At 42.7% G+C, this 57,671-nt stretch carries 59 protein-coding genes (2 of these 59 cut by a window edge); 8 read left to right on the forward strand and 51 right to left on the reverse strand.

Features of this window, described 5'->3' with window-relative positions; all coding sequences use genetic code 11:
* A protein-coding gene (locus Q4492_RS12525; protein ID WP_303418413.1) for a methyl-accepting chemotaxis protein crosses the window boundary here: on the forward strand, window positions 1-23 show its final stretch. Its footprint begins 1,825 nt before the window's first position; only the last 23 of its 1,848 coding nucleotides appear in the window; the start codon falls outside the window, past its left edge; it ends in the stop codon at window positions 21-23.
* A 212-nt stretch (window positions 24-235) separates the two neighbouring features.
* Here the strand turns inward: Q4492_RS12525 and Q4492_RS12530 are convergent, their stop codons facing one another.
* The 29 genes from Q4492_RS12530 to urtA all read right to left on the reverse strand — a co-directional run bounded on the left by Q4492_RS12530 (window position 236) and on the right by urtA (window position 23,253).
* Complete coding sequence (locus tag Q4492_RS12530; RefSeq protein WP_303418415.1) at window positions 236-571, reverse strand: hypothetical protein; 336 nt, start codon at window positions 569-571, stop codon at window positions 236-238.
* A 381-nt stretch (window positions 572-952) separates the two neighbouring features.
* Window positions 953-1,351 (reverse strand): hypothetical protein, encoded by a 399-nt coding sequence (locus Q4492_RS12535; RefSeq protein WP_303418417.1) that lies wholly within the window; start codon window positions 1,349-1,351, stop codon window positions 953-955.
* Window positions 1,348-2,271, reverse strand: coding sequence for a zinc dependent phospholipase C family protein (locus Q4492_RS12540; protein ID WP_303418420.1), 924 nt, complete (start codon window positions 2,269-2,271; stop codon window positions 1,348-1,350). The genes Q4492_RS12535 and Q4492_RS12540 overlap by 4 nt, the downstream gene beginning before the upstream one ends.
* A gap of 146 nt (window positions 2,272-2,417) precedes the next feature.
* Window positions 2,418-2,870 (reverse strand): hypothetical protein, encoded by a 453-nt coding sequence (locus tag Q4492_RS12545; protein WP_303418422.1) that lies wholly within the window; start codon window positions 2,868-2,870, stop codon window positions 2,418-2,420.
* 362 nt (window positions 2,871-3,232) lie between these two features.
* A complete protein-coding gene (locus Q4492_RS12550) occupies window positions 3,233-3,901 on the reverse strand; it encodes a 2OG-Fe(II) oxygenase (protein ID WP_303418562.1) in 669 nt (222 codons plus the stop codon).
* A 178-nt stretch (window positions 3,902-4,079) separates the two neighbouring features.
* A complete protein-coding gene (locus tag Q4492_RS12555) occupies window positions 4,080-4,574 on the reverse strand; it encodes a hypothetical protein (protein WP_303418425.1) in 495 nt (164 codons plus the stop codon).
* A 55-nt stretch (window positions 4,575-4,629) separates the two neighbouring features.
* Window positions 4,630-5,205 (reverse strand): YdeI family protein, encoded by a 576-nt coding sequence (locus Q4492_RS12560; RefSeq protein ID WP_303418427.1) that lies wholly within the window; start codon window positions 5,203-5,205, stop codon window positions 4,630-4,632.
* 72 nt (window positions 5,206-5,277) lie between these two features.
* Window positions 5,278-5,709 carry an acetyltransferase gene (locus tag Q4492_RS12565; protein ID WP_303418429.1) on the reverse strand — a complete coding sequence of 144 codons (432 nt, stop codon included), beginning with the start codon at window positions 5,707-5,709 and terminating at the stop codon, window positions 5,278-5,280.
* 84 nt (window positions 5,710-5,793) lie between these two features.
* Window positions 5,794-6,195, reverse strand: a complete 402-nt coding sequence (locus Q4492_RS12570; RefSeq protein ID WP_303418432.1) for a GFA family protein — start codon at window positions 6,193-6,195, stop codon at window positions 5,794-5,796.
* A gap of 140 nt (window positions 6,196-6,335) precedes the next feature.
* Window positions 6,336-6,770, reverse strand: a complete 435-nt coding sequence (locus Q4492_RS12575; RefSeq protein WP_303418435.1) for a hypothetical protein — start codon at window positions 6,768-6,770, stop codon at window positions 6,336-6,338.
* Window positions 6,771-6,845: 75 nt separating this feature from the next.
* Window positions 6,846-7,133 (reverse strand): DNA-binding transcriptional regulator, encoded by a 288-nt coding sequence (locus Q4492_RS12580; protein ID WP_303418438.1) that lies wholly within the window; start codon window positions 7,131-7,133, stop codon window positions 6,846-6,848.
* Window positions 7,126-7,455, reverse strand: a complete 330-nt coding sequence (locus Q4492_RS12585) for a type II toxin-antitoxin system RelE/ParE family toxin (protein WP_303418440.1) — start codon at window positions 7,453-7,455, stop codon at window positions 7,126-7,128. Before Q4492_RS12585 ends, Q4492_RS12580 begins: the two co-directional genes overlap by 8 nt.
* Before the next feature lie 566 nt (window positions 7,456-8,021).
* Window positions 8,022-8,690, reverse strand: a complete 669-nt coding sequence (locus tag Q4492_RS12590; RefSeq protein WP_303418442.1) for a hypothetical protein — start codon at window positions 8,688-8,690, stop codon at window positions 8,022-8,024.
* 85 nt (window positions 8,691-8,775) lie between these two features.
* A complete protein-coding gene (locus Q4492_RS12595) occupies window positions 8,776-9,819 on the reverse strand; it encodes an LPO_1073/Vpar_1526 family protein (RefSeq protein WP_303418445.1) in 1,044 nt (347 codons plus the stop codon).
* Entirely contained in the window at window positions 9,812-9,997 is a 186-nt protein-coding gene (locus tag Q4492_RS12600; RefSeq protein ID WP_303418448.1) for a hypothetical protein, read from the reverse strand. The genes Q4492_RS12595 and Q4492_RS12600 overlap by 8 nt, the downstream gene beginning before the upstream one ends.
* A 101-nt stretch (window positions 9,998-10,098) precedes the next feature.
* Entirely contained in the window at window positions 10,099-10,509 is a 411-nt protein-coding gene (locus Q4492_RS12605; RefSeq protein ID WP_303418451.1) for a hypothetical protein, read from the reverse strand.
* Window positions 10,509-11,369: a DUF6731 family protein gene (locus Q4492_RS12610; protein ID WP_303418453.1), complete on the reverse strand. Its 861-nt coding sequence runs from the start codon at window positions 11,367-11,369 to the stop codon at window positions 10,509-10,511. Before Q4492_RS12610 ends, Q4492_RS12605 begins: the two co-directional genes overlap by 1 nt.
* Before the next feature lie 403 nt (window positions 11,370-11,772).
* Entirely contained in the window at window positions 11,773-11,973 is a 201-nt protein-coding gene (locus Q4492_RS12615; protein ID WP_067987828.1) for a hypothetical protein, read from the reverse strand.
* 40 nt (window positions 11,974-12,013) lie between these two features.
* The gene (gene ureG / locus Q4492_RS12620; RefSeq protein WP_303418461.1) at window positions 12,014-12,661 is read right to left on the reverse strand and encodes an urease accessory protein UreG; all 648 of its coding nucleotides are present in this window, start codon (window positions 12,659-12,661) and stop codon (window positions 12,014-12,016) included.
* A gap of 63 nt (window positions 12,662-12,724) precedes the next feature.
* Complete coding sequence (locus Q4492_RS12625; protein ID WP_303418564.1) at window positions 12,725-13,450, reverse strand: urease accessory protein UreF; 726 nt, start codon at window positions 13,448-13,450, stop codon at window positions 12,725-12,727.
* A gap of 25 nt (window positions 13,451-13,475) precedes the next feature.
* A complete protein-coding gene (locus tag Q4492_RS12630; protein ID WP_303418463.1) occupies window positions 13,476-13,919 on the reverse strand; it encodes an urease accessory protein UreE in 444 nt (147 codons plus the stop codon).
* A 44-nt stretch (window positions 13,920-13,963) separates the two neighbouring features.
* On the reverse strand, window positions 13,964-16,015 hold the full coding sequence (ureC, locus tag Q4492_RS12635) for an urease subunit alpha (protein ID WP_303418466.1): 2,052 nt from the start codon (window positions 16,013-16,015) through the stop codon (window positions 13,964-13,966).
* Between the two features lie 28 nt (window positions 16,016-16,043).
* Window positions 16,044-16,346, reverse strand: a complete 303-nt coding sequence (locus Q4492_RS12640; RefSeq protein WP_303418469.1) for an urease subunit gamma — start codon at window positions 16,344-16,346, stop codon at window positions 16,044-16,046.
* A gap of 76 nt (window positions 16,347-16,422) precedes the next feature.
* Window positions 16,423-17,343, reverse strand: a complete 921-nt coding sequence (locus Q4492_RS12645; RefSeq protein ID WP_303418471.1) for an urease accessory protein UreD — start codon at window positions 17,341-17,343, stop codon at window positions 16,423-16,425.
* Between the two features lie 30 nt (window positions 17,344-17,373).
* On the reverse strand, window positions 17,374-18,069 hold the full coding sequence (urtE, locus tag Q4492_RS12650; RefSeq protein WP_303418474.1) for an urea ABC transporter ATP-binding subunit UrtE: 696 nt from the start codon (window positions 18,067-18,069) through the stop codon (window positions 17,374-17,376).
* The gene (urtD, locus tag Q4492_RS12655; protein ID WP_303418476.1) at window positions 18,066-18,899 is read right to left on the reverse strand and encodes an urea ABC transporter ATP-binding protein UrtD; all 834 of its coding nucleotides are present in this window, start codon (window positions 18,897-18,899) and stop codon (window positions 18,066-18,068) included. The genes urtE and urtD overlap by 4 nt, the downstream gene beginning before the upstream one ends.
* Window positions 18,896-20,074: an urea ABC transporter permease subunit UrtC gene (gene urtC / locus Q4492_RS12660; protein ID WP_303418479.1), complete on the reverse strand. Its 1,179-nt coding sequence runs from the start codon at window positions 20,072-20,074 to the stop codon at window positions 18,896-18,898. The genes urtD and urtC overlap by 4 nt, the downstream gene beginning before the upstream one ends.
* Complete coding sequence (gene urtB / locus Q4492_RS12665) at window positions 20,071-21,753, reverse strand: urea ABC transporter permease subunit UrtB (protein WP_303418482.1); 1,683 nt, start codon at window positions 21,751-21,753, stop codon at window positions 20,071-20,073. The genes urtC and urtB overlap by 4 nt, the downstream gene beginning before the upstream one ends.
* Window positions 21,754-21,972: 219 nt before the next feature.
* Window positions 21,973-23,253 carry an urea ABC transporter substrate-binding protein gene (gene urtA, locus Q4492_RS12670; protein WP_303418485.1) on the reverse strand — a complete coding sequence of 427 codons (1,281 nt, stop codon included), beginning with the start codon at window positions 23,251-23,253 and terminating at the stop codon, window positions 21,973-21,975.
* Between the two features lie 501 nt (window positions 23,254-23,754).
* On the opposite strand from urtA, the gene Q4492_RS12675 reads away from it, so the two are divergent.
* Window positions 23,755-25,179, forward strand: coding sequence for a DEAD/DEAH box helicase (locus Q4492_RS12675; protein ID WP_303418487.1), 1,425 nt, complete (start codon window positions 23,755-23,757; stop codon window positions 25,177-25,179).
* Window positions 25,180-25,336: 157 nt separating this feature from the next.
* Here the strand turns inward: Q4492_RS12675 and Q4492_RS12680 are convergent, their stop codons facing one another.
* The 3 genes from Q4492_RS12680 to Q4492_RS12690 form a co-directional block, all read right to left on the reverse strand.
* Window positions 25,337-26,248: a response regulator transcription factor gene (locus Q4492_RS12680; RefSeq protein WP_303418490.1), complete on the reverse strand. Its 912-nt coding sequence runs from the start codon at window positions 26,246-26,248 to the stop codon at window positions 25,337-25,339.
* Window positions 26,245-29,715 (reverse strand): ATP-binding protein, encoded by a 3,471-nt coding sequence (locus tag Q4492_RS12685; protein WP_303418493.1) that lies wholly within the window; start codon window positions 29,713-29,715, stop codon window positions 26,245-26,247. The genes Q4492_RS12680 and Q4492_RS12685 overlap by 4 nt, the downstream gene beginning before the upstream one ends.
* A gap of 266 nt (window positions 29,716-29,981) precedes the next feature.
* Window positions 29,982-30,914 carry a LysR substrate-binding domain-containing protein gene (locus Q4492_RS12690; protein WP_303418496.1) on the reverse strand — a complete coding sequence of 311 codons (933 nt, stop codon included), beginning with the start codon at window positions 30,912-30,914 and terminating at the stop codon, window positions 29,982-29,984.
* A gap of 110 nt (window positions 30,915-31,024) precedes the next feature.
* Here Q4492_RS12690 and Q4492_RS15660 point away from each other — a divergent pair, with 110 nt between their 5' ends.
* From Q4492_RS15660 to Q4492_RS12700, 3 genes are all read left to right on the forward strand, one after another.
* Window positions 31,025-31,252 (forward strand): DUF1127 domain-containing protein, encoded by a 228-nt coding sequence (locus Q4492_RS15660; RefSeq protein WP_368389442.1) that lies wholly within the window; start codon window positions 31,025-31,027, stop codon window positions 31,250-31,252.
* A gap of 97 nt (window positions 31,253-31,349) precedes the next feature.
* A complete protein-coding gene (phnN, locus tag Q4492_RS12695; RefSeq protein WP_303418499.1) occupies window positions 31,350-31,925 on the forward strand; it encodes a phosphonate metabolism protein/1,5-bisphosphokinase (PRPP-forming) PhnN in 576 nt (191 codons plus the stop codon).
* A 185-nt stretch (window positions 31,926-32,110) separates the two neighbouring features.
* Complete coding sequence (locus Q4492_RS12700) at window positions 32,111-32,902, forward strand: sulfite exporter TauE/SafE family protein (protein ID WP_303418501.1); 792 nt, start codon at window positions 32,111-32,113, stop codon at window positions 32,900-32,902.
* Window positions 32,903-32,982: 80 nt separating this feature from the next.
* On the opposite strand, the gene Q4492_RS12705 is transcribed toward Q4492_RS12700, so the two are convergent.
* From Q4492_RS12705 to Q4492_RS12760, 12 genes are all read right to left on the reverse strand, one after another.
* Window positions 32,983-34,524, reverse strand: coding sequence for a PAS domain-containing methyl-accepting chemotaxis protein (locus tag Q4492_RS12705; protein ID WP_303418504.1), 1,542 nt, complete (start codon window positions 34,522-34,524; stop codon window positions 32,983-32,985).
* A gap of 501 nt (window positions 34,525-35,025) precedes the next feature.
* Complete coding sequence (locus Q4492_RS12710; RefSeq protein ID WP_303418507.1) at window positions 35,026-36,774, reverse strand: BatD family protein; 1,749 nt, start codon at window positions 36,772-36,774, stop codon at window positions 35,026-35,028.
* On the reverse strand, window positions 36,771-38,795 hold the full coding sequence (locus tag Q4492_RS12715; RefSeq protein ID WP_303418509.1) for a VWA domain-containing protein: 2,025 nt from the start codon (window positions 38,793-38,795) through the stop codon (window positions 36,771-36,773). The genes Q4492_RS12710 and Q4492_RS12715 overlap by 4 nt, the downstream gene beginning before the upstream one ends.
* A 19-nt stretch (window positions 38,796-38,814) precedes the next feature.
* Window positions 38,815-39,831: a VWA domain-containing protein gene (locus Q4492_RS12720; protein ID WP_303418512.1), complete on the reverse strand. Its 1,017-nt coding sequence runs from the start codon at window positions 39,829-39,831 to the stop codon at window positions 38,815-38,817.
* Window positions 39,824-40,300 (reverse strand): DUF4381 domain-containing protein, encoded by a 477-nt coding sequence (locus tag Q4492_RS12725; RefSeq protein WP_303418515.1) that lies wholly within the window; start codon window positions 40,298-40,300, stop codon window positions 39,824-39,826. Before Q4492_RS12725 ends, Q4492_RS12720 begins: the two co-directional genes overlap by 8 nt.
* On the reverse strand, window positions 40,290-41,216 hold the full coding sequence (locus tag Q4492_RS12730; RefSeq protein ID WP_303418517.1) for a DUF58 domain-containing protein: 927 nt from the start codon (window positions 41,214-41,216) through the stop codon (window positions 40,290-40,292). The genes Q4492_RS12725 and Q4492_RS12730 overlap by 11 nt, the downstream gene beginning before the upstream one ends.
* 19 nt (window positions 41,217-41,235) lie before the next feature.
* Window positions 41,236-42,195, reverse strand: coding sequence for a MoxR family ATPase (locus Q4492_RS12735; protein WP_303418567.1), 960 nt, complete (start codon window positions 42,193-42,195; stop codon window positions 41,236-41,238).
* Window positions 42,196-42,455: 260 nt separating this feature from the next.
* Window positions 42,456-44,456, reverse strand: a complete 2,001-nt coding sequence (locus Q4492_RS12740) for a sigma-54-dependent Fis family transcriptional regulator (protein WP_303418519.1) — start codon at window positions 44,454-44,456, stop codon at window positions 42,456-42,458.
* 194 nt (window positions 44,457-44,650) lie between these two features.
* Window positions 44,651-45,619, reverse strand: coding sequence for a lipoyl synthase (gene lipA / locus Q4492_RS12745; protein WP_303418522.1), 969 nt, complete (start codon window positions 45,617-45,619; stop codon window positions 44,651-44,653).
* 106 nt (window positions 45,620-45,725) lie between these two features.
* Entirely contained in the window at window positions 45,726-46,487 is a 762-nt protein-coding gene (locus Q4492_RS12750) for an ABC transporter substrate-binding protein (RefSeq protein WP_303418525.1), read from the reverse strand.
* Between the two features lie 15 nt (window positions 46,488-46,502).
* On the reverse strand, window positions 46,503-46,931 hold the full coding sequence (locus Q4492_RS12755; RefSeq protein WP_303418528.1) for a cytochrome c: 429 nt from the start codon (window positions 46,929-46,931) through the stop codon (window positions 46,503-46,505).
* Window positions 46,932-47,013: 82 nt separating this feature from the next.
* Window positions 47,014-48,687, reverse strand: a complete 1,674-nt coding sequence (locus Q4492_RS12760; protein WP_303418530.1) for a PQQ-binding-like beta-propeller repeat protein — start codon at window positions 48,685-48,687, stop codon at window positions 47,014-47,016.
* A gap of 473 nt (window positions 48,688-49,160) precedes the next feature.
* Here Q4492_RS12760 and pqqA point away from each other — a divergent pair, with 473 nt between their 5' ends.
* From pqqA to Q4492_RS12775, 3 genes are all read left to right on the forward strand, one after another.
* Window positions 49,161-49,235: a pyrroloquinoline quinone precursor peptide PqqA gene (gene pqqA, locus Q4492_RS12765; RefSeq protein ID WP_303418570.1), complete on the forward strand. Its 75-nt coding sequence runs from the start codon at window positions 49,161-49,163 to the stop codon at window positions 49,233-49,235.
* Between the two features lie 289 nt (window positions 49,236-49,524).
* Window positions 49,525-50,112: a VOC family protein gene (locus tag Q4492_RS12770; RefSeq protein ID WP_303418533.1), complete on the forward strand. Its 588-nt coding sequence runs from the start codon at window positions 49,525-49,527 to the stop codon at window positions 50,110-50,112.
* 83 nt (window positions 50,113-50,195) lie between these two features.
* The gene (locus tag Q4492_RS12775) at window positions 50,196-51,425 is read left to right on the forward strand and encodes a HupE/UreJ family protein (RefSeq protein ID WP_303418536.1); all 1,230 of its coding nucleotides are present in this window, start codon (window positions 50,196-50,198) and stop codon (window positions 51,423-51,425) included.
* 96 nt (window positions 51,426-51,521) lie between these two features.
* Here the strand turns inward: Q4492_RS12775 and Q4492_RS12780 are convergent, their stop codons facing one another.
* The 7 genes in view from Q4492_RS12780 to Q4492_RS12810 are tightly spaced (at most 20 nt apart) and all read right to left on the reverse strand, a layout consistent with a single transcriptional unit that may run on beyond the window.
* Complete coding sequence (locus tag Q4492_RS12780; protein ID WP_303418539.1) at window positions 51,522-52,325, reverse strand: ABC transporter permease; 804 nt, start codon at window positions 52,323-52,325, stop codon at window positions 51,522-51,524.
* Window positions 52,325-53,545: an amino acid ABC transporter substrate-binding protein gene (locus Q4492_RS12785; protein WP_303418542.1), complete on the reverse strand. Its 1,221-nt coding sequence runs from the start codon at window positions 53,543-53,545 to the stop codon at window positions 52,325-52,327. Before Q4492_RS12785 ends, Q4492_RS12780 begins: the two co-directional genes overlap by 1 nt.
* Window positions 53,546-53,565: 20 nt before the next feature.
* On the reverse strand, window positions 53,566-54,561 hold the full coding sequence (locus Q4492_RS12790; RefSeq protein WP_303418544.1) for a PQQ-dependent catabolism-associated beta-propeller protein: 996 nt from the start codon (window positions 54,559-54,561) through the stop codon (window positions 53,566-53,568).
* Window positions 54,554-55,318: an ABC transporter ATP-binding protein gene (locus tag Q4492_RS12795; protein WP_303418546.1), complete on the reverse strand. Its 765-nt coding sequence runs from the start codon at window positions 55,316-55,318 to the stop codon at window positions 54,554-54,556. Before Q4492_RS12795 ends, Q4492_RS12790 begins: the two co-directional genes overlap by 8 nt.
* On the reverse strand, window positions 55,315-56,094 hold the full coding sequence (locus Q4492_RS12800; protein WP_303418549.1) for an ABC transporter ATP-binding protein: 780 nt from the start codon (window positions 56,092-56,094) through the stop codon (window positions 55,315-55,317). Before Q4492_RS12800 ends, Q4492_RS12795 begins: the two co-directional genes overlap by 4 nt.
* Window positions 56,094-56,981, reverse strand: coding sequence for an ABC transporter permease (locus tag Q4492_RS12805; RefSeq protein WP_303418552.1), 888 nt, complete (start codon window positions 56,979-56,981; stop codon window positions 56,094-56,096). Before Q4492_RS12805 ends, Q4492_RS12800 begins: the two co-directional genes overlap by 1 nt.
* Window positions 56,981-57,671: the 3' portion of an ABC transporter substrate-binding protein gene (locus Q4492_RS12810; RefSeq protein ID WP_303418554.1), read on the reverse strand. 317 nt of this gene lie beyond the right edge of the window; 691 of the gene's 1,008 nt are visible here — the last part of the coding sequence; the start codon falls outside the window, past its right edge; it ends in the stop codon at window positions 56,981-56,983. The genes Q4492_RS12805 and Q4492_RS12810 overlap by 1 nt, the downstream gene beginning before the upstream one ends.

Genomic DNA, 57,671 nt, shown 5'->3' on the forward strand with positions numbered 1-57,671 from the left:
CTAAACCCTTAAAAGCCCAATAACCGGTGCAACCTTAAGGAACCGTAAAACAACAGAAAACTTGAATTAGGATCTCTTATAAGTAGCCCCCTAGACTGAAAAGCTTTAGGGCAAACGTCATCGACCAATATAAATAGAATCTATATACCCTGCACCGTAGTTAAAACTACTGCACGAGATATAGACGAGAAAAGAGCGATAAAACAATAAAAAGGCAAATGCTTTTCAACGGTTCTTACAGATGGTGATCTAAAGCACCTGGCACAAATAATAGATTCGGATTGGCATGCATATTTATTGTAGCAACCTGAACTGGCTTGTGATGGCCCAGAGTTGAAGGTTTAGAAGAAGCCGTCAGTTTTAGATAACCATTCATATCAAATGGCCCACCCTTAATGCTTATAGGCGCGTTTCTGGGCTGATCAGAACCGACAACTGCTGCCTTGTTCAAATAACCTGCCATATCATAAAAACCACCTTTATATTGAGTGGAAACACCTTCAGAACCTGCAACAGCAGATAAAGAAAAAACCATCGCCGAGAAAAAACCTATTCCTATTTTTAAATTCATAACACAGCCTGCTTACGGTTAATTACTCATTACCCTTTTTTACAGGGCACTAAATATTCTGATATGAAATTGCAAAGATAGTTCCATTAGTTAAAAATAGAGGCCGTTACACCTAATCACCATGTGTTAACGATTGAAATCAATTGGTTACAAATTAACCTTAAAAAATATTTTATTTCATCATAAGAACAATGATGTAAAGTCTGTTTCTCTTTTGCTACAGCTGCCCTAACAGCTGTAGCAATAAAGCTACGCCCTAAGCCCCTCAGGTTACACTGAGCCTTTCGCTCACAGGCTGAATTCCTACCTAATGTAGCGTGCTTGACCGACAGGAAAAATAATCAAATAGGCTCTAGGCAAGACGCCCCCTAGCCCCACTCTCTATTTGCAAAGCTGGTGACTATCTAATCTGATCACACAACTCTTAGGATTAAGCGCTTGCCAATAGACTTTATCAACAACGGCATTACAGCCGGCATCTTCTATAAGGGCAATATCCTCATCGCATAATAGAAGCACCGCATTGTCACCTTGCACTTCAACTTTGATGATATATTCGGCAAAAGGGGCAACCTTATCCGGTTGCTCAATCGAAACACGTTCTAAGGCTTGATGACCATTTTCAATCGCAACCTCTCCAAATTTAATAGAACCATCAACCGTTTGAGACAGGTCTTTAAATTGTGACGCTAAGTCATACATTTTTTCATTGTTATAAGGGTTAGATGTAGAGCATCCAACGATTAGCATAGATACAATAATAAAGAGTAGATGTTTCATGTGTTATTCCAAGCGGTTAAATTTCCGTCTTCACAGAGGCCGGTATCTAAATTCCAGTTTAAGAACATATCAACACTCCCCTCATCAAAAACAGCATTAGCCAAACAACAGATGTATTCCCTTACGTTTTCAACAGCACGTTCGAAAATAGCATCGTAATCGGCGACTCCATCAGGCGTTTTTAAAGCTTTAATATAAGAGGGATCGATGGCGTCTTGATTGGGATAAACTAACCCTTGTTTAGCCGCAACATGCCGAGCAAAAGGAAAAAGTCGATAACCTTCGTCGGCGTTATCCACGATGAACCGAAAACCTTTATGCCAACCATTAATATCTGGCGGTGTAGCATTCGCTTTTTCAGGGAAGATCTCCGTTAAACAGCGTCCCCATAACGTCGTGATGGTTTTATCTAAATCCGATGGATTATGAGCATCATTACAGGCACCAATATTATCTCTAACTCTATCGGCATAGCCGATTTTGCCTAAGTTCAGCTTTGGCCAGATATATGCGTCTTGGTTCATTTCACAGATGCGGTGCTCTTTTGCATTCTCCTTATAAGGCCCAACTCTCAGCTCAATCACAGGGTGAATTGTAATATCAGTAATCACATGGGCAACAAAACCACACAGCCAAGAAAACGCTTTCTCTTGCTCTTTATTCGGCAGCACCTTCACAAGCAAGATTGCTTTTTTTATTAAGACACCTACTTTTTCATAATGCATCTTATCTGCCCACGCCTTTTGAGCTGGGCTTATTAACATCAAATAGGGATAGTCAGGACTGACACAGCCCAACTCAACAAACTTTTGATTTCTACTTAGGATTAACTTTGCCCTCTTAGGCATATCTAGTTTTTTGAGGTTTGCATTACTTAGTGCGAAATTAACCGCTGCAAGATGTGCGAATGCACCAGGCATGGTTCGTCCTTATTATTAATAATGTATCCGTTATGTTACTGGCTTAACCTGAGGCCAATAAACTCGTTGCCAGCAAAACCAAAACAGAAAGCGATTCGAAATATGATTTCAGGCTCCATATGTTTCCCATGTGGCTTTTGACGCAGCTACTTGTTATGTGAAATTATTTTATTTAAGTAAATTTTATAAATCGTTGTTTGTAAAACAATAGGAATAGCAAAAAACGCGATTGATTGTAAATTATTAGCGATAGAAGTATTGGGAGCATTAAACACCCCTAAACATAGGCTAAAAAATATTGAAACGGCCAAATAAATAAAAATACTAGGGTTATTACTTTTTTCTATTAGCCTGCTGATTGGCATACCGATAAGAAGCCAGCCTAATAAGGATATCAACACATAGAGAAACAAACCCATTAAAAGTGCAATGATCCATTTAAACATGACGCTAAAAAAGATAAGCACACTATTATCTATATCTGAAGGAGCACGAAAGTCGAGGGCCACAAAAAATATAATTAAAATAGGGAAAGGACTCACCAGCACTATCGATGTAAAACAGGCTTTCCATCTACTCTCTAACCTAGCGAGACTCATATAGAACACACTCCCATGTTTTTAGGCGGTTTTTATTTTTTTGAAACACAAAGCCTTACATAAAGAACCGAAACCAAGCGGCAAAGCCGCAAAGTGAAGGTTCAGCACCGCAGGAACGCCATTGATTAATTTGTTAGGCAAGACTGATAATTCCTGCGGACTCTAAGATAACTATGAACAAAATAGCGATCAATAAAAAGCTATTACCCAAGCAATGCTCATTCCGAAAACCTTCCAGCTAGACTGAAAATCATACTTATATCTTCAAGATTAACCATTTTATATCCTATGCATAACGCCCGCTTAAAATATGCAGCCAAGCGTCATTTTTGAAGTGCTTGTTATACTTTGAATCGATCGACTTAACGAGGCGGGTCAATATTATTATTAATTGAATTGTTAACACGAAACCAACCAGCAATAGAATACCTATCCCTAGTAGCGGGCAACACCTCATGAGGAAACTCTTCACTCAGAAAAAACACTAAAGTTCCGTATAAAGGAACAACTTTTAACCCTTCACGATCTTGATCATCACTATATAACACCAGCTCACCACCATCAGAGTGTCCCCAGGCTGGATTTAAGTATGTTACGACCGATAGAACGCGGTTTGCCTCTCCTCGAAAAGCATCGCGATGTCTTTTGTAGTATGCCCCCGGCGAATAATGTGCAAAATGACTCTCAAAAGAGAATAAACCTAAAAAGAGCCTTTGATTTAAGAAACGCTGTAATTTAGATGTCCAATCGATCCACTTCTTTCCCGCATCCGACTCTTCAACAATCCAAAAAATCTCATCCGTTCTTACAAATTCGGTCTTTAAAAAGTCCTCACCACGCCCAATACCTGCATCAGCGTATTTGGCCGCATTTAAATCTTGTTGGTATGAATACAAAGAACTTGATATATCATCAGGGAGAGCTCCATGCCGAATGCTGTACCCTTGTTTTTCCAGATCATCGGCGATAAGACCAAATAGTGTTTCATCAAAGGTATTTCCGCCACTCGCTTTGGGAAATTTTTTTAGCACTGCCAATTTTATTTACTACCTATTCAGAATTAATACTTCAACTCATCTTGGATAACGTTGCATTCTCAGACTTGCCCAGTGCAACGCTTTGTTAAAGCCATTGGCTAGTATAACCTTATATTTATTAACTGAACTATCTTGTTGTAAAGCAGCCAGAGCTTTCTCTATTGATGTTCGATCAACCCGATATGCCTTCAGCAGATTCCAGTTCAAGGTTGTCAGGCAAACTACTTATTTTTAACTGCCCATCATTGATAAACAGAAGAAAAAGTGGCATCCCAATATCATCATCTTCACAGGTAATTGCCCCAACATAACCAATTGAAGTACTAATGGTTGCAAGCCAACAAGCAAATGGGAGTTCGCTAAGAGCCCCTTCCAATTTATGGCTAGGCAGATATAAATTTACGCCATAATTCATTTGACCATCGGCTGCACAACCAGGGGAGTAGACTGATTGCCAAAACTCAGATCGCCAACCCCCTACTGGAAACTCCTTGTATGATTTCCAGTAAACATAGTTAGGTAAGCCGCTAGAAAAAAAGGAGTGATTGGGTAAATCAGTCGGTGGAGAGCCATTACCATTAAGAATATATTCTAATGTGGCAATTTCTGTGGCCATTAGATTGCGTTTAAGTTTTAAATTCAACGTAAAAGTATAGTGATTCGACATAGTATTATTTCTGCCCCAACCCTGAGTACTAAGCGCATTGATATACACGATTCAACTATTTGGGTTTTTCCTCATGCACAAGCATTTCCATATATTTTGTGAAACGCCTTTGTCTAGTTTCAGGTTTCTTTGCGCTTGTTAAACCATAAGCGATAACATAACGACTCGATTTATTAAGTGTCTCAAAAAAAAATTTTACTCTTGGCTGATTATCCAATGCTACTAAGAAATCTGCAGGCACTTCCATTTCACTTACTACATAGGCGTTTTCCCACCGACCGTCAGCCTTTGCTGCACGCACATGTACAAGCCCAGGTTCCCTCATCCGGTCTTCGCCGATCAAACGTTCCACATGCTCTGTGTTTCTTTTAGACCAGTTGCTTCGTGCTGTTCTAGGAGTTATGCGTTGAAGATAGGCTTGATCATCAATTGACTTTTTTACGCCGTCAATCCAGCCCCAGCATAAAACTTCTATCACCACATCATTCCAAGTAACACTTGGGATTCCAGTATTCTTTTTAAAAATCTTTACCCACAACTCACGTTCCCTTGCATGATTCTTCTCGAGCCACTTGCCAAGATCTTTTGGCGTTGCAAATGCAATAATTTTTAATGGATCAGGTTCTGGCATCTAAATTAGATTCTCTTTAGTGATTGGTTGGCGTTATAAAAAGCTATCACGTTGCTTGGCCTTATTTAATGTTTATAGCGCCATATGCAACAGCGGATAAGACTTGCCCTGACCACCAATTGGTGAACGGCCCGTAACAGAAAAACCAATATTCTGGTAAAAACCTAACGCTTGCTCATTCTGTTCATTAACATCAACTTTGCTAGCCCCTTGGGACTTGATCGCATAAGTAGCTAACAGAGTTCCTAAACCTTTGCCACGCGCATCAGGTGAAATGAACAGCATCTCAATGTTTCCACCATGTACACCACAGAACCCCAATATTTCACCCTTACTATTTTTTGCACACCTTAAATCAACGGCGTCAAAATACTGCTCTAAGATCAGTGGCTTTAATTCCTGAAGATCTTCTTCCGCCAAAAAATCATGGGTTGCTCTCACAGATCCTTCCCAAATTTTTAGCAGCCTAAGATGATCTGCTTTTTCTACAACTTCAATATTCATCACTAAACCTGATTGAAAATTTAACCTTTGGCTTTCCGATATGCCGGAGCATAGATGCGTCCACCAACAGTATGTGATAGTAGCTCAATCAGGCAACCCCTCGAACTTTGGTACTTCCCCTAACTCCTCATCCCAAGCAGCTCTGCTGGACAAAAAGATATGCGCTGTAGGCACCATAGATATTTCAGTGTCCAAGCACCCTGCGGGAACGACGAGCAAACCTTCGATCTGAGTATTTGGCAGTGCTGAACCACAGACCTTACAAAAGCTTTTGTTATGACGACTGCCAGGAAGCGTAAAGGACGTCACAGCATCGGCACCCGACCGCCAGACCAATGTTGCTGACCGTGAGAATAGGTTTGCCGCATGAGCCGAACCCGTATCTTTTTGGCAATGCTGACAATGACACAGGAAAAAACTATCAAAATCACCCTTTATCTCAAAACTCACAGTGCCACATAGACAAGAACCCACATAATCAGTCATCAGAACCTCCTCCTTGGTCTTTGGATAAAACACACCTAACGCCATGATAATCTATGCCACATATGGAATGGCTTTTTGGGTAAGGTGGCGTAGCCACCCCAAAAAGGCGCGGAGTATGGTGCATCAAGTTGATAACCTTGTTAGCCTTTTCTCTTGCCGAACCAAAATTGGATGACAACCCAGCTGCAAAAAGCAAGCGCCGAAAAATGGATGGGGGCCCAATAAGGTACCCATGGCTCCAGAGGAAAAGATTCGAAATCCGTTCCCGTTGCAATGCTACAAGGATGCTCACCTTTTAAATTAATGCCGATGATATATCGAACTACATGATAACTGGACAACGGTAACGCCAATAACACAGGCAATGTGAACCAGCGTACAAAAAGTCTTCGCGCTCGCCCAATGAGAGCAACGCCAGAAAGACCTACAATTGCTGGCACAAACACGAATAATGATACAAGCCAAACATCGAGACTACCCTGAGTACACGTAGTTACTTCTACCAATGTAGTCAGGAAAACCACAAAGCTCAGTAGCAAAAGCGAGATGATCGATACCGTTGTTGTCATATTCATACCAACGCCTCAATAAGCGGCGATCGCGCTCTTTGCGAACGTCCGTCTTCACTGATTTGTTATTAGCCAATGCCCTTATCTTAACTCACTAAAAACTTCAGGATGTTGTTCAGCTATCCTTAGTAATGCAATTGCTGGTCCTTGAGGGTTTCTTCTTCCCTGTTCCCAATCCTGTAAAGTTCTTGTGCTTACACCGAGTAAACCGGCAAACATAACCTGAGACATTTTTAATTTAGAGCGAATAACCTGTGGCGCTGATGGCTCACTTAATTCGTTATTGCGTAGAGAAACCTTTCCCTTTTTATATTCCTTAATCTCATTTATACCTGCAAGAATTTCGGCACCTATATCTCTATTATTCATTGTCGATTGCCTCTCCTATTTGTTTCAACACATGACCTGCGATAGTCGCTCGCTCCGATTTACTGTACATAGTGAGCATCCATATCTCATGTTCAGCCTTCTTCCAATAGTAAATAGCGCGCACGCCACCACTTTTGCCTTTTCCTGAAGAGGCCCACCTTACCTTTCTGACACCACCAGAGCCCTTTACAATATCCCCGGCGTCTAGTTTTTGAAGAAGGTAAGATTGCAAACCACGATATTCATCATCTGATAAATAATCTGTAAGCAGTTTAGTAAAGAAGCTTGTTTCTATAAAGATTATGAGGCAACAATACGGCAATGCCGTACCTTGTCAAGCGATGCCTATTGCCGAATAGACATAATGACTCCCACGAGGTGCTGACATCCATTTTCGTGGGTTAGTTAGAAGCCAGAGCCATACTGTATCTGTTAACAATACCAGTCGGAGGTCAGCATGATTAACAGTAGCATAATTTTTATTAGCTTAGACACTCACAAAAAGTTTACTGAGGTCGTAAAGGGCTGACCCCTTCAATTCGTGGATCCAGCAAAACGTTTATCGAGAGTTCCCGCATAATGACAGGTTTAGAGTTAGTGCATTGGATCAGTCCACGGCAGTGGCATAATCTCCGACGGCGTTAGGCAGGCAGCTGTGTGAACAGTTGATCCACGAGCATAGACTGAAGATCAGTGCCACGACGGAATAAGTAAGGTAGGCGCTGCTCATTTAAGAATGAGTAATCCACGGATACCAGCATGAAAACCGACGAAATTACCGACCTCATTCGATGCATTAACTCTATTTAGTTAGACAAAAAGGCTTTGAACGAAAAAGCAGGTACAACTGTGTTTAAACTTGACAGTGGGAGTCATACCAACGCTTTACTAAAAGGCCACATTGGCGCAGCCATGTTTTTTGTGGTCCTTTTTAAGTAACTTGTTAGCCTGATAGTAATAGAGATCTTTATAAGGCATCACTAAAAAGCAGACCTCTTTTGCCTGAAAATTGATGTGGCTAATCTTCAAGCCTAGCTCTCTAATCCTATCTACATAAGCTTGTTTGAATTCAGGAAATGGTAAATCAAAGTCAATTATAAAAACCAGAACGCAATCCCCGTAATCTTTTAGGGATTTATCAGACGCAGTTTTCTCTATGAACGGTACTAATAAATCTACATTTTCACCGATACTATAAACTCGTATATTCCCATAACCACGCTCATGCAGATTACGTGTGCTTAGAGCACATTCTTTCCCATCATGAGGGTACGTTAACTCTATTTTTTCGAACAAATCACCTTTGTCATCGTATACCTCTGCATCAAACCCTTGATTTCCATTGATCGGAATAATCCTGAACCTATTTGGATAGCGTCGCCTAGCAAAGACTTCCAAAGGGATAACCTCATCTCTAAAGAATTTATATATTCCTTTTTTCGATTGAGCTAACCTTCTTTGCTCTTTATCCCTGAAGATCTCCCTTTTCCACTTTTCGTTAAAATACATGAGTCCTTTTGGGCATCGATATTTTTCAATATCGTCAGAGTTCAACATATGCACCCCTTATGGCTAACGCCCGCATTTGCGGCTGGTTTGAAGCGCAGCGGAAAACCAGTCCGACAACATGCGCTTGTTATGCCTAATTAATCCATATAGACAAATTTGCAAATTCACCCACAAGCCTTTTTATATTTGCGTGGCCAATGGCGATTCCTACGCTTGTTAGCATAAAGCTCTTCAAGTCTGAGCTAGACCAAGCATCAAACACTTGTGCCATATAAGGCCTAATTTCTATACATTTTTCTTTAATTTTCCCTTCATTCATCTTACCCAAATTAAAAAGAGCTAATATTTTCGGACGATCTTCCTCAGGTACATTTAACTGCTCCATATTTTTCTCCAAAATTTCTTTGGAGTTCGCGCGAACCTGAAGTTTTTCAGGATCGTTCAGGCATGGAATAAAAAAGTTTTGATCAGTTCCTATGGACACTTCTCGCTTAGTTATTTCCTCAGGATCAAACCCTTTTAAGAACAACCCCTGATAGGTTTGACCTAAAATATTCTCCAAATTGACTGAGCCCATACTGATAGCCCCGCAGCCAGAAAATTGAAGATGCTGATAGGAAGCTTGATTCTTGGGTATGTTTTCTGCAAAAGGGGCGCAATGCGCATCCAAATACTGCCCCAAAGATTCATGATTCCCAATCCCAAAATTTTGCGTATACCGAAAAAGGAACGCTACAGCCAAAGCGGCCAAGTGTTCTTTTGTGAGCTTGGGTGCAATAGATAGAGATTCATTCAATACTATTTGCAAAATGTCTCGCTGGTTTTGCTTGCTGCGATCTACAAGTAGATCAACAAGCAATGAGCCCAAGTCTTCATCACCTGACCTTGCATGTTCTTTTTGTACTGTGAATAAAGCATGTTGAAAGTCAGGGTCTTGAGCTTTCGAAAAACCATCAGGATTTTCTGCTTGAAGCTTGGCGAGAAAGTCTTCAGTAATTTGCGACGCGCGCGATTCTGCAATAGTTTTTGCTTCACCTGCTAGATCATAGAAGTTAGCTTTAAATACATCAGTGGCAACCTGCCTGACTTCTGCATACGTTAGTCCTTGAACTACGTTAACTTCTTCAGCTTGTATGTTGGTGGAGTTTTCCCCGCCTTTTTGTACTTGCTTACTCACCTTTATCTTTCTCTTTTATATTGATGCTGCCACCAATTTGTATATTTGTAGAGCCTTTTCCACCTTTTTGCACTTGCTTTTTGCTCTTTGATGAAAGCGCCCATCCCGCTATAGCTAATGGAATGGCGATTGCTATTCCACTAAAAAGCCATTCTTTATTTTCGATAAGCCAATCCATTCCTTCTCCTTAGTTTACGGGGGCATAACGCCGCCAGCAGGGGCCGAAAAACCAGAGCGAAGCGGCGGTTTTTTGGTCCCTCTGGCTGGCTTTGTTAAGCATTAGCTATGTTTAAATATTTGCAGCATGATATGAGTAACTCTGATAAAAGCAGACAGAGAGGCTACAGAAAGACCCACCCAAAGAATTGAATACCAACTAGCTGATTGCTGTGAGAAATACCCGATTACATCCAAAGTGCAGAAGGCAAGGTTTAACCAAATAGCTTGGCCTATATAGGAAACAAGCTCATTAATATAGCCGCTGTCTTTTAGATCATTAATCAACGGGGAGTTCATGCTGATTAAGATAGCTTTACTTGTGGCGAGAAAGCCTACGAAAATACCTGACACACTTAAAGTTGAAGAGATAATAGCATCGCTAGTTGGGAATTGAGATTTGCTTTGCCACCACAATACGCAGGCAATAATGCCAAATAAGTATGGATAGGTTTTCTCAAAAAGAAGCTTCATTATCTTAGAATCCGGCTCCATCCGTTCTTGGCTCGCAATAATGCCCGCCACCGTTCTTCACGAGGGTATCTTAAGTCAGCACCAACCCGCAAATCGTTAAATTCGGAAGATAAGCGATGGCCGATCAAATCAAGTACCTCAGTGACCGAGTCTCTTTCCTCTCTGCCAGCAACCTCCAATTTAGTTACTGCGTCGGGATTCTGGCCCAAAATGTTCTGGAGCGAAGCAATCCCTTCTTTGGCTTTATCTGCCAAACCGCGTTGACGCTCACCACTAACAGAGATTTCAACCTTGATCTTATCAGCACCGGCCTCTCGACCATAACTGATGGCTTCAGATAAGGCTTGTCCACGCTGGCGATCTTGGGCAGACATTTTGCTTACATCTAATGTAAAAGCGACTTTTCGTGTGATGCCTTGGTTTAGTAATCTGCGCTCAACATCTTCATCATACTTTGGTTTAAACGTGTACAGGTTATTACTTGTGCCATCAAATGCACTCAGGTAATCAGCGATTACCCCTGCGCGGACACCAAAGTGATTATACTGAACCAATATGTATCCTGACGCAGGATCATAGAGAGCAGCCGTTTCTTCACCAAATCCCTCTTCATCATCAAAATCAAACCCCTCCACTTCTGCATCACGGCTGACTCGGCCTGGGCCATGATCAGTCCTGATTCTTACAAAGTCGATTAGCCATACATCATCGCGCAACTCCACTGTTTCCGCCCGAAGTTCTGCCTGATTGATAATTCTAATTCGCTCACGTAGGTTTCGCTCCCTTTCAATAAGAGAGAAAACATCTTCAAGCGGTGAACTTTCATCTGTTCTCTCTACTTTAAACGCATGTACTTTCACATCTATTCCTTGTACTACTGAACTTTAATCTTGGTATTGCTTAACATTTGTATATACGGGGGTCCGTGTATCTACCCACATAGCTATTAATTAAAAATAGATGTAATTATTTGAAAAGGAAGGAGAAACTAAAGAATCAAATCGTACTCTTCCGTGACAAAACAAGCATGCGTATTAGTAATTGATATACCTTACTACTATTAAAAGCAGCTCCGTATATCTATCCATGCCAGACATCCATCTCTCTGATTTATAACTATTTTTAACCTAAGCATGGTGACAATACAAGTTCCTTTCGCTCACGGGGTGAGCTCCTACATCAGCGTATTTCTGTAGGAGGCCAACCTTTGGCCGAAGCCCTATTAAAGGTTGGCACCTCTTTTACTCGTTGGCTAGGATGCCTTTAGACCTTTTTCTTGCCCATTCGACGAACGATAAAGATTAAGGCTAGAGACACTAAACCAGAGATCGCTAGGTGATCCGGCTCTGTCATAAAATGAACAATACCGCTCATAATGCTGGCGTGTTCTGAATGCGCCAGTGCAGGTAGTGATGTCGTTAATGCAGCGGCGCCAGTCAATGTACTAATCGCTATTTTTTTCATTTTTTAATCCTTTCTTTCTTTAAATTTTTTGGCGGTTTATTTAAACAACAGCAACGGCAGGTGGTAAGGTTTTAGCCGTTAGCATGCCTTCGCTAATAATAAATTGGATAATATCATCTAAACCTTTCGCTTGTTTTAGATTAGCAAATACAAATGGACGTTCACCACGCATTCGCTTTGCATCGGTATCCATCACTTCAAGAGATGCACCAACAAGAGGAGCTAAGTCGATTTTATTGATAATGAGTAGATCCGATTTAGTAATACCCGGCCCACCTTTGCGTGGGATTTTATCACCTGCTGATACATCAATCACATAGATAGTAAGGTCCGACAGTTCAGGACTAAAAGTCGCGCTTAGGTTATCGCCACCGCTTTCGACAAAGACGACATCTAGATCCCCATGACGTTCGATTAGTTGGTCGATTGCGGCGAGGTTCATTGAGGCATCTTCACGTATAGCAGTATGGGGGCATCCGCCCGTTTCTACACCGATAATTCTGTCCGCACTTAGTGCTTCGTGTTCAGTTAGAAACTTAGCATCTTCTTGGGTGTAAATATCATTAGTGACGACCGCTATATCATAATGATCTTTCATAGCGGCACAGAGTGATCTCAACAGTGCCGTCTTACCTGATCCGACGGGGCCACCTACGCCAACTCGTAGTGTTTGCTTTGGTTTACTCATCTATTGTTTACCTCTGTTGTCATTCTGTCGTTATTCCGTAGTTATTTTCTGTTTGTATAAATATTAAGAACGAAATAACCGTGAATATTGTTGTTCATGTAAGGCACTCGCGATAGCTAATGCGGGTAAGCCAGCGCCGATCTGTTCTTCTTCTATTGGTGCAGCTATTTTTAAGGCGCGGCTTAGTATAGGTTGCAGATCACCTAATAAGATCTGAGCTTGGGTCTGCCCTAGCGGAACTAGCTTAGTGGCCGCTGCCACTTGGTTTTCTAACCAAGACCATGCAAAACCTAAGGCTGCACTGGCGTAGTTGATCTTCCAATGGGCAGCTGCGATAGCAAATAGCGTTATAAAGCTAACCTCTTCAGGAATGCTGCCTCGGCCATGGGCAAAAGGCTGCTCTATATTTAAGCTATTGAGTAAGCGAACTAAGGCTTCGCCCATTGCGGTATCGGTTAGCCTAAGTTCTTTGCTTTCGCGGCAAGCTAACACCAGATCATTTAAGCGTTTAATCTCGTTCCAATCTTTGCGGTTTGCTGCATCCATCAATAATCTAAGTGCTGGGAGATCTACTTGGGCGACCGCGTGCAATAACTGCATCTCCAACCATTCATGAACATCCACCTGTTTACCAAGCCAACCGCAATCAATGGCGTACTCCAAACCTTGAGAAAAGGAGTATCCCCCCACGGGTAAACTCGCACTACTAAGCTGCATTAAACGGAACAGGGCACGATCATTAGTTAAAATGGCTTCTGCGTCCTCAACAGACTTAGTCGTTGGCGTCATAGTTTCTGGCTGCAGCATCGTCGCCTTAGTGATGGGAGTGACCATGACTATAAGCTCCAGATTCAGGAACAAAGATCGCTTCTTCATGCGTAACAACTAAACCTAACTGTACTAGCATCTCCTCTAGCACATGATCAGGCTTAATTCTTAACCAGCGCTCACCCACCTCTATTTTTGTATGACGGTTCCCTAAGTGGTAACAAGCACGGGAAAATTGGTGCCAATCATCACTCGATGCTAAGGCAACCGATTCAACAGCGCCCGCCACTTTGATATAACGTCCGCAGGTGGTTTTTAGATATTCGCCCACCAGCAAAGGTTTGCCGCGCTCAAGAAAAACACGCACCTCTTCACCTTGATCACTGATCAATTTAAGGCGGCCTCGATCACGCTGCTCGTGGGTTAGCACTACACGGCTATCCGCTTGATGATGGCAGTGTGTGCCTAAACGTTCATAAACTTCTAACATCTAACGTCTCACTCTTTATTAAATCTCGCGCTTATAAAACAACCTTAAAACAGGGTATATAGCTGCGCTAAAGGCAGCTCTTCTGCCGGTTCACAGGTAAGCATTTCACCATCTGCGCGGACTTCATAGGTTTGTGGGTCAACCGTAATATCAGGCATCCAGTCATTGAGTACCATATCGGATTTGCTGATATTTCGTGTGTTCGCGCAGGCAGATAAACGACGCTGCAAGCCTAAGCTCTCGGCAATATTATTATCTAAAGCGGCCTGACTGACGAAAGTTACGCTGGTTTTAGCGGGTGCTGAACCACAAGAACCAAACATAGGACGATAGTGCACAGGTTGTGGAGTCGGAATTGAAGCATTTGGATCCCCCATCGGCGCGGCGGCAATCATACCGCCTTTAATAATCATGGAGGGTTTTACACCAAAGAACGCCGGTTTCCACAACACTAAATCCGCCAACTTGCCCGGTTCGATAGAACCGACTTCATGCGAAATACCGTGGGTAATAGCCGGGTTAATCGTGTATTTAGCGATATAACGTTTGGCTCTAAAATTGTCAGTACCTCCGGCTAAATCTTCTGCCAATAAGCCAAACTGCGTTTTCATTTTATGGGCTGTTTGCCAAGTACGGGTGATCACTTCACCAACACGTCCCATCGCTTGGGAGTCGGAGGAGATCATGCTGAAGGCACCTCGATCGTGGAAGATATCTTCGGCGGCTATGGTTTCTTTACGAATACGGGAATCGGCAAAGGCCACATCTTCAGGGATATTGCTATCTAGATGATGACAAACCATCAACATATCCAAATGCTCATCCACCGTATTTACCGTAAACGGACGTGTAGGGTTAGTGGATGATGGCATTACATTAGGATAGGAGCAGGCCCGAATAATATCAGGCGCATGGCCACCGCCCGCTCCTTCTGTGTGGTAGGTATGGATAACACGGCCTTTAAACGCACCTATAGTGTCATCAACAAACCCCGATTCATTCAGCGTATCGGTATGAATAGCCACTTGTACATCGTACTTATCAGCAACGGTTAAACAGTTATCTATTGACGCTGGGGTCGTTCCCCAGTCTTCATGTAGTTTTAAACCACAAACACCGGCCTCAAGTTGCTCTTCTAACGCCTCAGGTAAACTTGCATTCCCTTTACCTAAAAAGCCTAAGTTCATCGGCATATTGTCGGTTGCTTGTAGCATTTTTCCAATATTCCACGGACCGGGTGTACAGGTTGTTGCATTAGTGCCGGTTGCTGGCCCTGTACCACCGCCAATCATCGTGGTTACACCCGACATCAAGGCTTCATCAATCTGCTGAGGGCAGATAAAGTGAATATGCGCATCGATACCACCCGCAGTAAGGATAGAGCCCTCCCCTGCGATAATTTCGGTTCCGGGGCCGATCACTATATCCACATTATCTTGTATATCCGGGTTCCCCGCTTTACCTACTTTGGCAATACGCCCCTCTTTAATGCCCACATCCGCTTTAACTACACCCCAATGATCAAGTATGAGTGCATTGGTAATAACCAGATCCATGGCGATATCGTTGGTAAGCTGGCTTTGTCCCATGCCATCACGAATCACTTTACCACCACCAAACTTTACTTCGTCGCCATAGGTGGTGAAGTCTTTCTCAACCTGAATCCAGAGATCTGTATTACCTAAACGAACCTTATCCCCGGTTGTTGGACCAAACATCTGCGCATAACTAGTGCGATCCATTGTTTTTGATGAGGTTTTTAATGAGGCGCCTGAAGATGACCCTTCGAGCTCAAGCGTTCCCATTACATCGCCGCGGAATCCATAGATCGTTTTACTGCCCGCATACTCAACCAATTCAACTTCACGGCCTTGGCCCGGCTCAAACCTTACCGCCGTACCCGACGCTATGTTCAGGCGATAACCTTTCGTCGCTTCACGATCAAATTCTAATGCGGGGTTAACCTCAAAAAAGTGATAGTGAGAGCCTACCTGTACTGGACGGTCGCCACTGTTTTCAACTCGGATGGTTTGCGTTTTACGGCCAGCATTAAGCGCTATGCTTCCCTCTGCTGCCTGAATCTCGCCTGGAATCATGGTTCTATCCTCTTCGCGCCATCAACATTTAGTTAATTGGGTTATGAACGGTGACTAATTTAGTGCCATCGGGAAATGTCGCTTCCACTTGTACTTCGTGGATCAATTCCGGTACCCCGTCCATCACCTGCTCAGCTGTTAAAAGGCTTTTACCGTAGCCCATCAATTCAGCCACTGTTTTTCCATCACGTGCGCCCTCTATTATTTCCATACTGATATAGGCCATCGCTTCGGGGTAGTTCAGTTTCAAGCCACGGTTAAGACGTCGCTCTGCCAGTAATGCTGCCGTAAACACCAGCAACTTATCTTTCTCTCTTGGTAACAGTTCCATTACTCACCTCTTTGGCCAGGTGTAATTAAATTTGGATGCTTCATTACAATTCATTGTTATATTTTATAGCGGGCTTTTAGGTTGCCCAAATTCTTGGTTCGCACGCCTCCCGTTCGATCAACGCAGGTCGTAATAAACGCCAGCAACGAGTAAACAATAAGCGAGCCTGTTCCGAGCAATCACCTAAATACCTTATCTGCATAAATTCGCCGTTCAAGCTAACCGCAGCCAGTGCAGGCGGCGGGTTATTCGCTGCTTTTACCTTTGTTAATTCAGTACATTGCGTCTGCAAAGCGCTAAGTAGCTCATCAACTTTATTCTCACCTGAAAACGGGCCAGCAATGAGCAAGGCATTTACCGATCGGTTCGCTAAACCTGCACGGCTATGCATAAAATGATGCTGTTCTGGATTAAGTGATAAGGCTTCGCGTACTTTTAAACGTCCCGCTTGGAAGATCTGCAAACGCTGTGCTAATTGGCCATGGTTAAAGGGTTGCTGGCTGGCTTTTAGACCAAAACAGCTAATCTCCCAACCAATAAAGCGACTATTTTCAGCAAGATGAATATCTGTATGCAACTGAGTATGTGCGCCGGGGTAGATGATATTTTCTAAAGGTAACCATTCTAAGCTACTGCCGGATGCTAAACGCAATTGAATATGCTGAGTTTGCAGTGTTTTATCAGCACGGGCTTTATAAACCCGCCCCGCACCGGGAGTAGTGATAAGCCCATGGGCATTAGGTGACATATCTACATTGATACGTAGATCATCACCCGACACCATACCGCCGGGCGGATGAAGAAGGTAAAGATGAGCAAGATCTCTACCTTCTGGATAAAACGCCTTCTGCACATAAAGTGGGCCTTTATGAGCACAGGTTTTAAGAACTGACCCGCGGGTGGTTTTGCTTAACCCAAGGCTAAGTTCGGCTTCCCACTTTGACTCTTTACCTGTGTTAGGCAATCGTTCTGTTATAGGGTTTACCCAATTATTCATCTATATTCGAACCTAATTCCAGGCTAATGCTTATACAGCAAGGTACTGTTTTATCAGTTCCTCACTTAGATTAGCCATCTGATCACTGGCAACCACACGGCCTTTTTCCATTAAGCGAAACTCTTTGCCTACCCTACGCGCAAATCCTAACTTTTGCTCGACTAAGATAACGGTTAGTCCCTCCTCCTGATTAAGTTTGAGGATAACATCACCTATCTGTTGCACAATATTAGGCTGAATACCTTCATTAGGTTCATCCAAGATCAACACTTTAGGTTCAATCACTAAGGCACGGCCTATCGCCAACTGCTGTTGCTGGCCCCCTGATAGATCACCACCGCGGCGATGAAGCATCTCCTTTAATACAGGAAAGAGTTCAAAGATCTTCTCCGGTATCTGTTTCGCTTTATCTTTACGTATAGGTAAGCCAATTCTAAGATTCTCTTCCACTGTTAAGGTTGGGAAAATATCTCGACCTTGAGGCACATAACCTATACCTGCCGGCGCTCTAAACTGAGCGGGTTTTGTATGCAGAGGCTCACCTTCAAGTAGAATTTCACCACTCTCGACCGGTAGCAAACCCATAAGGCATTTTAACAGCGTCGTTTTACCCACCCCATTACGTCCCATAATACAGGTACACGAGCCTGGTTTAATATCCAAATCCAAATCCCAAAGGATTTGAGTTCCACCATAACGTTGATTAACTTTTGAGATCTCTATCATGGTGCTTCTCCCAGATAAACTTCAATAACATCAGGGTTATTTTGAACTTGATCCATCGTACCTTCTGCTAGTACAGAGCCTTGATGCAGCACAGTAACAGTACGGGCGATACTGCGCACAAATTCCATATCATGCTCTACCACAATCACGGTACGCTCGCCGGCTAATGAGGTAAGTAACTCGGCGGTCCGTTCTGTCTCTTGGGCTGTCATACCTGCTACAGGTTCATCAATTAATAACAATCGAGGCTCAGCAACCAGTAACATACCGATCTCTAACCATTGCTTCTGGCCGTGCGATAAAGCCCCTGCTTGCATAAAGCATTGCTCTTTTAAACCAATCACATTGAGTACTTCATCAATACGATCAATTTCCGTTGGTGTTAATCGAGCAAATAACATAGGGATAACTGATTTTTGCTGTTTGAGCGATAACTCTAAGTTATCAAATACGCTATGGGCCTCAAACACGGTTGGTTTTTGGAACTTACGTCCTATACCCAACTGTGCAATATCGGCCTCATCATGCTGTAAAAGGTTAATGCTCTGGCCAAAATAAACACTGCCGGAATCGGGTGTTGTCTTACCGGTAATCACATCCATCAAGGTTGTTTTACCCGCGCCGTTGGCACCAATTAGGCAGCGTAACTCGCCATCATTTACATAGAGATTCAGATCATTTAGTGCTTTAAAACCATCAAAGCTCAGATTAAGCCCTTCAACGTAAAGAATAACGTCATGGGAAACATCAACCGGCTTTTGCTCATCTTTTAAAAATGACCACACTTGGTCTCTACGCATTATTTCGCGTACATCAGTTAATGTACTCATGCGTCACCCCCTTTAATTGCAGGTGCGGTATCCACCTTATCATCTGTTGGCCTAGCATCATTATCGCCACCACCAGAACGGCGCTTGTTGACCATCTTTTGGTATAGACCCATTAATCCTTGAGGTAGATAAAGGGTGACAAAGACAAACAGCGCACCTAAAGCAAACAACCAACCATCAGGCATAATGGCGGTAAATTTAGTTTTCGCAAAGTTGACAAGCAGCGCACCAACAATGGCACCAATCAATGTGCCACGACCACCCACAGCAACCCAGATCACCATCTCAATTGAGTTAAGTGGTGAGAACTCACCGGGGTTGATAATCCCCACTTGAGGTACATACAGCGCACCGGCAATACCCGCAATCAATGCAGAGTAAACAAACAACCAGACTTTAAAACGCTCGGTACGGTAACCAATAAAACGTGCTCGACTCTCACCATCACGAATGGCAACAATCACTTTACCCATACGGGATTGTAGAATTTTGTGGCTCACCACTAAGATCACAGCTAAGAGCAGCGCAGTTATGGCGAAAAGCGTGACACGGGTTGTATCTGCTTGCAGATCAAAGCCTAAAATATCTTTAAAGTCGGTTAAGCCATTATTACCCCCAAAACCCATCTCATTACGGAAGAAGGCAAGCAACAACGCATAAGTTAACGCTTGGGTCATAATGGATAGATAAACACCCGTTACACGGGAACGAAATGCTAACCAACCAAAGACAAAGGCTAAAATACCAGGGACAAGCAAGACCATCAGCATCGCAAACCAGAACTGATCCATCCCCTGCCAGAACCAAGGCAGCTCAGTCCAGTTAAGGAAGACCATAAAGTCAGGCAGCTCTGGATTACCATAAACACCGCGATCACCGATCTGGCGCATAAGGTACATACCCATAGCGTAACCACCTAAAGCAAAGAATGCCCCATGGCCTAAACTTAATATTCCGCAGTAACCCCAAATCACATCAACCGCTAAGGCCAACATGGCATAACATAGGTATTTACCTAATAAAGTGATGGTATAGGTGCTGACATAAAACGCTGAGTCTTCAGGCATCAATAGATTACCCATAGACGCTAACAACGTTAAGATAACTAAGATCGCGACAAATGGCGCAACTTTACTGTCACCATGTAAACGGCTAAAACGCATTAACTGGTTCATTCTGCAGCCCTCCCTTTCTGGGGGAATAAGCCCTTAGGACGTTTTTGGATAAAGAGAATAATAAAGATAAGTACAAAAATACTCGCAAGCACTGCACCGGTAACCGGCTCTAAGAACTTGTTCGCTATCCCTAACGAGAACGCAGCGACAAGGGTGCCCCACAAGTTACCCACCCCGCCAAATACAACGACCATAAACGAATCGATAATATAAGCTTGGCCTAAGTTAGGGCCTACGTTGGTCAACTGACTTAAAGCAACACCGGCGATACCGGCTATACCTGAACCTAAACCAAAGGTCATAGCATCGACCCAATCGGTACGAATACCCATGGCTTTTGCCATATCACGGTTCTGGGACACTGCCCGTACATTAAGTCCTAAGGAGGTTTTACGTAAGATAATCAGCAATAAACCAAAAACCAGAAGCGCAAAGGCCAAAATATATAAGCGGTTCAAGGTTAAGCTCAAAATAGGGTTAATTTCTAATGAACCACTCATCCACTCTGGTGATGCCACTTGACGGTTGAGGGGAGAAAAAACAGTACGGACTAGCTGCTGTAAAATTAAGCTAATACCAAAGGTCGCAAGTAAAGTTTCCAATGGGCGACCATGTAAATGACGAATAACACCACGTTCAATCAGAATACCGACACAACCAGACACAACAAACGCAAGGGGTATCGCAACCCATAGTGAATATTCAATCGCATTTGGCATCATTAACTGCACAACATAAGTCGTGTAGGCACCCAACATGATCATCTCACCATGGGCCATATTGATAACACCCATCACCCCAAAGGTAATGGCTAAACCAATTGCAGCTAATAGAAGAACCGAACCTAAACTTAAACCAAAGAAGAGCTGATCAATAAAACCATAAAACTCTATCTTCTCATTAATCTGTTTTAGTGCTTTGGCTGCGGCTACTTTAACTTGTGTATCAGTATCATTTTCAGCAAGTTTTACGAGTTTATTTCTCGCATCACTTTCGAGGCTATCGGCCATAATATTAACGGCGATCAATCGTTCGGCTGAATCTTTCGAGTCCGCTTGATATAAAGCCAATGCCAAATCAATCATAGCCTGCACATCTTCATCCGCTTCATTTACACGGGCGGCTGTTAAGGTAGCGATAGTGTCATCTGACAGATGTGTTAACAGGGCTTGCACCGCAGCTAAGCGCTTATCGGCGTCAGGATGAGAGATATGTAAACGTGCTATAGCTTGCTTTAAAAAACCACGAAGCTTGTTGTTTACACGAATTTTTTTGAGCTGGCTCTTACTTACATCGGCCAACTGCTTTTTGCTTAAAACACCTTGCGCCGTTAATTCGCCATCAACCGTAGAGATGATAACGACCTCTTTACTGGCTTTAACAAAATACAAATCACCTTCTAGCATGCCTTTAAACATCGGCAGCATATCTAAGCCGCCTAGTGTTTCTAGTTGCTTAAGTACAGGCAGCGCTTTACTTAGCTTGACCTCTGTTAAATTTGTTAAAAGCCCAGCAACAGAAACTGGCTCTTCAGTTTCTACCGTTGTTGCTGAAAGTGGGGGGGAGGAAACTGCCGCGACAGTTGCGGGATCAGCATCGACCTCTATTGGCTCATTTGCATAAACCGATGTTAGGGACGCAGCAACATAGCAGCACAGTGTAGCAAACAGACGTCTCACGTGAATTCTCCTGTATAGACCGCCGAGTCCGATTTGTGGGTAAAAAGTAATCGTAGTATCAGCGAATCAGGAATGGAAAGTGGCTACACTTAATCAAAGAGAACCACTTATTAACGTAGTTAAAGCTTATATTTACTTGGCAAACAGGCTTCGTAAAACTTGTGGAGGTATCCGTCACTTTTCATGAACGAGATACCTCCACTACTTACTACTGGTCGTTTATTTAGAACCAGAACACTCTTTAGTTACGGTGTTGTAGTTACCGCACTTAATAGGGCTCGTCCAATCAGAGATCAGATCTTTAGAACCTGGTAGGAAATCAGACCATGCATCACCGGCAACAACACCATCAGTTTCCCAAACGACTTCAAGCTGACCATCATCCTGAATTTCACCGATCAGAACAGGTTTGCTCAAGTGGTGGTTTTTGTTCATTACAGCCATACCACCGGTAAGGTTAGGGGTTTCCTGACCGATCATCGCCTGCTCTACTGCGTCAACATCTGTTGTGCCCGCTTTAGTAACCGCGTTAGCCCACATGTTGAAACCTATATAGGTTGCTTCCATTGGGTCGTTAGTTACACGTTCTTCACTTGTAAATGCTTTCCACTGTTTAATAAATGCAGCGTTCGCATCATTTTCAACACTCTGGAAATAGTTCCAAGCAGCTAGATGGCCCACAAGCGGTGTAGTATCTAGACCTGAAAGCTCTTCCTCACCTACGGAGAAAGCCACGACAGGAATATCTTCAGAAGAGATACCTTGGTTACCTAGCTCTTTATAGAAAGGAACGTTTGCATCACCGTTGATCGTAGAAACCACGGCTGTTTTCTTACCTTCACCACCAAACTTTTTGATATCCGATACAATTGACTGCCAATCAGAATGACCAAAAGGCGTGTAGTTAATCATGATATCTTCAGCCGCTACGCCTTTAGCTTTAAGGTAAGCTTCAAGAATCTTATTGGTTGTACGTGGATAAACATAGTCGGTACCTGCTAGAACCCAACGTTCAACACCAAGATCATTTGCTAAATAATCAACCGCAGGAATCGCCTGCTGGTTTGGCGCTGCACCTGTATAAAATACATTTTTAGATGACTCTTCACCTTCATACTGAACAGGATAGAACATCAATCCGTTTAGCTCTTCTAACACAGGTAGTGCAGATTTACGTGATACAGATGTCCAGCAACCGAAGATTACATCTACTTCTTCTTTTGTTAGTAGTTCACGTGTCTTTTCTGCAAATAGAGGCCAATTAGAGGCAGGGTCAACAACAACGGCTTCTAGCTGTTTTCCTAACAAACCACCCTTTTTGTTTTGCTCTTCAACCATCATTAGGACAGTGTCTTTCAGTGTTGTTTCACTAATAGCCATAGTGCCTGATAGCGAATGTAATACACCTACTTTGATCGTTTCAGCCGCGATAGCGCTAATACTGATCACTGAAGCACCTAATGAAAGTGCAACCCCTGCCGCAATACTTTTAAGTTTCATATCTGCCCTTCCCCTGATTATAAAATTAGCTGCACTAGTCAAACCGCTTTCAATAAAACGGCTTCTTTGTGCGATGCAATAAGACTATGCCATCGAGGTCAAAACAGGTATGCGGTGATTGACGCACACCTATACGTCATTTGACGTATATAGTATGAGAATACGCCGTCAGCCGTGCTTTTTCGCAGCTTAAATTGAAGTTTTATCAATCCTTGCTACGCCTAAGCGCCGATCAGTGCTATAATTGTGCGGTTCCGAAGATCAAAGCGAACGAGTCTTAAAGCTTTAATTACTCTAAAAGACCTGTTGGCACCGTGTTTCAAGCACTTCCTAGCATTTATGCAGGGGCCTTCAGAGAGCTTTAGATAGAGTGAATCCTTCCTTTCACATCGATTCTAGATAACAAACAAATAGAATTAACACTGCGATAGCACTTATTTCGAACTGCGCGTTCGATTAAGTTTTAATGCAATTCTGTAAATACCATATAGAGAGCAACAAATGAGTTTTGCCGACCTGGGCCTTTCACGCCCAATTTTGGATGCCGTTTCCGCTAAAGGATACGACACCCCATCCCCTATTCAAGCAGCAGCCATTCCTGCCGTCATTCAGGGTAGAGATTTAATGGCTGCCGCACAGACCGGCACAGGAAAAACAGCAGGCTTTACGTTGCCTCTTTTAGAACGTTTAAGTACGGGCACGCCAGCACAAGGGAATCAGATTAGAGCGTTAATATTAACGCCAACCCGCGAACTGGCAGCGCAAGTTGCTGAAAGCGTAAGTGATTATTCAAAGAATTTACCATTACGCTCTGCCGTTGTATTCGGTGGCGTAAAGATCAACCCGCAGATCGCTAAACTGCGCGGCGGTGTGGATATTCTTGTTGCGACCCCTGGGCGTTTACTTGATCTATACAACCAACGCATTATTAAGTTTTCTCAGTTGGAAGTTCTTGTGCTTGATGAAGCCGACCGTATGCTAGATATGGGCTTCATTAATGACATTAAAAAGATCTTAGCGGTCCTACCAAAGCAGCGCCAAAATCTTCTTTTTTCCGCAACCTTTTCTGCAGAAATACGAAAGTTAGCAAAAGGATTAGTTAATGATCCTGTAGAGATATCAGTAACACCGGTCAACTCTACAGCGACAACGGTAACGCAGTGGATTTCACCCGTTGATAAAAACAAGAAAGCGCCCGCACTTATTGAGCTGATTACAGCTAATGGCTGGGAACAAGTGCTTGTTTTCTCACGTACTAAACATGGTGCAAACCGCCTAGCTAAGCAGTTAGATGCAGCTAACATTACCGCCGCAGCTATTCATGGCAATAAAAGCCAAGGCGCGCGCACAAAAGCCTTATCTGAATTTAAAAGCGGTGCAATTAAGGTCTTAGTAGCTACAGATATTGCAGCCCGCGGTTTAGATATTGATCAACTACCCCATGTAGTGAACTTTGATCTACCGAATGTGCCTGAAGATTATGTCCATCGCATCGGTCGTACTGGCCGTGCCGGTGCGTCAGGTGAAGCGGTATCTTTAGTTTGCGCTGATGAGTTTGAACACTTAGCCGCAGTCGAACACTTGATTGGTAAGATCCTTGAGCGTAAAGAACTGAATGGTTTCTCTCCGGTACATCCGCTACCTGAATCAGATCTAAGCAAGAAACCAAGCAAAAGAAAGCCAAGCCAGAAACGCGGTGGCAGTGGACATAAAGATGGACAGCGTTCAGCAGATAATGCACGCGGCCATAAACCACAAGGTAAAAACAAAACCCATCGTTCTAGTACATCGAAACCAAGAACCGCTAAAGGCAGCGATTCTAGCTCAAACAGAAGCTCTCAAGGTGCAGCAAACACGAGTGCACCAGCGAATAATCGTCCTACTCGACGCGTTAGAAAAAGACCTGCAACCCAGTCTGCTCGTTAATTAACGCCAGAAAAGCCTTAGTTTATATCTGAGGTTTACTATAAAGCACTTAGCCAGATCGCGTTAGACTTGGCTAGTGCTTTATTATTTAGGGCCTGAATAGTTTAGATTCCGTTGTGTGATGAAGGCCAGATCAACCAGCTACCTCTCAATATTTCTACTCTGTAGCTAAAACCCTTAACGCAACACCTGCCGCAGCGGTTCTATTCTCTACCCCTAATTTAGGGAAGATCTGCTCAAGATGTTTATTCACCGTTCTAGGACTCATCTCAAGAATCTCAGCAATCTCACGGTTCGTTTTGCCATTAGCAATCCAATGCAGCACTTCCGATTCCCGTTCCGTAATGGATAGCTTACTTTTTAAAAGTGTTGAACCTGTAGGCCGATTTCCATCAATCAGCCTAACCAATATTTGATCGTTATTTTGATAAGCGACAAGTTTAAGCTCTAAAGGATAACTAAGGTTTTTCACCTTTAATGTTTGATTTTGAGCAAGTTCAGGCTGCTCAAGCCAGCGCTGTATTTGTGGGGTCAGCTCTTTAGCTTGTCGCAGTGAGTCGATTCCCGCCTTGGCTAGTAAAGCGTGAGCTTGTGGCGTACCCCATAACATTAGACCTTGCAGATCCACAGTAACTAAGTGCTGCCCACTACTATCAAGGGCTGATTCGACACTGACCGCCTGACGCGCATTAGCCAAATGGACACGCATACGAGCCAATAACTCACTTGGATTAATAGGTTTTGTAAGGTAATCAACCCCTCCCGCCTCTAGCCCTCGAACAACATCACAGGTATCTGTTAAACCTGTCATAAAAATCACGGGGATTGAAGCTAGTGAAGGGTCAGCTTTAAGCGCTAAGCAGGTTTCAAAACCATCCATATTAGGCATAATCGCATCTAATAAGATAATATCAGGCCGTATCCTTTTTGCGATCGTCAGCGCTTGGCGTCCCTCTAGAGCAACCAACACATCCATACCCGCGTGCTCTAGAGCATCATTAATAAGGCTCAGTGCGTCAGGTGAATCATCAACCACCAGCACGATCTCTTTCCCTAGAGCGGTATTCATAGCGTATATGCCTCGATGTGTTGTGCGAGTTTTTCAAATTGAAATGCTTGAGATAAACCTTGTAGGTGCCCAAATGCTTCAGCGTTCAAAATGCCCTCTTCATCAATCTGCTGTAATATATTATTAACACCTTTTTGATAACCCATTTCAGCATAGGCTTTAAGCTCTAACAACAGACTATGTTTAGGAAGGTTTTTAACCGGCGGCCTTTCCGCTAAACCGGTCGGATTCTTCAAGTTATCAGTTGAAGCTCCTCCATTAGCTTCTAAATCAACTTGCAAGCTACTTGGAACAACAATTTCTAGAGATTCAGTACGGTACACCCAATCCAAATCAAGGTGCTGAGCAAGCTTATCAAGCAGGAGATGATTACCAACAGGTTTGACCAGATAGTCATCATAAACCGCTTGGTAGTCTGCTTGTTGATTATATTCTTGTGCATCGGCAGAGAGCATTATTATCGGCTGTTTATACCCTTCCCCTCTTAACTGACTGGCAAGCTCTAAACCACTCATTCCAGGCATTGAGATATCAAGCAAGAATAGATCAGGCCTCATCTGCTTAACCAACTGCAAACAGCTGTAAGCATCATGGGCTTCAACAGTATTAAACCCTAAGGGAACCAGTAAATCTGATAATAAACCTCGCAGCACAGGATCATCATCCACTAAACAGATCGTTCTTTGAAAACCTTCATAGCCTATGGCTTTGCGCAATTTAGGCTCATCCTCATGCGCACTATCAACCCAAGGTAATAATAAGCTAACCCTAAATTCGGACCCTTTATTAAGCTTACTATCAACCTGAAGATCTCCCCCCATAATCTCCGCTAGAAGTTTTACAATTGTAAGCCCTAATCCTGTACCCGGAAGGCTTGCCGTATCTCTATTGCGAACCCTTTCAAAAGGATCAAAAATACGTTGTAGATGGTCTTCATCTATTCCAGGGCCCGTATCACGGATACAGAATTCCGCTACTTGGTTGCGGTAGTTTATTTCAAAATCGATATTACCTTGAGGCGTGTATTTAATCGCATTTGAGAGAAGGTTAATTAAGATCTGTCGTAACCGCTTTTCATCGGTAATAACAACATCAGGTAAAGGATTATTGATTCGACAGGTAAATTTTAGATGCTTTTGTTCCGCTTGTACGCCAAACATTTGTGCCAATTGATCAATAAGTTCAGGTAGTTTCACTTGATTACGGTATAGATCTAATCGGCCTGCTTCTATCTTTGATATATCAAGTAAACCTTCAATTAAATCAGTCAAATACTGCCCACTACGATGAATAATCTTTAAGCCTCGTTTATGTTCATCTGCAATGCTTTCTTTCTCTCCCAGTAACTGTGCGTAACCTAAAATTGATTGCAAAGGAGTACGAAGTTCATGACTGATACCTGTTAGATAACGACTTTTGGCAGCATTTGCTCGCTCAGCATGTTCTTTAGCCTGCTGTAGCTCTTTATCCGTCTGCTCATGGGCATCGATCTCACGGGTTAGCTTTAAGCTTTGACGATTAGATTCTTTTTGCGCTGTGACTCTACTCTCATGGGCTAATAGAAAAACCCATGTAGCAACGCCTGAAGCGATAAACAAGGTAATAAATAAAGAGATAAAGGTTTTTTCAAGCAGCATAATTTCTGCTGCGTTGGCAGGCTTCATCTGAATATAGATCAGCAACAGCAACCCGCCCAAAACGAGGTTCACACTAAATACCCAAGTGATAAACCGCCCTAATCTAGAGTAGATTGAGCGTACTGCCATACGGGGAAGATAACGGTATAAATTTTTTAATACACTTTGTGAAAAACCTGTTTTTGGCTTACAGCCATCTAAACAACGCACATCCAATGAGCAACATAATGAGCAGATCGGCTGCTCATAAGCGGGGCAATAAGCCATATCCTCCAATTCAAATTTGTTCTCACAAATACCGCAGGTCAATGTTGTTAATGCTGCCGGATGTATACGCTTTTCTTTGCTCAAGAAATGGCTCAGATTGCTTGATTCTCTAGCGATGTAATAACGTCCCTTGGTCAGCCATGCGATCAACGGCACACAGATAAAGCAGGAGAGCAAAGTAACAAAATGACATAAAGGCTTAGCCAGCTCCCCTAGCAAGCCCAAGTAGGCAAGCATACCCAATATGGTTGAAATCAGCATAGAGCCGATGCCTACAGGGTTAATGTCATATAGGTGGGCACGTTTAAACTCAATATTTTCAGGGCTTAAACCTAAAGGTTTATTAATTAACAGATCCGCTGATAGTGACCCCAACCAGCCCAGCGCAAGGATAGCAAAGGTACCTAAAATCGCTTCTAAGGCTTGATATATACCCAGCTCCATCAATAATAAAGCTATAGATACATTAAAAACCAACCACACCACTCGACCTGGGTGACTATGGGTTAAACGGGAAAAGAAGTTTGACCAGGCTATAGACCCTGCATATGCATTAGTCACATTAATCTTCATCTGACACAGAATCACCATGACCGCCGCGAGAATCAACGAGATAACAGGTGACTCCGTTAATGTTAGAAACACTTGCTGATAGAGATAGGTAGGATCTGTAGCTTGCTCAAATGGCATTAGCTGAGTAAAGGCTAAATAAGCTAAAAACGAGCCTAATAACATTTTGATAAACCCAACCCAGACCCAACCGGGGCCAGAGAGCACTAACCAAAACCACCATTGTTTTCGATTTTCTTGGGTTTTAGGTGGCATAAAACGTAAGTAATCGGCTTGTTCACCTATTTGCGCAACTAAGGCAATAAAAATAGATACAGCAGACCCAAACAACACTAAGTTAAAACTATCCCCTTGCGGCGCTTGCGGCGCTACAAATTCAGTCCAGCCCTTTAAACTATCGTATTCGTAGATCAACACTACTGCCAAGGCTGAGCATTGTAAGAGCAGCCATATATATTGAGTGCCTACCTGAAATTTACTGATTGCAGTAATACCGTGGGTCACAATAGGGATAACAGCAACCGCACAGATAACATAGCCAATAAATAACGGAATCCCGAGCAAAACATTTAAAGCAGAGGCGAGAATAGCGGCTTCAATGGCAAAGAAAATAAAGGTAAAGGAGGCATAGATAAGCGAGGTAATAGTAGACCCCAAATAACCAAAGCCAGCACCACGGGTAAGTAGATCTATATCTAGACCATGTTTCGCGCAGTAATAAGCTATAGGAAATCCGGTAATAAACAGAACTAAACAAACAGCCAACATGGCCGTGATGGTATTAGTAAAGCCATAACTGAGAGTAACCGCCGCCGCTAAACCTTCGAGAGCCAAAAACGAAGCAGCGCCAAGGGCAGTCATCCCTACCTTGGAAATGCTCATATGACGACCACCCACCGCAGTAAAACGCAGTGCATAGTCCTCTAATGTTTGGTTTGCTACCCATTTATTGTAATGTCGCCGCTCTTTCAAAATACGCTGCGAAGCACTCATACTCACCCACCACTAGAAAATGCCCACAGAAAAGCGCACCACTAAAGAGCAATTGCGCACAAAAACAATGCATTCAATAAATAACATCATCAAGATCAAGCAAACCTAAGTTGCTTGCATAGTTACTTATATAGCTGCTTGTATATACGCCAGACCCTTTATATAGCGAGAACGCGATCAAATTGAGCACGAAATTCTATAATTTGCATTTAATTAGTGCAGTCTTCATGCCAGTTATAGATCAACCAGCAGTAAACAATTACACGCTAAAGCCTTTGTAATTGCAGCCCTGCTTTCTGTTTATAGACTTGCCAAGTGCTTTCGATCACCGATACTTCGTTAATAATCCATTGGCTAAACACTTTCACTTTATGCCGCTGAAAATAAGATTCAGGTGCAACTAAGTAATAACTAAAAACAGAATGCCAATAAAAATTAACAGGGCACACCAACTGCCCTCTCTGAATTAATTCAAATGCTAAACTGTAACGAATTGGAGCAACGCCTTGACCATTAAGGGCTGCATTCATAAGTAAGCTTGAATCTTTTACTTGTAAAGCGACTTTACTGGTTCCGCCAAACATAGCTTTAAAAGCATTATTTAAAGTCTCTAATTCCTGTGAGCTATCCAAAAGAATTGGCATCTCATCAATCGTCCTCTCTCCCCTATTAAGCTGTTCTAATAACATGGGATGGCAAAGTGGCAAGATATAATCATTAGCGATCATTCGCTCCTCTAATCCCACAAACCCTCCAGAACCAAACCGAATAGCAAGGTCTTGAGAGTCATCACTAAAATCATGTAAATCTAGAGAGGTGGAAACAAAACAGCTCAAGTCGGGATGCTGTGTCTGAAAGGCGCCTAATTTAGGAATTAACCACTGAGCAGCAAACGAGGGAATGGACGTGATTTTCAATTGATGGGGAAAAGAGTCCTGCTCCAAGGTTTTACTACCCTCCTCAATTAAAGCAAAAGCTTGCTGAATATAAGGTAATAGCCTATGAGCAGATGGGGTTGCCCTAACTTCTCGATTAAGGCGTAAAAATAATGGCTCACCAAAAAAATCTTCTAACAGCTTTATCTGCTGACTAATGGCCGCTTGCGTTACATTGAGCTTTTCTGCCGCTAATTTGAAGCTGCCACTCTCTGCAGCGAACTGAAATACTCTGAGTGCTTTTAAAGGTGGCAACCTAGTCATAGTTAATTTTTTCTTAAGTGAATTTAAAAATATATCGTTTGTCAGTATAGCAACCAAACCCTCAAAATAGACGAAAATCCAACAACAAAACCTATTTTCAGGGGGATACCATGATACTTTTATCTAGATCATACTTAAAAAGCCAATTAGAATCGCAATTTCAGATAAGTTTTAATTTAAATTCTGTTCTACAGAATATAAAACAGCGATTAGAACTGTGGCAGCATAATTATCAATCCAGAAAGCAGTTAGCCAGACTAGATGCTGATCAACTAAGAGATATAGGGCTCACTCTTAAGCAAGCAAAACTAGAATCTGAAAAAGTATTCTGGAGATAACGAGAGCCGCAAATTAGAAATAATATAAGCCAATGCAAAATATAGTCTATTTATCCTGTATAAATAGAGTAAATATCAGCGGTTATTAAGGATACTAATGAGCGGACATTTGTACTATCTCATGGGCGCATCAGGATCGGGAAAAGATTCTCTTCTCCAAGGTTGTCGCCAACGATTGGAACATAGCCATAATGTATTTATTGCACACCGCTATATTACACGCGCCGTTAGTGCCGGTGGCGAAAACCATGTTCACTTAACTGAATCAGAATTTGAGTTACGCAAAAATAATGAAATGTTCTGCATGCACTGGGCCTCCCATGGACATCTATATGGCATAGGGAAGGAGGTAGAGATATGGGTCGCCCAAGGACATCGTGTGATCATCAACGGCTCTAGAGGCCATTTAGCCGAAGCTAAGGAGCACTTCAAATCTATTACACCGATCATGGTCACTGTAGAAACGGAGCAATTAAAAAAACGGCTTATTCAGCGAGGGCGAGAATCACTGACTGAAATAGATCAGCGTCTAAAACAGCATGCATCACTTCTCCACCTACTACAGGATGATTCAATGCGATATATTGACAATAACAACTCCCTTGAAGCAGGTATAGATGCATTAATGAAGATCATTACTACGGAATCTAATCTCTCTTTAGCCGAAACTTAACGTCCTATAGGAGCAGGTATTATAACTGGGCGGAGTGCTCTACTGATCACCCTCTACCTATCCCTACTTATATAACCTAAAATCCATTCACTAGAGCAGAACTACGTATAAATACGGGTTCTAGTTGTTCCCTAAAATGCGAAAATGCTCAATTAAATCTCTATTTACTTAATGACTACCCGCTTATGACTTTCGAATTATTAGTACTTTTTATTGCAGGCTTTTTAGGTGGGATTTTAAATTCCGTGGCCGGTGGAGGAAGCTTTATCACCTTCCCAGCTTTACTATTTGCTGGTGTCCCCCCCATTATCGCTAATGCCACAAATACCTTTGCATCCAGCGCAGGCTATATCAGCGGAACCTTTGCTTTCCGTAAAGAAATTATGGCGCATAAAACAGAGCTACTAAAAATAACTATTCTGAGTTTAATAGGCGGAATTGCTGGGGCCTGGCTATTACTACAAACCCCTGAAGCCGTTTTTATGGAAGCTGTTCCTTGGCTCTTACTATTCGCAACACTTCTCTTTATCTTTGGCGGACAACTAAACAGCTCACTAAAAAAGCTGGCGACTATACATCGACATGCATCATCTATGGGAACTCTGTTGCTGGCACTTTTACTGCTGGGCGTTGCTATTTATGGAGGCTTTTTCAATGCGGGCCTAGGTATCATTACATTAAGCTATCTAGCCCTTGCAGGTTATAGTGATATTAACGTGATGAATGGACTGAAACTCTTAGTCTCTTCTTTAGTATCACTCATTGCTATCATACTGTTTATGATTGATGGGGCAATTGATTGGTATTCAGGAACTATAGTACTTTTAGGCTCCCTTGCCGGTGGGTATGTTGCCGCAATCTTATCCAAAAAGCTTCCGCAGCAAGCCGTACGACTATTTGTTATTTTTGCTAGCATTGCTATTACCGCTTACTTTTTTTATGACACTTATGGTAGTGCATTTGCTGGCCTAAATTAGTAGTAACCATTTTTCAGGCTATATAAAGCAAGATGTAAACCTCCGTTTTTGGCGAATGGTTTACATCTACCTAGCTATTTTTATATAGCTTTTAACATAGATTTTAAATCTACAATCAAGGTTGCAAGCTCTTCTGATGATTTCATCATCTGTTTAGATATATCACTATTTTCAGTCGCAACTTCACGAATATTACAAATATTCCTACTAACCTCTTCTGCAACGGCACTTTGCTCTTCTGACGCTGCAGCAACTTGAGTGGACCTATCCGTAATATTGACCATTGCACCGTTCACATCATCAAATGAACGGCCTGCATTTTCTGCTCTTTCAATATTCGAGTGTGCATATTGATTACAACGGGTCATAACGTCTACTGTCGATGATACTTGTTGTTGAATAGAATCAATCGTTGCTCTAATCTCACCTGTAGACTCTTGCGTGCGCTGAGCAAGCACTCTGACCTCATCTGCCACAACAGAAAAACCGCGCCCCTGATCTCCCGCACGTGCGGCTTCAATTGCAGCATTTAAGGCTAATAAATTAGTCTGCTCTGCGATACTGTTGATAATATTTACAACCTGCTCAACCTCTGCTGCTTTTTCTTTAAGCACTTCAGATGAATGGCTAGCATTTTCAACTTCCCCGACTAGGTCTTTAATACCATCAATCATATCTGCAACAATAACCTTCCCGGTATTGGCTAATTGAGCAGTTGATTGGGTTGCTTCAGAGGTTTGCGCAGTATTCTCAGCAATTTCATGCGCAGTCGCAGACATTTCTGTAGCAGCACTCGCTAACATATCACTTTCAAGGTTTTGCTGCGTAATACCCTGTGATGTCTTTACAATAGAATGTTGAGTTTCTGTCATAAAATGACTCAACATATCGATACTATCTTCTACTCGTCCAATCACTGCTCGAAGTCGCGATTGCATCATAAAGTTCGCCAGTTCAGCAGAACCCACTTCGTTCATACCACTGGTCATTGCATACTGTGCTAAAGAATTATCATAAACCTCTTGGCTATATTGCCTAATTCGATTAAGAGGCTTTATGAGGTAGTAGTTTGAAAGCAACATCAGCAGACAACAGCCAGTAACAACTAAGCCCTTCACGGCTTCGCCTAATGGGCTAAAAGTAACAGCAACAATCGCTACACAAAAAAGTATTGAGAACGATGTCACCGTTTTTACGAGGCTTTTAGGTTTAATAGACACTGACTTACGCGATAACTTAGCATAAGTTGATTCTGCACGAGCAATCTGCTCATCTGTAGGTTTTGTGCGAACTGATTGGTAACCTACCTTTACCCCTTCTCTGTCAAAAAGAGGCGTAACATAAGCTTGAACCCAATAGTAATCGCCATTTTTGCAGCGATTTTTAACTAAACCTACCCAAGGTTTATTACTGCTAGCATGAGACCATAAATCGTTAAACGCAGCCGAAGGCATATCAGGGTGGCGCACAATATTGTGTGGCTGACCGATTAATTCATCAAGGCTGTATCCCGCTATTTTACAGAATTCAGGATTGGCATAAGTGATCTCACCTTTAAGGTTAGTTGTAGAAATCAACCTTACATCGCTTGCGTATTTCTGTTCATTGTTTGTGCAATGCATCCCAAACTCCTGTATAGACCAAACATTCGGTCTTTCCTTAATTAATAACAATCACTCAAATTACTGCAACGCACATAAAGCTAGATATCACACACTACCATTAAGTATGGTACAGCCTATTAAAAACTAAGCACAAGTAACAAACAAGTGATAGATGAACATAATATTATCTTTATATTTCAACGGATTAAAAAACACACAAAGACAGCCCAAAAAACACCTTTCGATCGTACAAGCTACATATATAACAAAAAATAGAATGATGCATCGCAACAGCAATAATAAATTGATACAAATCAATTTCCACTTAGCGATGCACTAGAGATCAAGCCTAAATAAAAAGCCACATTAAGCTAGGGAGCTTTTCCCTTTGACTAGCGGACAAAATAATAGCGATAAGAAAGGTAAAAGAGAGGTAGTTATAGAGAGATATAAAGGTTTTTCTACTTGATCACTTAACCAGAAAATCTGGCGTTTCTGGTTAAGTGATAATCCGGTCATTTAACTAGGGACTAAAGGCGCTAAACCCTCAGCTTTACTAGATTTATCCGCTGAACTGTAATTTTTTATTACACACCAGAGCTTCTCACCCTCCCAGTTCGAACGCTCTTTATTATAACAACACCGATTGAGCTCATTAATTAAATCGCGGCCTTCGGTAGAGAGCTTTAACTGCAAGCTATTCAAATTAGTACAGCCTGGGAACCTTACCCGTCCCCACGCTAACAATGCATCACGTGCAGATTGAGGGTTGTTCGTTTTACAGGCCTGATGCAACTTATTTAAACTAGAACTTAAACTAAGCGCCTGATGATCTTTATTAGTTTTAACTTCGCCCCCTTGCTTTTTAGAACGTTTATACCAAAAAGCCGTTATAAAACTCCCTAAAGCAGCCCCAAAAATCACTAGAGCAGCGATAAATAACCACGACGTTTTCGCCTGAACCGGTTCCATTGGTATTGATGGAGTATCCCCCTTCAACAAGGGCTGTGCTTTTGTTGTCTGAGCGGAGTTCAGTACAACATCATCATGAGATAATGCTGCATTAGGCTGCAGGCTCGCGCTTTGATCCAGATTTTCTGTTGCTTTACCTGTGTCAGAAGGCGCAACACTAATAATCTGTTTTTCTAAAACAGCCACCTCTTCTTGATTCGTCTTTGTATTCCACCAAGCGACCCTTATTTCAGGTAAAACAACGTCCCCTTGCTGGCTAGGAATGATGGTGATCTCTTGTGTCATATTCACACTGAGCTCATTATCTTTCTGCTCTTGTTCATAAATAGGCTTAGCCGCATATTGCTTAATACCTGAAACCTTTGGTAGAACAATCTCAGTCAGCTGATCTTGTCCAACGCCTTTAGCTACAAGCTTAATCGTCCGAGTAACCGGCTCACCAACCTTCCATCCTTCACTACTGACTTCACTCTCAAGGCTTAATCCACTTGCCGCTAACCAATTCTTGCCACTAAAGTTTTCAGGTATAGGTGCCACATCTACCTTATAACTATCGGCAGAGATAAAAATACGCCGCATAGCCCGTGGATCATTCATAGAACGAAAAGGAGTATTCCCCCCATTTAGGCGACGAACTTCTGCACTAAGTTTTGCGCTATCAATCTCTAATGTCCCACTCTGTTGTGGTGTGATCAGCCAAGACTGCTCAATGACTAATAACTCACGGCCATTCAACGTTTCCCTATATTGACGCTGTTCACCTAATGTCTGAATAAGCGCCTTACCTTGTTTTATGGTCGGTTCTTGGAAGGATGCGTTATAAATGCGTTGCCCTAAAACAAGATTCATCTGATAAATAATCGGTTGCTGAACCATCGGTGATTTGTCAGATAAGGTTGATAAAAGCTCAACCCCACCGTCAGCAGCGGATAACTGTTTTACCGGCTTAACCTCAATACTATGTGCTTGGCTTTTCTCCCCCTCTAAGGTCAGTGGAGGAATCGTTAATTTCCCTGCACGCTTAGGTGCTAAGGTAATAATCAACTTAGTGCTACTTTCCAAACTCCCGTTAATAAATGTGGTACTCGATTGATGACTACGACCAATAATTTCAAAATCTTTTTCTAAAGGAGACAGGTCCACTTGGCTAGAATTATTTTGAGTAAGGTTAAGCATTAATAAAAAGGTTTGGCCCTGTTCCACTACATTTCTATCTACCTGACTATCTATAGCTGCATATACCTGAAAACTGACCAGTAGCGTAAATACTATGGATACTAATTTAAACAATCTCACCACTGTTTCTCCTCTACTGCTTGCCCATTAGGCTGCTGACGATATTGATAGATAAACTTCCGTCGCCATAACCCCGCGGGATCATCCTCTACTCTATTTAATAGTTGCTGCCTTGCTTGCTGCTCCTCATCAAGAGGCTGGCGGTCTTGCTGGGAACCTTGTGCGCTCATATTTTCTGCCGGATCATTATTTTGATCTTCAGCCTTATTCAATGCAGAGGCTTTTTGCGCCTCATTTTTTAATTGTTGATCGATCTTGTTTTTTACTGCTTGCTGTAACTGTTCGTTTGCTGCAGTTTGCTCGTCATTATTCTGTCCATCCCCGGAAGATCCCTGATCACCCGACATATTGTTTTTTGCATGTTGCTTAGATGCTTTAGATTGATCGTCAAAGCCGCCATTCTGCGCATTCCCGTTTTGAGATGAACCCTCTTGCGGTCCACCCCCTTGGCTACTTTCATTTTTAGACGTCTGACCCTCAGAGTCTTGAGAGTTTGCCCCTTGAGCATCTGTACTTTCGGCATGATCCTCTTGTGAGGCACCCTCTTTTTGATCACTTTTTGACTGATCATTATCATTTTTATTAGCTTGTTCCTGCTGCTGAAGCAGTTGCTCTACAACCTCTTTATTATGCAAAGCATCATCAAAATCAGGCTTCATCTTAAGCGCTTTTTCATACGCACTAAGTGCGGTATCTAACGCGCCTAAACGAGTCAATATATTCCCTTGGTTATACCAATCAGCAGCGGTTTCAGGCTCACCTAAAGCATCTAATGCTTGTTCATATTGCTGGCTTTCATAATGAGCTAACTGCTTCCAGTGGGGGTTTTTAAACTTTGCTGCAGCACTTTGCTTATCACCTGAACGATAAAGTTCCAAAGCTTGCTGATCTTGTGTTTGCCACAGGTCTTTCCACAACGACCCTTCGTTATTGACAGGGGCACTAACCTCCACTCCTTCAACAATAGGATCTGCTTGGAGCTGACCGCTATGTCCCATAGCCATAAACAGCATACTAGGCAGCAACAAAGGCATTAACAGCGCAAGAATTCCTTTACGAAAAACCATTAAAACTAAAGGCAAAGCTAAAAGCACAAACCATGGCCCTTCGCTCACCCACCTATCTATTTTTTCGTTAGATTCTGTTGGACGCTGATCCCCCCGCTGGAATTGAGCAATCAGATTATTAATATCTCGGTCATCGGCGGTTATCATTTGCGCTTCACCGCCCCCTAAGCTGGCAGATTCCTGCATAAGATCGGCTTGGGTTTTAGCGATAACAATCTGCCCATTTTGATCTTTTAATACGCCTCGCTCTGTTTTTACGGGCGCACCTTGCTCAGTTCCAACGGCTAATATAGAAATCTGTCGCCCCTGACTTCTCAGCCGTGTTGCTGTAGCTGCAATCTGGACAGGTAAGACCTCATCACTAATCAATAAAATATTGCCTTGGCTGATACCCGCTTGGCTTAGAAGTTGATCAGCAAGGGCAATCGCTTTATCCGCACGACTGCCTTGAGCAGGCATAATTTCGGGGGTCATCGCCGGTAATTGCGCCAATATAGTATCGCTATCATCCGTTAGAGGGGTCACACTAAAAGCATCAGCTGCATAAACTAACAACGCAACCTCCGCATCAGGCATTCGCCTAAGTAGATCTTCGATTTTAAAACGCGCACGTTGCAAACGGCTTGGTTTAATATCTTCAGCATTCATCGATGCTGAAAGATCCAATGCAATCACTAACGCATCGCCTTGCTTAAATACCGGCTGCGGCTGTTTTTTCCATACGGGCTGGGCCGCAGCAACAATCAAAATTAAGGCTGCAATCAATAAACTAATCGGTAGCCATGGCGAGCGCTCCTCCCCTTTCTGTTCAAGAAAAGGGAGAAGTTCGGGATCACAAACGGCTTGCCAATGGGTCTGATTAATACGTTTATTTACCGTGAAATAAGCAAGAACCAATACGACGGGTATCAACAATAGCCAGTAGGGCTGTAAAAAATGAAAATCAGCTAGCATAGTTTAAGAACCTCCATCGTTACCCTCTCCCTACTCGATTGGATAACAACATCAACCATAAAAGCCCCAATAAAAGGCCCGCAATTAGGGGCCAATGATAAAGCGGATCTATCGGACGGAAGAATTCATTATCTTGCGCTATAGGCTCAAGCTCATCTAACAACTCATAGATCTCTGCCAGCTGATCAATATCACGCGCTCGGAAGTATTTACCTCCGGTCTTCTCAGCAATAGACGTAAGTGTTGTTTCATCAATATTACTGGTCGGGGAGGAGGCCTGTATGTATGAGTTAAAGCTTGAGAGTGAATTTAAAAGACCTAAGCGGGTATCTGCGCCAACCCCGATAGTATAGATTTTCAATCCCTCTTTTGCCGCTAACTCTGCCGCTTCCGTAGGCGCTAATACACCAGCATTATTGGTACCATCAGTTAGTAAGATCAGAACCCGCTGTTTGCTATCAGATTGCTGGAAACGCTTGACCGCAAGACCTATTGCATCACCAATAGCCGTAGACTTTCCGGCTAAACCTATCTGTGCTTCATCGAGTAAGGTTTTTACCGTTTCACGATCATGAGTTAATGGCGCTTGCACATAAGCCTGCTCACCAAACAAAATTAATCCAACGCGATCCCCCTGTCGTCGTTCAATGAAGTCCCCCGCAACAATTCGGGTAGCAACAAGGCGATTAATCAACTGTCCGTTGAGCTCAAAATCCGTTTCAAACATACTTTCAGACAGATCAACAGCCAGTACTAAATCTCTACCCTCTAATTGCTGTGGGATAGGTTCACCTAACCACTGTGGTTTTGTCGCAGCCGCGACCAACAGTAACCATACAACAAAAGCGAGAATAAACCCGCTGTAGCCCTTACGACCCACAATATTACTCTGTCCAACTACGGCCTTTTCCATTTGTTCAATAAAAGGAACATTAAGCGCATTTTTACTAACCCCTGTTGCAGGAGGCATGAAAGCTCTGACTAAAAAAGGCAGTGGTGCAAGTAACCATAACCAAGGCCAAGCAAACTCAAGCATACTTAGCTCCCTTGACCTGTTTGATCCACTGCCGACAAAACTGAATTAACCGGGTGTGATCAATCCTATCTGAACGTTGTCGCTGATAAGGGCCTTTGGCCAATAGTTCACGTGCGACCTCAACAGAAACACCGCCCGTATCTTGCAGAAATTGACACCAATTATCGCCAGACAAACTAGCCACCTGCTCCCGTGGATATAGGGAAAGCGCTAATCTTTTTAACAAACTATTACTCTGCATAATCAATTGATTAGTGTCTTGATGCTGTGAATAAGCCTGTTCGATACTCTTCAATTCTCGTAGAGCATAACGTCTTGGGTCACTCAACTTTTTACGCAGGTAGCGAGCTAAATACACTAACGAAATGAGCACGATTATTAACACAACCCACCAGCCATAAGCTAATGGCCACCAACCTATCGCCTCCGGCATCTGCATATCGCGCAAAGGAATTTGGCTATAATCCATGTTGCCCTCCGCTCATTGTAAACAGTGGATGATGGTTACTTTGCCAATGAGCAAACTCGACCCCTCTCAAATTATGTAGCTGTTCTAACAAATCTATACGTTGTTGAAATTGAGAGTAATACTGAGCTTGCTGTTGAGTATTAGCATCCACTACGACCTCACGCCCCTCACCGATAAAGCGATAATCTCTGCCTGATGGCAACTGGGCTTCTAACGGATCAGATATAAGTACCATTTTTAGTTCACAGCGCTGGGCTATACGCATAAGATGCTGCTGAAGGGTAGAATCAACATCATGAAAGTCGCTGAACATATAAATAATAGTGCCACTACTTAGTAGTGATTCCACTTCCATTAATTGCTCTGCAAAAGAAGCATTGTTAGTGGTTTCTGTTGCGCCATGAGTAAAGGCTGTAGATAAGGCAGAGATCATCTGCATCACTTGCTGGCGATTGTTGGTAGGCTTAAACAAACCACTCGCGCCATCATTAAGAATACGCCCCCCCACTCGGTCACCATTCGCAATAGTAGTCCAAACCACCATTGCCGCAGCGTAAGCCGCTAACACAGACTTGTAATGACCTCGCGTTGCAAAATGCATAGGCTGGCGAAGGTCTGTTAAGACAAAGACAGGACGTTCCCGCTCTTCCCGATAAAGCTTGGTATGAGCTTTTCCCGTACGTGCCATTAAGCGCCAATCAAGATGCCGAATATCATCACCGGGTTGGTATTCGCGCACATCATCAAACTCCATACCCCGACCACGAATATGACTCAGATGATGGCCCTCGCGAATGGCCATTCGCTCGTGCTGACGACCTCTAGCAGGTGGCCAGTGGCGTAAACTTACCAACTCATCTAGCGTTAGTAAGTTACGGGCAGCAGGAATGGGCCTTGGACTGTCTCCCTGAAACATATGAACTACCGCCTATCCGCTATGGTACAGCTACACGAGCAATCAGCTCAGCTATCATTTGGTCTTTGTCTAACCCTTTAGCCTCAGCCACATAACTCAAGCCGATACGATGACGTAATACGCTAGGCGCGATCTCTTGAATATCATCAGGGGTTACAAAATCACGACCGGCTAACCACGCTTTAGCTCGAACGGCACGATCTAATGCAATCGTCGCTCGCGGACTAGCACCAAAAATAAGGCTTCCTTTAAGGTCGTCGCCGTAGAGTTCAGGCTGACGTGTCGCCATAATCAAAGCAATTAAATAATCCTCAAGATTCGGCGCCATATAAGTTTCCATAATGGCAGATCTAGCACTAAAGAGTTCATCTTCAGTCAATGTAATTTCAGCAGATGCCATTTGTCCATCTAAGCTTGCAGTATGCTCATGGCGCACAAGGCGGAGAATCTCTTTTTCCTGTTCATGGTCTGGGTAATCCACCCTAATATGCAGCATAAATCGATCCAACTGCGCTTCAGGTAGAGGGTAAGTCCCCTCTTGCTCTAATGGGTTTTGTGTGGCCATTACCATAAAGAACTTGGCTAAGGGATAAGTTTTTCCTGCCACCGTGACCTGGCGTTCAGCCATTGCCTCTAAAAGCGCTGATTGCACTTTAGCGGGAGCTCGGTTGATCTCATCAGCCAAAAGTAAGTTACAAAATAGAGGACCGGGGCGAAAGCTAAACTCACCCTTCTGAGTGTTATAGATCTCGGTACCGGTAATATCGCTCGGTAAAAGATCTGGCGTAAACTGCGCTCGATGAAAAGTACCTTCTAAAAGATCACTTAATGCATGGATCGTACGTGTTTTAGCCAGCCCTGGCGGCCCTTCTAACAACACATGTCCGTCAGTGAGTAGTGCGATGAGTAGATACTCGATAAGTTCATCTTGAGCTACAACACGTTTTTTTAATGCATCCGACAGCGCAATCAACTTCATTTGTAACGTTGTCGTATCGACAGTCCCTGTTGCTACTTCTGCTGTCATATATTACTCCTAGCACCTTTTAAATATTAAAATTCAACGAGTTATCTATAATATATTAGGTCAATTGTTTTTATTTCAAGCGCCGACCAACATAATCTGACTATAGATTTGAGAAGAAGTTCCAGATAAAAAACCTGACGTTTAACGCTTAACAGATAAAAAAAAGCCATGCATTTCAACATGGCCTATTTAAAATTATTTAAGGGATAAATTTACTGCTCTGAGAGTTGATCCTCACTCAAAAGACCATACTTTTTGATTTTACGATGTAGGGTCGATCGACTAACTCCCATTGCTTTTGCTGCACGCGTAACCACCCAGCGATGCTGTTCCAAAATACTTTCTAACTGCTCTTTTTCTGAAAGCCTGCCAGAATCACTAGCAATAGATAAAACACGTAACGGCGGTACTGTGTTCACATCCTCATGCTCTTTTTGTAACAGCGCTTCGCTAGAAAAAACCTCATCAGGCAAATCATCTAGGCGTATCATATCTCCTTCTTTCATACATAGCGCATACTGAAGGACATTTTTAAGCTGCCTAATATTTCCAGGCCAGCTATATTGACTCAAAACGTCCATGGCTTCTGGATGAATTTCCACTTGATCAACCTCCCCCTCATCAAGACAAAGAGCCTGCAGCACTTTATCAATGATAACTGGCTGATCACTACGCTGTCGTAAACTAGGCAAAGTAACTTGGAAACCACCTATGCGATAATACAGATCTTCCCTAAACTCTCCCCGTGCAACATACTCTTTTAAATCACGGTGGGTCGCACAGATCACGTTCAAACTAACACCTACAGGCTCATGCTCACCTAAAGGAATTATTTCACTTTCAGCCAGCACACGTAGCAAGCTAGCTTGAAGCTCTAATGGCATATCACCAATTTCATCAAGAAATAAGGTACCGCCATCACTCGCTTGTATCTTACCCATCTTGCCGGCTTTAAGACCACCCGTGAATGTGCCCGCACCATAACCAAACAACTCACTTTCAATCAAAGACTCAGGAATAGCGGCGCAATTAAGTGTGATAAACGGTTTATCTGCTCGATCACTACTATTATGTAGTGCTCTTGCCCACACCTCTTTACCTGTTCCCGTTTCACCTTGTAAAAGGATACTAATACCTTTGTTAATAATTCTCTGGCAGCGAGTTGCTTGCTTAAGTAGTGTTGGCTCTTTCCCAGCCGCTAAAATGAGTGGTGTATTAACGGGAAGATTACTATCAACCTCTAACGGTTTAGCGGTCGTAGTTCTCGGTTGGTGGCTCTGAATTTGATATGCATTATTTTGTAAAAAATTCACATGGAATTTATACGGTTTCCCCATGACTTGCATATAGTGTTCGACACTACCGGAACCTGCGGCTTCCAGTTGTTCAAAGCTTAAATTAAAGACATCTTGAAATTTTTTACCGACAATCTCATAACGATCACGACACCCTAATGTCAAAAGAATAGGTGTCGTCGCAGCCACAATGGTACCGCTGTCATTAACAGCAACTAGCGCTTTGGTAATAGACACAACAGGGGAAACCGAAAAGCTGACAACACGCTGATTATGATAAGCATCTTTAAACACCAATGCTTCAATTTCATCAGCGGTCTCACAGACCATATTTAATGCTAACGCCTGACCAAGCCGATTGCCATTGGCAAATGTGGACGCGTCAATAGCACCAAACGGCGTACCATCAGGGGAAATAAGTGGGGCAGCGGAACAACTAAAGCTTTGTAAATTATTACCGTAGTGCTCTTCAGCATAAACAGTGACGGGACTACATTCAGTTAAGCATGTTCCGACCCCATTGGTCCCAACAATACTTTCTGACCACAAGGTGCCCTGCCTAAGTCCTTTTGCAACTAAATCATGACCGACACTGGATTCGGCAAACGATTTAACCGCTACACCCTCTTCGTTAGTAATAAGAACCGTATAACCGCTATTTTTGGATAAGGTTCTTATCTTATCGAATACGCCGATTGAATCACTCAGTAGCTTTTCTAAAGGCTCGCGACGTTCTTTAAACTCAGAGTCGGTAAGCGATACAAATTTCACATCAGCATGCTGCGAAATTTTGTATCTATCTCGGCACCTTTCCCAAGAGTTTTCAATGTATCTATCAGTTAAAGCATCTTCGTTCTTTGGAGGATTTCCAGCGTGAAAACCCTTTTCATTAGAATGATCTACACTTTTAGAAGACATCTTTCCACCTGCTCATCCCCGCCCCGCTAAAGTACTACACAAAAGTACTACAATGAGGACAAGGTATTTTTTTTATATTTATATGCGTCAGTCTGCGGCACTTTAGGACAAATAATCAACAGTTTTTTGTATTAAAGTCACCACTTAGGCTATTTTTTCAGCCTAACAATCATTTTTACAGCACAAAAACTCCATTAAATTATAGCTTTGATATTGTCTTCGAATGCATACTCGTCAGCATGGTAAGACGATCTCACCAAAGGCCCACATGCTGCGTGCACAAAGCCCATTTCCATAGCCATATCATGTAGCCGATCAAACTCCTCCGGAGTCACATAGCGGTCAACAGGTAGGTGATGTTTACTTGGCTGCAAATACTGCCCTATTGTAATCATGTCGACATTCACATCACGCAGGGCTTGCATCACCTCATAAATTTCACTTTCACTCTCGCCTAAACCAAGCATTATGCCGGATTTAGTCATAATCTCAGGATGCTCGATTTTAAAACGTTTAAGTAAGGTTAAAGACTCTTCATAACTAGAACCTGGACGGATTTTTTTATACAACCGAGGTACAGACTCTAAATTATGATTAAGAACATCCGGCACACAATCCGTGAACTGAGCTATAGCCTCATCTAACCGCCCTCGAAAATCCGGCACTAAACACTCGATTCTGATGCTTTCGCTACGTTGACGGATCTCTTCAATACAGGCAACAAAATGCCCTGCACCGCCATCACGCAAGTCATCTCGGTCCACTGAGGTTATTACTACATACTTCAGCCCCATACTAGTCACAGCTTCAGCAAGCTTAGCGGGCTCATCATTATCAAGCGCATTCGGGCGGCCATGTGCCACATCGCAAAAGGGGCACCGACGAGTACAGATATCCCCCATGATCATAAAAGTAGCTGTTCCTTTACTGAAACACTCATAAAGATTAGGACAACTCGCTTCTTCGCAGACTGACGCCAAACTGTGTTGTCGTAAGGTCTGTTTAATCTCATTAACTTGAGGTGAATCGTTATAGCGTACTCTGAGCCAATCAGGCTTTTTCAGCTTTCCCTCTTCCGTTGTCGGTATAATTTTAACGGGAATACGATCTACTTTATCCTGACCTCGTTGTTTAATTCCCTGCTGAATACTTACTTTCTGCATAACAATGCAAACTCCAAAAATAAAAAAAGGAGCGCGGAGTGCGCGCTCAAAAGTTCTGCTTTGGGAGCGCAGAAGCGGAGATGACAACAACATTCATCGCAAATCCTCAAAGAGAGGAAACACCATACTCATTTAAAAGCTCACCTAGTGTTCCATCTTTTTTAAGATCAACTAAGGTTTGGTTAAATGCCGCACGAGTATTCTGATCGGCTTTTCTTAAGCCCAACGCATAATCGTAATTTAACTGAGCATTTAATATTTTTTCTGCATCGACCTCGACCAACTGCAAGCCATGCTGACGCTGAAACCAGCCACTAGATACATTACTCACTACAGCAGCATCAATTAAGCCATCAGCAAGCGCCTGTAAGCGACTAGCCTCATCAGCAAACCGTACAGCTATACCTATCTGCTTTGAACTAAGCGCGTGCGAAGCGATACTGCCAGAAGAAACCCCAACCACCATAGCCCCAAGATCATCAAGGTTTTTAATGGTTGGCTTATTTTTTAACGTAACAAGTTTAAACTCTAGGCGCAGGTAGGGATCCGAAATCAACATATACTTAGAATCACCATCGCCCAACCGAGCAACACCTGAATACAGATCACAACCTACTTTCTTTGCTTGGCGCCTAGGCATAATCCACGAAACATTGAGCGCAACATCTAGTTTTTTAGCAATCGCTTTAGCAACATCAATTTGGAAACCTTTAGGCTTTTCTGCTCGTGCAGAAAAAGGCATTTGAGCTGGATGAGCGCATAAATGCAGCTCACCCTTTTCTAAAATCTGTTCAATTGTTCCTGCTGACGCTAGAGGGCTCAGGACAAAACAACTCAACACAGTTAATTTTTTTATTGTTGTAAACATTTTGAGTCTCCAAACTTATTTTTCTTCACTTAAAGACAATATATAAGTCACCAACTCCCAACGTTGTTCAGGTGTAAATGTTCTTTTCCACGGTGGCATAACAAGTGAGCCTCGTTTTTTACCTTTTGTAATCGTTTTGAAAAGGTAGTCAGCGTCGAACTCTCGGCCTTGTAACTTACGCGCTTTACCGCCTGATCCTTCATATCCATGGCAATAGACACAGGTCTGATTAAAACGTTTTTCACCAATAGCAACTGAAACACTTTCTTTACTAAATACTTTCGCTTTCATTGCGGCGATATGTTCGGGCGTTTCTTTATCTTTTTTCTTTTCGGTTTTACTCTGATCATCAACGGGTGGAGCTACGGCATAAGCAACACCACTTGTAAGTACAAGTGCTAATAAACCAATACGAATAGGTGTGAAAATATTTTTATTATTCATCGTTATCTACTCCCAATAGATAGCTTTTACAAAACAGAGGAGATGGCTGTACTTCACCATCTCCTCATTACAGCTCAGCGAACTAATCTTCCAAGGTAAATGCAACCAACGCTGCACCACCCGGTAAGCCACCTACTTCAGGAAATGCACTCGCCATAAAACCAGGCGCATGAGATCCGAAGCCTGTTGAAGCAAGGATATACTGCTTACCATCAACCGAATAACTTACGATACCGCCACGAATACCTGAACCGGCATTAAACTTCCAAACTTCCTTACCGTTTTCAGCATTGTAAGCGTGGATAACACCATAAGGGTCGCCATTGAAGACTAGATTACCGCCAGTGGTCAGCACGCTACCTAGACCAGGTAACGGATAATCAATAGACCATTTCAATTTACCGGTAATAGGATCACGGGCATCAAGACGAGCAGAGGCTTTTTTGCCAGGAGGTGGAACAGCAACCAGTTTGCTAACACCTAAATAAAGGCCGGCAATACCGATATTTTCATGTTCCTGAGGGGCTGGTACAACGATGTTACAAACTTCCATCGCATTGGTGTACCACAAACCTGTATTAGGATTGTATGCACCATGGTTCCAGCTACGTGCGCCTAGAAGATAAGGACATATAGTGGTTTCTTCACCAACAGGCATCGCCTTACGGCCAATTAACTCGCCTGTTTTAGGATTAATCCCTTTAGTGAAGGTGATGTTCTCAGCCAATGGCCAAACATTTTCCACTTCACCCGTGCTCTTTTCGAGTACGAAGACATAACCACTTTTATTCAGGTGAACCAGCACATCTTTGCCGTTATGGTTCAGGCTAAGTGCTTCATAAGCTGCGTCATAATCCCAAACATCATGCGGAATCTCTTGACGAGCCCACTTCAACTTACCTGTTTTAGGTTCAAGCGCCAAAAGGCTGGCACTGTGCTTGTTATCGCCTTCACGTTCAGCGCCATAAAAGTCAGGCGCGGCGTTGGCTGTACCGATAAATATAGTATCGCTCTTGGCATCATAGGTACCGGGTAACCATGCACCACTACCACCGACTTCGCCCGAATCACCAGGCCAGCTTTTCGGATCATCCTTTTGAAGAATATCAAAGGTCCACATCTTTTCACCGGTAATAGCATTTACCGCGAAGATTTTACCTTGCGTTGGCTGATCACCACCGGTAGTACCACCGAACAGCACATCACCTGCGAGCTGTGGTGGAGATGAGAAAAGACAGCCGTAACATTTTTCTAGATCAGTAATCTGAGTAGACCACTTCTCTTTACCTGTTTTCTGGTCAATCGCAATAAAACGACCATCCAAAGAACCGACATAAACATTACCATGGCCTACAGTTACACCACGGCTGGCTGCGACATAAAAAACTTCATCTACGATTGAATCAAGGTCTGGCTGATAATGCCAGATGGTTTTACCTGAAGCTGCATTTACAGCGAATACATTATTATTAGGGCCTATGTAATAAGCTACGCCATCAATAACGATAGGAGTCGCTTGTAGACCCATCTCGATATCACCAGGCTGGTGAATCCATGCAACTTTTAACTTATTAATATTACCTACATTAATCTGATCTAACGGACTAAAGCGCCATGCATCAGAGGTTCTGTGGTATTGAGGCCAATCATTGGGATTTTCTGTAGCGGGGCTCGCTGCAACCGATGTAGTTGCACCAGACAATGCAATACATGATGCGATACTTGCAGATAGCACTAGTTTTTTTATTTTAATCACTTCTCGTTCTCCATCTATCGATATAATGCAAACTTACACTTAAGCGAATAAGTCCACCCTCATATGTACAACTCAAGCAGCAAAATGCAGGCCATAAACAAAAATACGAATCTATATCATTGATATATATGGATAATAAAAAACCTCACAGACTGAATAAAATCATTAAATGTCGGAAGAGCATGGGTTATACGTCACAAACTGTATCAATCAATGGAACAGTCTGTAGTGGTATATTTAATAATCCTCATTCACATGGAAATAACGACTAATCCCAACCCCACATAGTAGAAACCTAGCACTGACTTAGACCACCTTACTCCAAAACAAGCCTCACAAGCAGAAAAACAGGTTCTCAGCTAACAAAGAGTTTTGAATTAGCCTTCGGCATAATTATTGCTTTCGCCAATAGTGACTTAATCGTCATAAAAATGATTATTAAAAACAAGAATCAAAATTGAAGGAGTATTTTTATGAACTGGACAAAACCAGCCTATACAGATCTTAGAATTGGATTTGAGGTAACAATGTACTTTGCAAACCGTTAAGTAAACGACTGAAACATACGTGCCCGCCCCTGTTTATGCAGGGGTTCTAAGATTAATGCCCTCCTTATTAGAAATAACCACTGCAACCAATAAAGACGGTCTGCCTCAGCCCCTGAAACAGTGTGATTCAAAACCTTGACACACACTGACCCAAGCCATGCTTTAAGTGTTATAGAATTTCATCATCAGCAGTAAATACGTGGCCTACAGAGCATAAAAAAACAAGCTGAGAACTGGCATAAAAAGTGTATTTCTCTATACAAACACTAGTAAAACATGGAGTACACAAATGAAAAAAACAAAAATAATTACAGCATGCCTATTCCTTTTAGCCTCGTTTGCACAAATAGCTCAGGCGGGAATGCCAGGAATGCGCGGCGTTCAACATTTAGGGCTCACTGTCCCAAACGTAAAGGAAGCAACGGCATTCTTTAAAGATGTCATTGGCTGTGAGTCATTTTTCTCCATTGGCCCATTTGGACCTTTTGACGATGATTGGATGACAGAAAACCTTAATGTTCATAAGAAAGCGGTCATAAAAACAGCCCACCTTATGCGTTGCGGTAATGGCCCGGCTCTAGAAATTTTTGAATATTCCGCACCTGATCAAAAACAAACACCTCCTCGCAATAGTGATATAGGCGGTCACCATCTTGCATTTTATGTAGATGATATGAACGAAGCTGTCGCATTTTTAGAGAAGAAAGGCATCAAAATCTTAGGTAAGCCTCATACATTTACCGATACAGGTATGAAAGATCTGACTTGGGTTTACTTTATGGCGCCATGGGGAATGCAGCTTGAAATTGTGAGCTACCCATTTGGCCAAGGTTATGAAAAAGAGACCGGTCGTAGAATGTGGGACCCGCGCTACTAACAGATACTTCACTCTACTATTTGAACCCTATTCATAGCCCCTCCATTTTAAGGCGGTGCTATGAATAGAAGGTGGCCAAAATAATGAAAAAAATATTCGCACTATTTACACTACTATTCTGTTCAATCGCTCAAGCGCATTTCACACATTTTGAGCCCCGTATCATTCATCTTTATCAAGATAATCAAGATACTATTGCCCTAATGCGTATGCCCCTACCTCTAGTCCTTCTCGACAACACATGGCAAGGTATAGATAGCAATCAAGACCTACCGTTCACAGAACAAAGAGCTACACCGGAAGGGAATGATTATTTTATTAAGCATGATGAAGTGCGAATAACGCTTGATCGTTTAAAAAACTACATCAGCCAAGGCTACACATTCACAAAAGATGGCGTTACTCAGCCCTTCTCTGTTGAACAGATTCATATTTTCAATACCGACAGCCGCAAGCCCTTTAGCAATCTAGATACCGCATTAGAGAACTTTAGCGGCGAACTGGCGATCACTCCTGATGCAACTAAGCTCTTTGATTCAGGCATTGATATTCAATTACGCTTGCCGCATACATCAATTGTCGAAAATGATATTACGATCACAAGCTATTTAGGAGATAAGTTTAACGCCATCAATCGATTAGCCAACATCATTACTCTCCACATAGATGAGCAGCAGATCTCTGAAACTACCGTCGGGATTTTAGACTACTCCTCTCAGCACCAACCTACGCTTTCTCATAAATTAATGAGCGGATTTAAGGATGGGTTTAGTCATATTTTGATTGGCCTAGACCACGTGCTTTTCGTCGTTCTTTTGTTTTTTAGTGCCCCAACATTTTTAAGACTTTTATCACTCGCTACGGCCTTTACTATTGGTCACTCATTTAGTTTATTTGTGGGAGATAGCGCGCCGATCTCATCCCCCCTTTTCACCCCAGGCATCGAACTCTTAATTGCTCTAACCATTGGCATAACAGCCATCGCTCTGCTTTTTAATAAAGCACAACATTTAGGCACAACTCCCCTACTTATTATCGGCGTTATCCACGGCTTTGGCTTCTCATTTGTATTTAGTGAACTGGCGCAGGAGGGAGCTCAAACTAGCCTTATTAACCTGTTCGGTTTCAATCTTGGAATAGAGGCGGGACAGTTATTTATCTATGTAGTGATTTTTGCATTGACTTCACTGCTCAGTAAAAAGCTGATATTCAACAAACCGCTTCCCTATTATGTCTCTATAGGTACGCTCGCCATATCAAGTTACTGGATAGTCACTCGCGCTATTCCTCTCGTAGAATACGCAGCAGCCTAAGAAGAGAAGAGAAGAGAAGAGAAGAGAAGAGAAGAGAAGAGAAGAAACATCTTAAAACAAAAATTCAGAGCCAGGATAACCTGACTCTGATTTTTTTTATCCTTTACGGCGCGTAATAACACCTTTCTGAGGATCATAACCAATCACGGCCAGAACAAAGAATAAGATAAAACATCCACTTACTACAGCAAGCGCAGTGAGACTCAGTTGTCCATACAAGGCAAAGCGTACTAACTCAACTGCGTAGCTAAATGGATTATATTGCGCCACTTGATAAACAACCTCAGCTCCAGACTCCTCCAGCTTCCATAAAGGATAAAGTGCTGGCGAAATAAAGAACATAGGGAAAATAACGAAGTTCATCATGCCGGCAAAGTTTTCAAGCTGCTTGACGGATACAGATAACAACAAACCTAAAGAACCAAGCATCAACGCTGATAATATAAAGGCTGGAAGCGCTGTGAACACACCCATAAACGGTATATCTACATCAAATAACCAACAGATTACTAAGAAAGCATAGACCTGCAATAGAGAAAGTAATGTACCAGCTAATAGCTTACAAAATAGAATATACCAACGGGGTAGCGGTGCCGTAAGCAATAAACGCATCACCCCTACTTCACGGTCATACACCATTGTTAATGATGATTGCATGCCATTAAAAAGCATCACCATACAAAGTAAGCCCGGTGTTATATAAACATTATATTCAATATAGGATTCGTAAGGCGGTATAACCGCTACGCCAAATACATTTTGAAACCCAGCAGCAAACACCAGCAACCAAAGTGCCGGACGCACCAACGCAGAAAACAAACGTCCTTTCTGACGAAGAAACTTACCAGTTTCTCGGGCAGATAATGCAGTGAACGCATTGAAAGCATGCGATGTATTCATTATTTAGCTCCTGACGCAGTATTTTTGGACAAATCACACTGCCCCTCTCCACGATCATTACCTAGTACATCTAAATTATTTACAGGGTGTAAAAAGCCTTCAACTGGGGCACGGCCAATCACTCGATTAAGTGATGTTAAAAATATAGGCTGTCTCAGCTGATGATTCCAAGGCTTGAAATTAAGAGGGTAACCTTTAGCACCATCCAATTTAAAATCTTCAGCTAATAAGGTATTTAACAGCAGATCAGGTGCGAAGTTTTCTTGTCGCAGAACACCTTCGGCGATCACTTTCACGGCCATCCAAGCGGACCAGTCATAGCCGGTCATTTGACGCTTACCTTTTTTGAAAAAACGTTTATTTACCTGAGGAGCGCCATTTCGTTCCCATGCCCAATGCCACCAATCAGCGACAAGGCCTGCAGCACCTACGACCGGACGCGGCTGGATAATTGAGTACGGTACATCTACTGCAAATTCACCACTATGATCAACAACATAGACTACATCGTAATCATCTTTAGCTGTCAGTAGAGAGATATTATTACGGTAGCGTTGACGCGGGTCATTACCCAACTTAAACGGTTTTTCATTAACTATATCAACACCAAACTTTTTCGCTGATACTTGTAAAGACTGCAAATAGCGTGAATCTGCTTCGCTTTCACTGTAAAGCACCAATACCTCTTTCCACTTTTTGGAAACAAGATATTGCGCCATAGCATCAGTCAACATACTTCGACTGGGTGCTATATGCAGTAAATTAGCTTGGCAATATTCACTACGTAGATCGTTATCCAAGGCACTTAAATTAAATAATAAGCTCTCTGGATTTTGGATGGCTTTAGATACAAGCCTAACCCCTTCACCTGGTAGATCTAATAAAAAGAATCGCGTTCCTTGCGCTTCTAATTCTTCGATAAGTTTAGGTAAGGCACTCAGTTCAGAAACCGCTTCGCGATCAAGTTCAAATTTAACCCCTTTTTTCTGAGCGGCAAATCTTGATTCTTTTATCGCAAGTTTTGCGGCGTCATTTAAACGCCCCCACGGCTGAGCCTGATACCGAGCATCGATAATGTTATCTCTATATCGAGGATCTTCTTCATACTCGATCAGCGCAATGCTAAGGGTCTTCAACTCATCTGCTGACATCACCAAAGGAGAACCCAAAAGGGTTAACACTGAGATGCAACAAGCCAAGAACGGTCTAATTATTTTCATAAACTGAATGCCTCCCAATCTTAGTCGTCTACAACAACATCATGAGGCACTCGGCCTGCTGGTACTGATTTGATAACCTTTAATTTCGCAGTATCAATCACTGCAAGATCATCACTCTTACCATTTGTGACATAAAGTCTGCTCTCATCATTATTCAGACTAATACCCCACGCGCGCTTGCCAACAAGAATATAATCCAACACTTTATGAGTCGCTGTCTCAATAACGGCTACATGGTTAGCGTTACCTAAAGTCACATAAGTAAGCTTGCCATCTTTAGTCATTGCCATACCTACTGGCGAGATGCTCTCAGCGCGCATGCCTTTAGGAGCAAAACTTAGCTCAGCGGTCTGCTCATAAGTTGTAGTATCAAGAATGGTGATCGTGCCGCCCACCTCGTTACTCACCCAAAGCTCTTTCAAATCGGGTGTTAGTTCCATTCGGCGTGGACGGTTACCCACAACGATGTTCTCGATAATTTCTCTGCTTTCAACGTCAATCACATGGATCATATTCGCGACTTCAGATGCCACATAAACTAAACGGTTATCAGGGCTAACTAATACACCTTCTGGCTCTTCGCCTACTTCAATCTCAGCAACTTTTTTGTCTGCTTCCAATGAGTAAACCGTTACAAGACCGTCATCTTCATTTGAAGCATAAAGAAATTTCTCATCCGGTGAGATATCAAAACGGTCTGGATCTTCACCTATATCAATACTTTTTTTGACTTTTAGCGCAGCCACATCAATTACATCAATGGCGTCATCATCACCACAGGCTACATAAAGAAGAGAACCATCTTTACTTAGCTGCATAGCACGAGGACGTTCACTGGTTTTAATCTCAGTAACTTTGTTCATACCCTTGGCATCAAAAACAGTGACCACATCATCTTTTTCACTGCTCACGAAAACATAGCCTGATTTAGCTTGAACATGAGCCGCAACACTCAACGACAAGGCTAACGCACTGGCCTGCAATCCAAATTTCATTCCTTTCAAAAACTTATTCATAAGCGACTCCTATTTCTTTGTTATTATTAATCAATTGTGAAAAAGCATCTGCGAGGGACAAACTAGGTTCAATCCCCTGCGACTGTAATTGTTCGGGGGAAGACTCAGCTAATATCTTGCCTTTATCTAATACGATCACACGATCAGCAGCTTGAACTTCTTCCACTATATGCGTACTCCATAACACGGCGATTTCCCGCTCTTTACAGAGTGAAAGCACATGGTTTACAAGTGATTTGCGCGATTCAGGATCGAGACCTACAGTTGCCTCATCCATCAACAAAACTTTTGGCTGATGTAATAAAGCACGAATAAGTTCAATCTTACGGCGGTTTCCGCCACTCAAACCACGTACTTGTTTATCTCGGACAGCCTGCATATCAAAGCGCTCTAATTCACTATCAATGCGCTCTTCTGCCAACTTTCGGCTTAGCCCATGAAGTAGACAATGAAATTTAAGATTGCCATGTACCGTCAGGTCTAAATCTAATGTTGCTTGCTGAAACACAACACCTAAGGTTGATAAGGCACCAATGGGGTTACGACTAATATCATGCCCGCACACATGAATCTGGCCTTCATCACTATTAAACAAACCGGTTAACAGCTGGAACAACGTGGTTTTACCTGCCCCATTCTGGCCAAGCAGGCCTATGAACTGAGCTTGTTTTATAGACAAATCTATCTTATTAAGTGCTGTTAGCTGACCATAACTTTTACTAACACCAACTAACTCTAACGCTGCAGGGGTATTCATATAAAACCTCCTGAAAATGACTCATATTCAATACCGTCGGCCTGTCCTTCTAACAAGCCAGGGTTTTGACTGAGTAGATGTTTTTTCCAATTCTGAAAATGGATATCCTCATCAGCCCGTGGTCGAGGAAGATCAACTTCCTTATCAAGTAGTACCGTGCCGGGGGATGAAGATAAGAAAATGATACGATCAGACAACTGAATCGCTTCATTAAGGTCATGCGTAACAAAAACAACCGTTGTTTTATGCTCTAACCACAGTTCAACTAAAAGAGATCGCAAGCGGTGGGCATTAGGGGCATCAAGAGAGATAAAAGGCTCATCTAAAAGCAAAACATCTGGACGAGTTAAAAAAGCCCGAGCAATACTCACTCGCCGTTGCATACCACCTGACAGCTGCTTTGGATAACAATCTGATTTACCTTTTAAGCCAACCTTATCCAGCATCTTTTCTATCTCAAACGGTGCAGAATCAGGCATAACTAGACGAAGGTTATCAGCGACAATAAGCCAAGGCATTAGACGCGGTTGCTGAAAAATATAACTCAATTTACAAGGAGGGCTACCTGCCAAAAGCTGATCATTAAATCGAATAGAGCCGTCTTGAATAGGTTCTAGCCCTGCGATCATATTCAACAATGTGCTTTTACCCGTTCCTGACGGGCCGACAAGAGAAACAAATTCCCCCTGTGAAACGTTAAATGCAAGAGGGCCTAATACATCAGGCATATTTTTCGCGTAAGATTTCCGTTCAATAGCGATCTTAAGATTAACCATTACAGTCCCCCCTTATAGCGACCATTATCGCCCGCACCGCTGTCGTTATAATTTCCTCTCGCTATATAACGGTCTAAAGGACGCATCAATAGCCCTTCAATAACCAAAATAATTGCTGCAAAAGCTAAGGTGTATGCCAAGATACTGGCAATATCGAAGAAGTGAAAAAAGGTACCTAGCTGGAAACCCACACCATCACTGCGACCTAAAAGCTCAACAACAAGGACAACTTTCCATATCAATGAAAGTCCTGATCGAGCTGACGCCATGATGAACGGATAAAGCTGAGGTAGGTAAACTTTGAAGAAACAACGAAACGGAGAGACTTTAAAAACTTGAGCGACTTGAAGCAGGTCTCTATCTACTACTCGAGCCCCCTCTCTTACCATCACGATCACGGTCGGAATTTTATTAATTGCTACAGCAGTTATAGCCGCGGCTTCGACTAAACCAAACCAAACGTAACATAAAATTATAGTGACAAGAGCCGGTACATTCAGCGCAATCACTAACAACGAATCCCCCGCTTCATTCAAGCGAGGAAACGCTCCCATAACGATGCCGATCATTACGCCAAAAAACATAGCGATACAAAAGCTTAATGCAACACGGTACAGCGTAACCATTAAGTGATACAGCATGTCACCATTAACCAAATGGGACTGTAAACTAGAAAAAACTTGGACTACGCTAGGCACATTATCGCTAGCCAAAAAAAGAGCCGTACACTGCCAACCTAATAGAATCACACCTAATGGAATTAGCCATCTAAGCAAAGATAGTGACATTACTTTGACCTTAGATGTCTGATTAGACTCTGTTTCACTCTCTGTCTTAAGCTTTTCTAAATCACGACCTTGAAACGTACGACTGTGGCTGTGACGCATTATTTAGCGCCCCCAGCTTCCAGTTGTATTACGCCTTCATTCTGATCAGGCAACCAAAACAATGTACGATCTAATTGCTCTGCGCCCCCCGTCAATGCAGCACCACCTTCTTTAGCCATAATGCTATACAAGCTATCAAGTGCATTTAATTCGCTTAATCCAAATTGACGAAGCACACCTTCTCGGTAACTTTGCTTAAGCGCCAGAAAGACTTCATCACTTTCCACCCGCATAAGAGGTCTAATACGCTGCCACTCTTCATCTGACGTCAATAAAATATGGCGAGCTTGTTGTGATGCGATCAAAAACTGGCCTAAAAGCTGTTGATTCGCTTTGCGCCACTCTTCGGAGAACACCCAACCGACAAGCGGTACTTGGGTATCAACGCCTAAGCCTTTAATAATCTCATCAACCGTAATAATCGGTTTAAAACCCCGAGCCTTAAGCTTTGCACTGTAATGCCAAAAGTTCAGGCTTAATGCTAACTTTCCGTCATACATTAATTTGTTTAACAACGGCGGTGCGGCAAAAACAGGCTCTATAAGCTCTTTTAGATCTCGGCCCAAATGCTGTTTGCTATAGGCTTGCAATAACAACCAGCTTTTATCTACGGAACCGCCAGCAATTCCAACCCGCTGACTATAGAGATCGCTTAAAGAACGAACAGCACTATCGGGTTGGGCGTATAAG

It is taken from the genome of Neptuniibacter sp. 1_MG-2023, assembly GCF_030547185.1.
Classification (GTDB): domain Bacteria; phylum Pseudomonadota; class Gammaproteobacteria; order Pseudomonadales; family Balneatricaceae; genus Neptuniibacter.

Coding starts and splice junctions, on each gene's coding strand:
- Q4492_RS12530 (WP_303418415.1), bottom strand. CDS start 571: ATGAATTTAAAAATAGGAATAGGTTTTTTCTCGGCGATGGTTTTTTCT.
- Q4492_RS12535 (WP_303418417.1), bottom strand. CDS start 1,351: ATGAAACATCTACTCTTTATTATTGTATCTATGCTAATCGTTGGATGC.
- Q4492_RS12540 (WP_303418420.1), bottom strand. CDS start 2,271: ATGCCTGGTGCATTCGCACATCTTGCAGCGGTTAATTTCGCACTAAGT.
- Q4492_RS12545 (WP_303418422.1), bottom strand. CDS start 2,870: ATGAGTCTCGCTAGGTTAGAGAGTAGATGGAAAGCCTGTTTTACATCG.
- Q4492_RS12555 (WP_303418425.1), bottom strand. CDS start 4,574: ATGTCGAATCACTATACTTTTACGTTGAATTTAAAACTTAAACGCAAT.
- Q4492_RS12560 (WP_303418427.1), bottom strand. CDS start 5,205: ATGCCAGAACCTGATCCATTAAAAATTATTGCATTTGCAACGCCAAAA.
- Q4492_RS12565 (WP_303418429.1), bottom strand. CDS start 5,709: ATGAATATTGAAGTTGTAGAAAAAGCAGATCATCTTAGGCTGCTAAAA.
- Q4492_RS12570 (WP_303418432.1), bottom strand. CDS start 6,195: ATGACTGATTATGTGGGTTCTTGTCTATGTGGCACTGTGAGTTTTGAG.
- Q4492_RS12575 (WP_303418435.1), bottom strand. CDS start 6,770: ATGAATATGACAACAACGGTATCGATCATCTCGCTTTTGCTACTGAGC.
- Q4492_RS12580 (WP_303418438.1), bottom strand. CDS start 7,133: ATGAATAATAGAGATATAGGTGCCGAAATTCTTGCAGGTATAAATGAG.
- Q4492_RS12590 (WP_303418442.1), bottom strand. CDS start 8,690: ATGTTGAACTCTGACGATATTGAAAAATATCGATGCCCAAAAGGACTC.
- Q4492_RS12600 (WP_303418448.1), bottom strand. CDS start 9,997: ATGGATTGGCTTATCGAAAATAAAGAATGGCTTTTTAGTGGAATAGCA.
- Q4492_RS12605 (WP_303418451.1), bottom strand. CDS start 10,509: ATGAAGCTTCTTTTTGAGAAAACCTATCCATACTTATTTGGCATTATT.
- Q4492_RS12615 (WP_067987828.1), bottom strand. CDS start 11,973: ATGAAAAAAATAGCGATTAGTACATTGACTGGCGCCGCTGCATTAACG.
- ureG (WP_303418461.1), bottom strand. CDS start 12,661: ATGAGTAAACCAAAGCAAACACTACGAGTTGGCGTAGGTGGCCCCGTC.
- Q4492_RS12625 (WP_303418564.1), bottom strand. CDS start 13,450: ATGACGCCAACGACTAAGTCTGTTGAGGACGCAGAAGCCATTTTAACT.
- Q4492_RS12630 (WP_303418463.1), bottom strand. CDS start 13,919: ATGTTAGAAGTTTATGAACGTTTAGGCACACACTGCCATCATCAAGCG.
- ureC (WP_303418466.1), bottom strand. CDS start 16,015: ATGATTCCAGGCGAGATTCAGGCAGCAGAGGGAAGCATAGCGCTTAAT.
- Q4492_RS12640 (WP_303418469.1), bottom strand. CDS start 16,346: ATGGAACTGTTACCAAGAGAGAAAGATAAGTTGCTGGTGTTTACGGCA.
- Q4492_RS12645 (WP_303418471.1), bottom strand. CDS start 17,343: ATGAATAATTGGGTAAACCCTATAACAGAACGATTGCCTAACACAGGT.
- urtE (WP_303418474.1), bottom strand. CDS start 18,069: ATGATAGAGATCTCAAAAGTTAATCAACGTTATGGTGGAACTCAAATC.
- urtD (WP_303418476.1), bottom strand. CDS start 18,899: ATGAGTACATTAACTGATGTACGCGAAATAATGCGTAGAGACCAAGTG.
- urtC (WP_303418479.1), bottom strand. CDS start 20,074: ATGAACCAGTTAATGCGTTTTAGCCGTTTACATGGTGACAGTAAAGTT.
- urtA (WP_303418485.1), bottom strand. CDS start 23,253: ATGAAACTTAAAAGTATTGCGGCAGGGGTTGCACTTTCATTAGGTGCT.
- Q4492_RS12675 (WP_303418487.1), top strand. CDS start 23,755: ATGAGTTTTGCCGACCTGGGCCTTTCACGCCCAATTTTGGATGCCGTT.
- Q4492_RS12680 (WP_303418490.1), bottom strand. CDS start 26,248: ATGAATACCGCTCTAGGGAAAGAGATCGTGCTGGTGGTTGATGATTCA.
- Q4492_RS12685 (WP_303418493.1), bottom strand. CDS start 29,715: ATGAGTGCTTCGCAGCGTATTTTGAAAGAGCGGCGACATTACAATAAA.
- Q4492_RS12690 (WP_303418496.1), bottom strand. CDS start 30,914: ATGACTAGGTTGCCACCTTTAAAAGCACTCAGAGTATTTCAGTTCGCT.
- Q4492_RS15660 (WP_368389442.1), top strand. CDS start 31,025: ATGATACTTTTATCTAGATCATACTTAAAAAGCCAATTAGAATCGCAA.
- phnN (WP_303418499.1), top strand. CDS start 31,350: ATGAGCGGACATTTGTACTATCTCATGGGCGCATCAGGATCGGGAAAA.
- Q4492_RS12700 (WP_303418501.1), top strand. CDS start 32,111: ATGACTTTCGAATTATTAGTACTTTTTATTGCAGGCTTTTTAGGTGGG.
- Q4492_RS12705 (WP_303418504.1), bottom strand. CDS start 34,524: ATGCATTGCACAAACAATGAACAGAAATACGCAAGCGATGTAAGGTTG.
- Q4492_RS12715 (WP_303418509.1), bottom strand. CDS start 38,795: ATGCTAGCTGATTTTCATTTTTTACAGCCCTACTGGCTATTGTTGATA.
- Q4492_RS12720 (WP_303418512.1), bottom strand. CDS start 39,831: ATGCTTGAGTTTGCTTGGCCTTGGTTATGGTTACTTGCACCACTGCCT.
- Q4492_RS12725 (WP_303418515.1), bottom strand. CDS start 40,300: ATGGATTATAGCCAAATTCCTTTGCGCGATATGCAGATGCCGGAGGCG.
- Q4492_RS12730 (WP_303418517.1), bottom strand. CDS start 41,216: ATGTTTCAGGGAGACAGTCCAAGGCCCATTCCTGCTGCCCGTAACTTA.
- Q4492_RS12735 (WP_303418567.1), bottom strand. CDS start 42,195: ATGAAGTTGATTGCGCTGTCGGATGCATTAAAAAAACGTGTTGTAGCT.
- Q4492_RS12740 (WP_303418519.1), bottom strand. CDS start 44,456: ATGTCTTCTAAAAGTGTAGATCATTCTAATGAAAAGGGTTTTCACGCT.
- lipA (WP_303418522.1), bottom strand. CDS start 45,619: ATGCAGAAAGTAAGTATTCAGCAGGGAATTAAACAACGAGGTCAGGAT.
- Q4492_RS12750 (WP_303418525.1), bottom strand. CDS start 46,487: ATGTTTACAACAATAAAAAAATTAACTGTGTTGAGTTGTTTTGTCCTG.
- Q4492_RS12755 (WP_303418528.1), bottom strand. CDS start 46,931: ATGAATAATAAAAATATTTTCACACCTATTCGTATTGGTTTATTAGCA.
- Q4492_RS12770 (WP_303418533.1), top strand. CDS start 49,525: ATGAAAAAAACAAAAATAATTACAGCATGCCTATTCCTTTTAGCCTCG.
- Q4492_RS12775 (WP_303418536.1), top strand. CDS start 50,196: ATGAAAAAAATATTCGCACTATTTACACTACTATTCTGTTCAATCGCT.
- Q4492_RS12780 (WP_303418539.1), bottom strand. CDS start 52,325: ATGAATACATCGCATGCTTTCAATGCGTTCACTGCATTATCTGCCCGA.
- Q4492_RS12785 (WP_303418542.1), bottom strand. CDS start 53,545: ATGAAAATAATTAGACCGTTCTTGGCTTGTTGCATCTCAGTGTTAACC.
- Q4492_RS12790 (WP_303418544.1), bottom strand. CDS start 54,561: ATGAATAAGTTTTTGAAAGGAATGAAATTTGGATTGCAGGCCAGTGCG.
- Q4492_RS12795 (WP_303418546.1), bottom strand. CDS start 55,318: ATGAATACCCCTGCAGCGTTAGAGTTAGTTGGTGTTAGTAAAAGTTAT.
- Q4492_RS12800 (WP_303418549.1), bottom strand. CDS start 56,094: ATGGTTAATCTTAAGATCGCTATTGAACGGAAATCTTACGCGAAAAAT.
- Q4492_RS12805 (WP_303418552.1), bottom strand. CDS start 56,981: ATGCGTCACAGCCACAGTCGTACGTTTCAAGGTCGTGATTTAGAAAAG.